Source organism: Streptomyces sp. KMM 9044, from assembly GCF_024701375.2.
In the GTDB taxonomy this organism is placed as follows: Bacteria; Actinomycetota; Actinomycetes; order Streptomycetales; family Streptomycetaceae; genus Streptomyces.
In genome coordinates, this window is the sequence record NZ_CP113910.1 from 1954990 (window position 1) to 2012660 (window position 57671).

Consider the following 57671-nt stretch of genomic DNA (forward strand, 5'->3'; position numbering starts at 1 on the left):
TCGTCCTGGTGGACACCCGCCGGCTGGCCGACTGTTTCCCCGCGGTGGACTACTTCGAGAACAGCGGACTTCCGTTCGTCGTCGCCCTCAACGGCTTCGACGGACAGCAGCCCTACCAGCCGGAAGAGGTGCGCGAAGCCCTGCAGATCGGACCCGACGCCCCGATCATCATCACCGACGCCCGGCACCGTTCGGACGCCAAGAGCGCGCTGATCACTCTGGTCGAACACGCCCTCATGGCGCGCCTGCGGTAGCACGGCGGCGACCGTATACGACAGTTGTCGTAGATACGCCGGAGTCGGCTGTGTCCTTGGACACGGCCGGCCCCGGTGTTCATAACGTTTCGGCAGAGGAATCGACCGGGGTCGCCACGCGACGCGTTCGAACCGTACCGCTGTGCGCACGACCGCCCCGTCATTTGACGGGGCTCACTCTTTTTGACCGTTTTATCTGCGTCTTACATCACGTCGGAACCTTCCCTTCCGCTGTTTGGAAGAGAACTGGTCGGCATGCTGAAATGCCTGAACTGCCCATTGGCCAAAGACGCACTCAGCAGTCGTTGGCCCGCCGGGCTCTGAGACACTGCGGCACAACGTTGGTGCCGACCCGCTGAGAGGTTGTTGGTCGAGTGAGGCGAAGCACGCGCAGTCCCGAGCCGTCGGCCCGGGGCAACTTCACCCCGCCGCCGCGCGCAGCGGCCCCCGTGCACGACACGGAACCGACGGCCGCGCCCGCCCCGAGCGGCGGCCGCCTCTCCCCCCGTAACTGGCGGGTGGCCACCAGGCTGAACGCGATCCTGCTCATACCCGTGCTGGTCGGCCTCGTCATGGGCGGCTTCCAGGTGAAGGGCTCGATCGACACCTGGCAGGAGGCCGAGGACGCCGAGAACACCGCCCGTCTGGTGCGGGCCTCCCTCACGTACGCCAACGCCCTCTATCTGGAGCGTGACCTCACCGCGGCTCCGCTGCTGCAGGGCGAAGGCCAGGACGACCCGACCGTCGTCAAGGCGCGTGCCGCGACGGACCGGGCCGCCGACGACTTCGACGCGGCGGCCCGGTCCGTGCCGGACAAGCCCGGCCTGCAGCGCCGGCTGGAGCTGCTGCGCAAGGCCGAACCCGGCTTCGCGCAGCTGCGCGAAGCCGCGTACACCTCCGAGCTCAAGGGGGTGGAGACCGAGGAGGGCTACGTCCGGGTGGCCAACCCCCTGATGCAGTTCGCCAACGAACTCGGTCTGGGCACCGGCAACATCACCAGTTACGGCCGTACGGTCTACGCGATCTCGCTGTCCAAGGCGGCGGTGTCGCTGCAGCGGTCCATCGGTACGCATCTGCTGGTGAAGCCCGGCCCCACCGACAGCCAGCTCGCCAGCCAGCGCGTCGCGCTCTCGTCCTACGCCTACCTCGAGGGCATCGCCGTCCAGGAGTACACGGGTGGCGGCACCGAGACCGACGTCGACAACCTGGCGCAGACCCGTAAGGACATCGAGGCCGACGGCGCGGCCCTGGCCAGGGAGAACTCCGCCTCGGACCCGGACTACGTGCCGCCGCCCGAGAACCCGGTCACGCTGGTCACCGAGGTCGCGCGGCTCAATACCACGGACCCGGCCGCCCGCACCGAGATGGCCGGCCGCGGCATCACCGCCGAGAACTACTGGGCGGTCAACACCCTCAAGTTCGACGGCTACCGCGAGATCGAGGCGGACCTCGCCGACACCGCGGTGGAGGACGCGGCCGCCATCGCCAGTGACGCGCAGCGCGACGCCTTCGTCACCGGTGGCGCCGTCGTGATCGCGCTGCTCGCCGCGTTCATCCTGGCCGGCATGGTGGCCCGCCAGATGAGCCGCTCCATGCGCCAGCTGCGCAACGCCGCCTTCGGTATCGCCGAGCAGCGGCTGCCGATGCTGGTCGACCAGCTCTCCCGTACCGACCCCGGCCGGGTCGACACCCGGGTCGCCCCGATCCCGATCAACTCCACGGACGAGATCGGCGAGGTCGCCCGTGCCTTCGACCAGGTCCACCGCGAGGCGGTACGGCTCGCCTCCGAGCAGGCTCTGCTGCGGGGCAACATCAACGCGATCTTCACCAACCTCTCGCGCCGCAACCAGTCGCTGATCGAGGGCCAGCTGACCCTGATCACCGGCCTGGAGAACAACGAGGCCGACCCGGACCAGCTGGAGTACCTCTTCAAGCTGGACCACCTGGCCACCCGCATGCGCCGCAACGGCGAGAACCTGCTGGTCCTCGCCGGTGAGGAGCCGGGCCGCCGCTGGGACCAGCCGGTTCCGCTGGTCGACGTGCTGCGCGCCGCCTCCTCCGAGGTGGAGCAGTACGAGCGCATCGAGTTGTCCGGCGTCCCCGAGACCGAGATCCACGGCCGTGCGGTGACCGACCTCGTGCACCTGCTGGCCGAGCTGCTTGAAAACGCGACCACGTTCTCCTCACCCCAGACCAAGGTCCGTGTCACCGCGACCCGTCTTCCCGACGGCCGCGTGATGATCGAGATCCACGACAAGGGCATCGGCCTGACCACCGAGGACTTCGCGGACATCAACCACAAGCTGGCCAACCCGCCGACCGTGGACGCCGCGATCTCGCAGCGCATGGGTCTGTTCGTGGTCGGCCGGCTCTCCGACCGGCACGGCATCCGGGTCCAGCTGCGTCCCTCGGGCGAGCAGGCCGGTACGACTTCGCTGGTCATGCTGCCGGACGCGATCACCCATGGTGGTGGTGGCGAGACGCAGCCCGCCCCCGACGAGTTCACGGTCTCCCAGATCATCCCGGAGCAGAACGCCTACCCGGGCGAGGAATTCGGCCGGCAACAGCAACAGCAGCCGCCGCTGCGCACGGCGGCGGAGCTCGGCTTCGACGACAGCCGCTACGAGGTCCCGGACGACCTCCGCGACCTGGACCCGGTCGGCCGTTCCCGCACGCGCGAGGAACGCCGGGCGGCCCTGGACCCGCAGGGCGGGCAGCCCGCGCTGTCCGGCCCGCAGGCACCCGGCGAGCGGGACGGTTCCGAACAGACCGCCCACCCCGACGGGTTCGCCGCCGCGCCGCAGGGCTACGGCGACGGTCAGGGTGACGGCGACTCCCGGAACTTCGAGGGCGCACCGGCCGGTTACCCGGAGCAGGAGCCGGCCGGTTTCGACCAGCAGGCGTACGGCAACGGGCAGCAGGCCCAGTACGAGGAACAGCAGCAACAGGCGTACGACGAGTCGTACTACGCTCCGGGCGCCCACCTGCCGCAGAACGACTCCTTCTCCTCGAACGGCGGTTACCCGGACGGCTCCTACGCGGAGCCGGTCCAGGACGATCACACGACGGGCGGCCAGGCCGACCCCGGGGCGTTCCCGGCCTTCGGTGAGCAGCGTCCGCAGAACGACTGGCCGCAGCAGGACGGCTACCAGAACGGCTATCCGGCTCAGTACCCCGCGGCGTCCCCGGAGGCGGATTCCGCACCGGCCGCTGACGCGACGGCGCAGGACAGCGTAGGCTTCGACCGTCCGGGTCCGGCCCACTCCGCCTCCCACGAGCTGACCGACGCCGGGCTTCCGCGCCGTGGAGCCTCCACGGACGGCGCCGGTGACAAGCGGCGTGCGCGCCAGGAGCCCACGGCTCCGGCTCCCGCCGCCACCTCGGCTCCGGCCCAGCAGGGCGACGGCGACAGCTCCTGGCGTTCGGCGAACGACGAGCGCTGGCAGCAGGCGTCCTCCCTGCGGAGGCCCAAGGCGGGCGGGGTGACCTCATCCGGGCTGCCGCGGCGTGTTCCCAAGGCCAACCTGGTCGAGGGCGCCGCCGAAACCACCCCTCAGGGAGGCCCTCAGGTCTCCCGCGCCCCGGAGGATGTCCGGGGCAGGCTGAGCAACCTGCGGCGCGGCGTCCAGCGAGGCCGCAACGCAGGCAGTGAAACGAACGGCCAGGCCACCGGGAATCACCGCAGTGGTCCTGACAGCACCTACAACCAGGAGCGTTAGTGTGAGCCCGATGAGCCAGGCGGCACAGAACCTGAACTGGTTGATCACCAACTTCGTGGACAACACCCCGGGGGTGTCCCACACGGTGGTGGTCTCCGCCGACGGACTCCTTCTGGCGATGTCCGAAGGATTTCCCCGCGACCGCGCGGACCAGCTCGCGGCCGTGGCCTCCGGGCTGACGTCGCTGACGGCAGGCGCCTCCCGGATCTTCGAGGGTGGCAGCGTGAACCAGACGGTTGTGGAGATGGAACGGGGATTCCTGTTCCTCATGTCCATTTCCGACGGTTCCTCGCTCGCCGTTCTCGCACACCCCGATGCGGACATCGGTCTCATCGGCTACGAGATGGCCCTCCTGGTCGATCGTGCCGGTACGGTCCTGACCCCGGACCTTCGTGCGGAGCTTCAGGGGAGCCTGCTCAACTGACAAACGGACGGTGCGGTTTCGCGCCCTGTGGCCGTAAGGTCTTGGGACGCGGCTTCCATGTGATGGACGCCAGGCACAGTCGGAGGAGGAAAAGTGGCTACAACACCAGGCGGATCGTCTACGGGCAACTGGTCGTACGACCCCGCACAGGGGCACAACGACGGTCCCCAGAACCGGTACGGCTACCCTCCTTCGCCGAACCACGGCCGGCCGTACGCGCCGCAGGGCTCCGGCCCTTTGCCGTACGTGCAGCCGCAGCACCGCACCCCCGAGCCGGCGCCCGCCGGGGCGTCGAACAATCCCCTGGTGCGCCCGTACGCGATGACGGGCGGCCGCACCAGGCCGCGGTACCAGCTCGCCATCGAGGCGCTGGTGCACACCACCGCGCAGCCGCACCAGATGCAGGGCCAGTTGCCCGAGCATCAGCGGATCTGCCACCTCTGCCGGGAGATCAAGTCGGTGGCCGAGGTCTCGGCCCTGCTGACCATTCCTCTCGGTGTGGCCAGGATTCTCGTCGCCGACTTGGCGGAGGCAGGACTGGTCGCCATCCATCAGCCCGGCGGCGACGAGAGCGCCGGCGGCCAGCCAGACGTGACATTGCTCGAAAGGGTGCTCAGTGGACTTCGCAAGCTCTAGCGGCGGTCCTTCCCGCTCCACCACATCCGCGAAGATCGTGGTGGCGGGCGGCTTCGGCGTGGGCAAGACCACGTTCGTCGGCGCTGTCTCGGAGATCAACCCGCTGCGTACCGAGGCCGTGATGACGTCCGCTTCAGCGGGCATCGACGACCTCACCCACACCGGGGACAAGACCACCACGACGGTGGCCATGGACTTCGGCCGTATCACCCTGGACCAGGACCTGATCCTGTACCTCTTCGGTACACCCGGCCAGGACCGCTTCTGGTTCATGTGGGACGACCTGGTACGCGGCGCGATCGGCGCGATCGTGCTCGTCGACACGCGGAGGCTCGCCGACTGCTTCCCGGCCGTCGACTACTTCGAGAACAGCGGACTTCCGTTCGTCGTCGCCCTCAACGGCTTCGACGGACAGCAGCCCTACCAGCCGGAAGAGGTGCGCGAAGCCCTGCAGATCGGACCCGACGCCCCGATCATCATCACCGACGCCCGGCACCGTTCGGACGCCAAGAGCGCGCTGATCACTCTGGTCGAACACGCCCTCATGGCGCGCCTGCGGTAGCACGGCGGCCGGGCCGTACGGCCCGCGAGCGCGGGAAAGCCCCCTCCGGACCGGAGGGGGCTTTCCCGTGTCGTTCTCCGTGGCGTGGTGCGGCCCCGCGGTGGGCGGACGCGTACGCAGGGGCCTCCCGGGCGGGGCCGCCCCTGCAGGACGTGCTCGCGGGCTCAGCGCCAGCTGTGCGGGGCACGGAAGCCGGGCTCACGCTCGAGGCGGCGCCAGCCGGCCCTGGCGCGGCCGGGGCGGGCCGGGGCGTCGTGGACGGGGCGGGCGGCGCGGGCGAGGAGGATCGCGGTGATGGCGGCGACTTCCTCGGGTCCGGCGTGGCCCTTCTCGACGCGGATGTCAGGTGTGCTCATGGGTGTCAGTCTCCCTGGGAGAGAGGTCCGCGGGGTTGCCGCGGCGGGTCCGCCGGGTTACCGGGACGGGGGGCGGCTTCGGCCGGCCGGTCGTCTACTGGGGCGGGTTGCCGTGCTTGCGGGAGGGCAGGTCGGCGTGTTTGGTCTGCAGCATCGCCAGGGAGCGGATGAGTACCTCGCGGGTCTCGGCGGGGTCGATGACGTCGTCGACCAGACCGCGTTCGGCCGCGTAGTAGGGGTGCATCAGCTCGGACTTGTACTCCTTGACCATGCGTGCCCGCATGGCGTCCGGGTCCTGGGCGTCGGCGATCCGGCGGCGGAAGATCACGTTGGCCGCGCCCTCCGCGCCCATCACGGCGATCTCGTTGGTGGGCCAGGCGTAGGTGAGGTCGGCGCCGATGGACTGGCTGTCCATGACGATGTAGGCGCCGCCGTACGCCTTGCGCAGGATCAGCGAGATCCTGGGGACCGTCGCGTTGCAGTAGGCGTAGAGGAGCTTGGCGCCGTGGCGGATGATGCCACCGTGCTCCTGGTCGACGCCCGGGAGGAAACCGGGAACGTCCAGGAAGGTGAGGATCGGGATGTTGAAGGCGTCGCACATCTGGACGAACCGGGCGGCCTTCTCGGACGCCTCGATGTCCAGCACACCGGCCAGCACCTGGGGCTGGTTGGCGACGACACCGACGACCTGGCCGTCCATCCGGGCCAGCGCGCAGACGATGTTGCGCGCCCAGCGCTCGTGGACCTCGAGGTACTCGCCGTCGTCGACGATCTCCTCGATGACCCTGGTCATGTCGTACGGACGGTTGCCGTCGGCCGGGACCAGGTCCAGCAGGACCTCGCCGCGGCGCCCGGCCGCGTCGCCGCTCTCGGCCCTCGGAGGGTTCTCCCGGTTGTTCTGCGGGAGCAGCGAGAGGAGGTAGCGCACCTCGGCGATGCACGTCTCCTCGTCGTCGTAGGCGAAGTGGGCCACACCGCTGGTCTCGGCGTGCACGTCCGCGCCGCCCAGCCCGTTCTGGCTGATCTCCTCGCCGGTGACCGCCTTGACGACCTCCGGCCCGGTGATGAACATCTGCGACGTCTCACGGACCATGAACACGAAGTCGGTGAGGGCGGGGCTGTAGGCCGCACCGCCCGCGCACGGACCGAGCATCACACTGATCTGCGGGATGACACCGGACGCCCTGGTGTTGCGCTGGAAGATGCCGCCGTAACCGGCGAGCGCCGAGACACCCTCCTGGATCCGGGCACCCGCACCGTCGTTGAGGGAGACCAGCGGCGCACCCGCCGCGATGGCCATGTCCATGATCTTGTGGATCTTCGTGGCATGGGCCTCGCCCAGCGCGCCGCCGAAGATCCGGAAATCGTGGGCGTAGACGAAGACCGTACGGCCCTCCACCGTGCCCCAGCCGGTGATCACACCATCCGTGTACGGCTTCTTCTCCTCCAGACCGAACCCCACCGCCCGGTGCCGGCGCAACTGCTCCACCTCACGAAAGGACCCCGCGTCCAGCAGCAGCTCGACGCGCTCCCGGGCAGTCAGCTTGCCCTTGGCATGCTGCGCCCGGGTCGCCCTCTCACCCGGGCCGGCCAGTGCCTGCGCACGGATCCCGTGCAGTTCGGCAACGCGCCCACGCGCATCCGCCGGCTCACCCGGTGCGTCATCCAAAACGGTCATGCTGCGACCTTACGAAGCCCACCCGGGAATGCGGGCCGTCGACTCCTCACAGTCTCCGGGGTGTTTTCCTGGTAGCACTGGACAGAACCATGGCGGAATGCAGCCGTTCCGACTGCTCAGAGGACTTTCGGCTTGTAGGGGTTGTACAAAGACGCTACCGGAGAGTCACCTCACATTCATCGACGGGGCATACCTCCACGGGAGTGACGCACGGCGTCGGCTCAGCCGAAGCGGTTCAGCCGAAGCGGTTCAGCCGAAGCGGTTCAGAAGTCTGCGGTACAGGCCGGGAGTGAGGGCGCGCACCCGGGGCGGGAGGGTGAGCCAGGTGGGGACGTAGGCGTCGTCGCGGCCCTGGGAGACGGCGTCCCAGACCGCGTCCGCGACCCGGCCGGGCGAGGTGGGGCGCGGGCGGGAACGATGGTACGGCCTGCCGCGGCGGGCGAAGAAGCCCGTCTCCACGGGGCCGGGCACGACGAGCGTCACCCCCACGCCAGTCCCGCGCAGTTCCTGCCGGAGCGCCTCGGCGAAGGCGGCGAGTCCGGCCTTGGCGGCGGAGTACACCGCCTCCTCCCTTACGCCCACGGCGCCGGCCACCGAGCCGACGAGCACCACCCGGCCGCGGCCGGCCGCCACCATGGAGGGCAGCACCTCCCGTACGAGGTGCAGCGTCGCGTTGAGGTCCAGGAACAGCACCCGGTCGATGTCGGTGTGCGGCATGGTCAGGAAGGGCCCCGCCCAGCCGATGCCCGCCCCCGCGACCAGCACGTCGATCCGTCCGGTCTCCCGCAGTGCGGCCTCCGCCAGAATTTTCGCGCCCCTCGGCGCGGCGAGATCGGCGGGCAGGAGGACCGCCGAGGCGCCGGACGCCGTCTCCTCCAGCCGTCGCCGGTCCTGGCCGCTGAGCAGCAGATGCCAGCCCCCTGCGGCGAAACGCCGCGCGGTGGCCGCACCGATGCCCGAGGAGGCGCCGGTGACGAGGGCGACGCGCCGGTCCGTGCGTGGTGGCGGCCCGTGACCGTGCGCCGCCGGGGCGGCGGCGGCACGGGCGGCACCGCGTGCGGGGTCCGCCGGGGGGTCGTAGGTGGAACCGGGGCCGGTAGTGGTCACGAGTCGGTCTCCCATGCACTGTCGCTGCGGGGCATCGTCATCCAGGACACCCCCACTGCGGTGCACCTCGCCAGTGCGGGAGGCCGTCCGCCCGGCCGGTTCCGACACGCGCCGTTCCCCGTCGGCGGGCGGTGCCCCGGCTCCCGGCGGTCGGTACGCCGTGCCGCAGGACCACTCCCGCGTGCCGCGGGATGCGGCCGGCCGGGCGTACGGGCGGGTACGCGGCCGGTCTGCCGGGACACGAAGGGGACGTCCTTTCGTACCCGGTCCGTCCGGCCCCCGTGGCGAGGTCACCATGCGTCTGCCGCTCGTCCGTCCCAGCGCCCTGACGTACTCCGAGGTCTTCCTCCGCCTCGGACCACCCGGCCCGGAGCGGGTGGTGCACGGAGCCGATGAGCCGGGGCCGTGGGACGGAGCACCGGACGGCGCGGCGGTCGAGTCGTACGGCGGTGGCGACGGCTCCGTTGCTCGACTGCGGAGAGTGACGCCGGCCTGTCGGCGGGGCGCAGGGAACGGGTCTCGCGAGGAGGCGGTCGGGCCCCGGCCGGCCCCTCTCGGATGCGGTGCGTGACCCTTTCCCGAATTGAGCAGCAGAGTCGGCGACGACTCTGCTGCGCAATTACCCGGCGTGATGACGCCGTGCCGATACGGCCTTCAGAGCGCGTCGCAGATGCAGGCAGGCCGGGCGCGGCCGAGCCCTGAAAACATGGCACGTGATCGCTCGCCGAATTGAGCAGCAGAGTCGGCGACGAAGGCAAAGCCGTGGGTCAGGTGCCAGACGTCGTGCCCGGGCAGCAGGGCCGCGGGACGCGAGGGGTACGGCGCGAGGCCGCGGACGTCCGCCGCGCCGTCGGCCGACCGCACGGCCGCCGAGCTGGGCACCGGCCGGAGCATGACGAATCCGAGGTGCGGGGGACAGGGGCTCGGCCCGCCCGTGCCCCCCGAGGAAGTGGACGGTCAGGTCGAGTGGCATGCCGCGGAAATCGTCGGGCAGGCGCTCCGGGAGGCGGGAGGCGCTCCCAGCACCTCACCCGGCCGCCCGACGCGTCGCGCCGGAGCGGCTCCGCCAAGACCACTGCCGAGGGCACGACCGGCGAATACCACGCCTCCGGCGGTCCGATCGCGACCCTCCCACAAAAGATGTTGAAACTTGAAGGGAATGACCCTACGGTAGATCCCGTCAAGTTGGTTGAACATTCAACGTGATCTCTCAGGAGGAACACCATGGGCATTTTCGGCCGCAAGGACAACGAGACCGCCACCGCAGTGAACCCGGACCTGGCCGCGCTGACCGGCGAGTACACGATCGATCCCGCGCACAGCACGCTCGGTTTCGTCGCCCGGCACGCCATGGTCACCAACGTCAAGGGCGGCTTCCAGGACTTCACCGGCACGCTGCACCTCGACGGCACCGATCCGTCCAGCTCCACGGCCACCATCGACGTGGTGATGGACAGCATCGGGACGGGCAACGCCGACCGTGACGGCCATCTGAAGAGCGCGGACTTCTTCAAGACGGACGAGTTCCCGACGATGACCTTCCGCACCACCAAGGCGGAGGCCCTCGGCGGCGAGGACTACCGCGTCACCGGTGACCTGACCATCCTGGGCACCACCCGTCCGCTCAGCATCGACCTCGAGTTCAACGGCGCCGCAAAGGACCCCTTCGGCAACGAGCGCGTCGGCTTCGAGGGCAAGGCGGAGATCCTGCGCTCCGAGTGGGGCCTGACCTGGAACGCGGCCCTGGAGACGGGCGGTGTCCTGGTCTCCGACAAGATCAAGCTGAACTTCGACATCTCGGCGATCAAGCAGGCATGAGCTTCGCCGCCCCCTCGGGGCACCCGAGTTCAGAACGGCGTCGGCCCGGAGCCTGATACGGTGCCCGGCCCGACGCCTGCCGGGCCGTGTCACCCGGCCGTGAACCCGCTCCCACCGCGAGCCGCCGAGCCCGCCGGGTGTGCGGGTGAGGCGCGGCCGCGTGCCGCCGGCCCCGGTCGGCCACGCAGCACACCCCACACCCCACACCACGGGCGTGCCCGGGCCACCCGCTCTCCCCGACCGCGCGCACGCTTCTCCCCCGTGCTTCCGCGAGCCGAGCCGGGGGTGTACCGCAGGCCTCTCGCCGAAGGCGACGCGGAGTGCCCTTCACCCGGCTCGCGGAAGCACGACACCGGTCAGGAAGAGCGCGGCCCCACGGCCACCTCCCCGCCCACGGCACCGCAATCAGCCCCACGCCGCCGTCCGGGTCAGAAACCTCCGCCGAAGTCCCCGCCGCCGAAGCCGCCGCCCCCGAAGTCACCGCCGAAGTCACCGGAGTCGAAGTCGGCGCCGGAGACGTCGCCCCCGTCGTACCCGCCGAAGTCGCCGTAGCCGTCGCCGTAGCCACCGCCGTAGGCGGGGCTCGCCATCATGCTGCCGAGCATCGTGCCGATCAGCAGACCCGGCAGCATGCCACCGCCGAAGTAGCCGCCGGCCCAGGGGCCGTAGGCCGGGCCCGCGTCCCAGTAGGGGCGGCGGCCGGAATCGGTGTCGACCTCGCGGGCCACCGGCTCCAGGCCGGCGGCCAGGCGGTCCCGGTCCGCGGTGCACACCGGGACCTCCCGCGCGGTGCCGTCCGGCGGCGTCCAGCGTGCGTCCGCGACCGACGGGCCGTGACGCGGGTCGAAGAAGCAGGGCGGACGGCGCTCCGGCAGCGGCCGGCCCTCACGGCGTGCGGCGAGCACGGCCAGCGCGAAGCGGCCGTGCTCCACGGCCTGGGTGACCGCCCGGACGTCCTCCGGCCTGCCCGCCCTGTCCATCAGTTGCTTGGAAAGCTCGTAGGAGTCCAGCGCGCGCTCGTAGTCCGCGCGCATGGCGTCGTCGGCGCCGGGCTCACCGGGGTGGAAGTCGAGCCGGTCGAGCTCCTCGCCGAACGCGGTGATGTCCTCGTCGACCACGACCCGCAGCTTCTCCAGCCCGGCCCGCTGCTCCTCCTCGTGGCGCTTGCGGTTGCGGCGGACCACGGCGTACGCGCCCGCGCCGCCCACCGCCACCACCGCGCCGACGGCGATCAGTCCGCCGACCGGCACCTCGCCGCCGCCCTCGTTCCAGGAGGCAGGTGCCGAACCGCCGATGTTGCGCAGGGCGTCGTCGACGAAGTCGTTCAGCTGGGCCTTGGCGTCGCCCGCGTCCTGCGCGGAGGTGACCAGGTTCCCCACGCCCTGACGGCTCAGCACGCTGCCGTCGGCACGCGCGTCGAACTCGTCACCGAGGCGGACGCCGTACAGACCGGTGATCCCCGTCCCGGTACGCAGGTTCTGGAAGAGGTTCTCGGTGGGGTATCCGGCCGGGAGAACCACGACGAAGACGGGTTTGTCCGCGTCCTCGATCTTGTCCGCGAGCGCCTCGGCGTCCGATTCGGACAGGATGCCGGTCGCCTCGGGGTCGACGTAGACAGGGCTCTCGCGCAGGGCCCGGGCCACGGTCGAGAGGTCGGTGGCCGCGTGCGCACCCGGCGCCCCGGCCACCAGGACCGCCAGAACGGCGGCCACCGGCACGATCAGCAGGCGTACGAGGGTACGCGTCAGCGCGTCCTTCATATGTTCGAAGCTACCCGAACCGGAAGGAAAATGGATATTCAACCCGGCAGGGTTTTCCCGTACGGCCCGCGCGACCCTCGCAGCACCGCACGCCACCACGCGGCACCGCACGCCGTCACGGGCCGTCCCTGCCGGACCGGACCCGTCGTGTCAGACCGCCGGCTCGACCCCGGCGCGCAGCAGGCCGTACGTGTACGCGTCCTCCAGGGCCTGCCAGGACGCGGCGATGACGTTGTCCGCGACGCCCACCGTCGACCACTCCCCCGCTCCGTCGGACGTGGAGATCAGGACCCGGGTGGTGGACTGGGTACCGTGCTTGCCCTCGAGGATGCGGACCTTGTAGTCGACGAGCTCCAGCTTGGCGAGCTGCGGGTAGATGCGCTCCAGGGCGACGCGCAGGGACCGGTCCAGGGCGTTGACCGGTCCGTTGCCCTCCGCGGTGGCGACGATGCGCTCGCTCTTGGCCCACAGCTTCACCGTGGCCTCGTTGGCGTGGGTGCCGTCGGGGCGGTCCTCGACGATGGCCCGCCAGGACTCGACGTCGAAGTACTTCAGCGGCCTGCCCTCGACCTCCGCGCGCAGCAGGAGCTCGAAGCTCGCGTCGGCGGCCTCGTAGGTGTAGCCCTTGAGCTCGCGTTTCTTGACCCGCTCCACGACCCGGCCGACCAGTTCGCGGTCGTCGCCGAGGTCGATGCCGAGCTCCTTGCCCTTGAGCTCGATGGAGGCGCGGCCCGCCATGTCGGACACCAGCATCCGCATGGTGTTGCCGACCTGCTCGGGGTCGATGTGCTGGTACAGGTCGGGGTCGACCTTGATCGCGGAGGCGTGCAGGCCGGCCTTGTGGGCGAAGGCGGAGACGCCCACGTAGGGCTGGTGGGTGGAGGGGGTCAGGTTGACCACCTCGGCGATGGCGTGCGAGATGCGCGTCATCTCCCTCAGCCGGCCCTCGGGCAGGACCTGCCGGTCGTACTTGAGCTCCAGCGCGGCCACCACCGGGAACAGGTTGGCGTTGCCGACGCGCTCGCCGTAGCCGTTGGCCGTGCACTGCACGTGGGTGGCGCCCGCGTCGACCGCGGCGAGGGTGTTGGCGACCGCGCAGCCGGTGTCGTCCTGGGCGTGGATGCCGAGCCGGGCGCCGGTGTCGGCGAGCACCGTGGCGACGACGGCCTGGATCCGGGCGGGGAGCATGCCGCCGTTGGTGTCGCACAGGACGACGACGTCGGCGCCGGCCTCGGCGGCGGCGCGGACGACGGACTTGGCGTACTCGGGGTTGGCGCGGTGGCCGTCGAAGAAGTGCTCGCAGTCGACGAAGACCCGGCGTCCCTCGGCCTTGAGGAAGGCCACGGTGTCGCGGACCATCGCCAGGTTCTCGTCCAGGGTGGTGCGCAGGGCGAGTTCGACATGGCGGTCGTGGGACTTGGCGACCAGCGTGATGACCTGCGCACCGGAGGCGAGGAGCGCCCTGACCTGCGGGTCCTTCTCGGCGGTGGTGCCGGCGCGGCGGGTGGCACCGAAGGCGACCAGCTCGGCGTGCCGGAAGTCGATCTCCTGCTGGGCACGGGCGAAGAACTCGGTGTCGCGCGGGTTCGCGCCGGGCCAGCCGCCTTCGATGAAACCCACGCCGAAGTCGTCCAGGTGCCGTGCGATGGCCAGCTTGTCGGCGACGGTGAGATTGATGCCCTCACGCTGGGCGCCGTCGCGCAGGGTGGTGTCGAAAACGTGGAACGAGTCGTCGGGCTCGCTGGTTGCGGTCATGGTCTGAAGGCTCCTGATGTCGGATCTCGGTCTACCGGAATGACCGGTTCCACCGCCCCCCATGGTCCCTCGCGCCCGGTCCCCGGCTTGAGGTGGGCCAGGAAACAGAAAAACCTCTCGCGGGTGCGAGAGGTCTGCGCGCGGGTCGAGGACGACGGTGTCCGCCCGTACGTTGTCGTACGTGCGGTCACTGCGGACCGGCGCGCCTGCTGCCGATAATCGTGGCGAACGAGGGCACGGAAGGAGTCTGGCACAGAGCGGTCCCGCGATCACCGTCCGTCTCAGGATACGGGCGCGGGGTGTCCGGCCTGCGGCGGCCGGGGGGGGCGGGAGCCGGGTGTCGGGGCCGGTGGGTGGGCCCGGACCGCGCACCCGCCGGCCCGCCCCGGTGCGCGGTCCGGCAGGTGCGCAGGGGCTGGCTCCGTCCTCCGCAGGTCACCCGTTCGGGAAGATCGACCGATCACAGCTGGTCAGCCACCGATCAGCGCAGCGGTCCGCGGTGCAGAACCCGCCGAAGCACGATCGCTTCAGGACCGCGATCCAGTCCGGAGGCTGTGCAAAAGAGTGACCCGCGGAGGACGGAGCTAGCCCCGTCCTCCGCAGGTCACCCGTTCGGGAAGATCAACTGATCACAGCTGGTCAGCCACCGATCAGCGCAGCGGTCCGCGGTGCAGAACCCGCCGAAGCACGATCGCTTCAGGACCGCGATCCAGTCCGGAGGCTGTGCAAAAGAGTGACCCGCGGAGGACGGAGCTAGCCCAGCGGGTGCATCCAGCCGTGCTTGTCGTCGGCCGTGCCGCGCTGGATGTCGAGCAGGGCCTGGCGCAGACGCAGGGTGACCTCGCCGGGCTCGCCGCCACTCTGCTGCCACTCGCCGCCGGCCCGCTTGACGGTGCCGACGGGTGTGATGACGGCCGCGGTGCCGCAGGCGAAGACCTCGGTGAGGGTTCCGTTCTCGGTGTCGCGCTGCCACTGCTCGACCGAGACCCGCTCCTCGACGGCCTCGTAGCCGAGGTCGCGGGCGACGCTCAGCAGCGTGTCACGGGTGACGCCCTCCAGGATGGAGCCGCTGAGCCCGGGGGTGACGATCCTGTCTCCGTAGACGAAGTACAGGTTCATGCCGCCGAGCTCCTCGACCCAGGAGTGCTCCACGGCGTCGAGGTAGCAGACCTGGTCGCAGCCTTTGGCGGCGGCCTCGGCCTGGGCGAGCAGGGAGGCCGCGTAGTTGCCGCCCGTCTTGGCGTCGCCCATGCCGCCGGGGACGGCGCGCACCCGGTCCTCGGAGACCCAGATGGAGACCGGCCGCACACCTCCGGGGAAGTAGGCACCGGCCGGGGAGGCGATCACCAGGAACAGGTACTCGTTGGCGGGTCGCACGCCCAGGCCGACCTCGGTCGCGATCATGAACGGGCGCAGGTAGAGGGATTCCTCGCCGCCGTGCGCCGGCACCCAGGCCCTGTCCTGCCCGACCAGGGCGTCGCACGCCGCGATGAACGTCTCCACCGGCAACTCGGGCATCGCGAGGCGGCGGGCGGAGCGCTGGAACCGCTCGGCGTTCTTCTCGGGACGGAAGGTGGCGACGGACCCGTCGGGCCTGCGGTAGGCCTTCAGTCCCTCGAAGATCTCCTGCGCGTAGTGCAGGACGTGGGTCGCCGGGTCGAGGGGGATCGGCGCGTACGGGACGAGCTGTCCGTCGTGCCAGCCCTGGCCCTCGGTCCACTTGATCGTCACCATGTGATCGGTGAAGTGGCGGCCGAACCCCGGGTCCGCGAGGATCGCCTCCCGCTCGGCGTCCGAGAGGGGGTGGGCGGAGGGCTTGAGCTCGATCGTGGGCGTGGTCATGAGTGGGTGTCCTTCACCGGTTGTAGTGACGGGCCGCGCTCACGCCCGTACGGCCGGTGGCCAGTGATAGGACGTCCGAGCATTCCCTCAATCCGCGGCTCCGCGTTCGATTATCGCCCGGGGGCGGCGGAGGAGGAAACACGGGGTAGATGCGGCCCGGTGGTCGATGGTGACACCCGGCGGGGACATGCGGAAGCCGCCGGGCGGTCGCGGCCGGCGGCTTCGAGCGGTGTCGAGTGTGCGCGCCAGGTCAGCCGGCTACGCGTACGGCGAGCGCGTCGCCGATCTCGGAGGTGCTGCGTGCGGGCAGGCCGCCGCGCTCCGCGAGGTCGGCGGAGACGGCGTCCTCGATACGGGCGGCCTCGGCGTCGTGGCCGAGGTGGCGCAGGAGGAGGGCGACGGACAGGACCGTGGCGCTGGGGTCGGCCTTGCCCTGGCCCGCGATGTCCGGTGCCGAGCCGTGCACGGGCTCGAACATGGACGGGAACACGCCGGACGGGTTGATGTTCGCGCTGGCGGCGACGCCGATGCCGCCGGAGACGGCCGCGGCGAGGTCGGTGATGATGTCGCCGAAGAGGTTGTCGGTGACGATCACGTCGAAGCGCCCGGGCTGGGTGACGAGGTAGATCGTCGCGGCGTCGACGTGGATGTAGTCGGTGGTGACCTCGGGGTACTCCTCGGCCACCTTGTTGAAGACGTTCGTCCACAGGTGGCCGGCGAAGGTCAGCACGTTGTTCTTGTGGACCAGCGTGAGCTTCTTGCGGGGGCGGGCCCGGGCCCGGGCGAAGGCGTCGCGGACGACGCGCTCGACGCCGAAGGCCGTGTTCACGGAGACCTCGGTGGCGACCTCGTGTTCGGTGCCCTTGCGGATGGTGCCGCCGTTGCCGGTGTAAGGACCCTCGGTGCCCTCGCGGACGACGACGAAGTCGATCTCCGGCTGCCCCGCGAGCGGTGTGGCCACGCCCGGCAGGAGCTTCGACGGCCGCAGGTTCACATGGTGGTCGAAGGCGAAGCGGAGCTTCAGCAGGAAGCCCCGCTCCAGGACGCCGGAGGGGACGCTCGGGTCGCCGATGGCGCCGAGCAGGATGGCGTCGTGCCGCTTCAGCGCGTCGAGGTCGGCGTCGGTGAGGGTCTCACCGGTGGCGTGATAGCGCTGGGCGCCGAAGTCGTACTCCTTGGTCTCCAGCTTCACGTCCTGCGGGAGGACGGCGGAGAGCACCTTCAGGCCCTCGGCCACCACTTCCTGGCCGATGCCGTCACCGGGGATCACTGCGAGATTGATGCTGCGAGACATGCGGGCACCCTACTCCTCGTCCCATTTCCTGACACGAGCCGTCCGGGATGCGGACAGCCACGGGAGAGGAAGCCGCGGTACGGTACGGCCCGGCGCGGCTCAGTGGCCGGTCGAGCCGCCGTTGTCGCGGCGGTCGAGGGCGCGCTGGAGGGCTGCGGCGGCGTTCTTGCGGTCCGACTCGCTCGTGGGGGCGGCGTGGCGGACGCGGCGGCGGGCAGTGGTCTCGGCCATGGGGAATCGACTCCTTCGGCAAGCCGGGAATGCGCGGAAGCACGGTGGGGAAAACGCGTCACCGGAGGGGGCGGGGAGCGGGGGCCGCAGGGGTCGCCTGCACGGGGCCCGGCTCACTACCGCCGTTCGCTTGATCGAGCGAGACGTTCGGCTCCTACAAAAATAAGGGGGCGTGGCGCATCTGTCTGCACACATACTCGGACTTCCTACTATCTGAGACGGCGCACGCTGCCACACCGCGGTGACCTGCGAAAACATCGGGCGGGCCAGGTCTGCAGACCTGGCCCGCCCGACGGGCTGCGGCAGCGGTCCGGGGGCGTCCCGGTGCCGGGGGTGTCAGCCCATGTGCGGGTACGCGTAGTCGGTCGGCGGTACCAGCGTCTCCTTGATGGCGCGGGTCAGCGTCCAGCGCATCAGGTTCTGCGGGGCGCCGGCCTTGTCGTTGGTGCCGGAGGCGCGGCCGCCGCCGAAGGGCTGCTGGCCGACGACGGCGCCGGTCGACTTGTCGTTGATGTAGAAGTTGCCCGCCGCGTAGCGCAGCTTCTCCATCGTGTACGCCGCCGCCGCGCGGTCGCCCGAGACGACCGAGCCGGTCAGCGCGTAGTCGGACACCGACTCCATCTGGGTCAGCATCTCGTCGTACGCGTCGGCCGCGCTGTCGTCGTACACGTGGACGGCGAGGAACGGGCCGAAGTACTCGGTGCGGAAGACCTCGTTCTCCGGGTCGGAGCACTCGACGACGGTCGGGCGGACGAAGTAGCCGACCGAGTCGTCGTAGGAACCGCCCGCGACGATGGTGCAGGACGGGTCCTCCTGGGCCCGGTCGATGGCGGCCTTGTTCTTGGCGAAGGACCGCTCGTCGATGACGGCGCCGACGAAGTTCGACAGGTCGGTGACGTCACCCATGGTGAGGTAGTCGACCTCGGCGGCGAACTCCTCCTTGAAGCCGTCGTTCCAGATCGACGCCGGGAGGTACGCGCGCGAGGTGGCGGAGCACTTCTGGCCCTGGTACTCGAAGGCACCGCGGGTCAGGGCGGTCTTGAGCACGGCCCGGTCGGCGCTCGGGTGGGCGACCAGGAAGTCCTTGCCTCCGGTCTCGCCGACCAGGCGCGGGTAGGTGCGGTACTTCTCGATGTTGTTGCCGACCGTCTTCCACAGGTGCTGGAAGGTCTTGGTCGAGCCGGTGAAGTGGATGCCCGCGAGGTCACGGTGCTCGAGGGCGACCTTGGACACCTCGATGCCGTCACCGGTGACGAGGTTGATGACGCCCTTGGGCAGCCCGGCCTCCTCCAGCAGCCGCATCAGCAGCACGGCGGCGTGGGTCTGGGTCGGGGACGGCTTCCACAGCACGACGTTGCCCATCAGCGCGGGTGCGGTGGGCAGGTTGGCGGCGATGGCGCTGAAGTTGAACGGCGTGATCGCGTAGACGAAGCCCTCCAGCGGGCGGTGGTCCATGCGGTTCCACACGCCCGGCGAGTTGGCCGGCGGCTGCTCGGCGAGGATGCCGCGCGCGTAGTGGACGTTGAACCGCCAGAAGTCGATCAGCTCGCAGGGGCTGTCGATCTCGGCCTGCTGCGCGGTCTTGGACTGGCCGAGCATGGTGGAGGCGGCGATGGTCTCGCGCCAGGGACCGGACAGCAGTTCGGCGGCGCGCAGGATGATCGCGGCACGGTCGTCGAAGGACATCGCGCGCCAGGCCGGGGCGGCGGCCAGGGCGGCGTCGATCGCGTCCCGGGCGTCCTGCTGGGTGGCGTTGGCATAGGTGCCCAGGCGCGCCGTGTGGTTGTGCGGCTGCACGACGTCGAACCGCTCGCCGCCGCCCATCCGCTTCTCGCCGCCGATGGTGCAGGGCAGGTCGACGGGGTTGTCGGCCAGTTCCTTGAGCTTGGTCTCCAGCCGGGCGCGTTCGGGCGAGCCGGGGGCGTAACCGTGCACCGGCTCGTTGACGGGCGTGGGGACCTGGGTCACAGCGTCCATGAGTTCCGTACTCCTTGAGTTGAGCTGCGGGTGCTTGAGCGGTGGTGCTCGGGCTCAGCCCTTGCTGACCATCGAGCGCAGGAAGAAGCGCAGGTTCGCCGGCTTCTCCGCCAGGCGGCGCATGAAGTAGCCGTACCAGTCGGTGCCGTAGGCCGTGTAGACGCGCATGCGGTGGCCTTCGGCGACCAGCCTCAGGTGCTCCTCGCCGCGGATGCCGTAGAGCATCTGGAACTCGTACTCGTCGAGCTTGCGGCCGGCGGTGCGGGCCAGTTCCTGGGTGATGGAGATCAGGCGCGGGTCGTGGGACCCGATCATCGGGTAGCCCTCGCCCTCCATCAGCGTCCGCAGGATGCGCACGTACGCCTTGTCGATCGCGTGCTTGTGCTGGTGGGCGACCTCTGCGGGCTCCTTGTAGGCGCCCTTCACCAACCGTACTCGACTGCCGTTCGCGGCGAGGCGGCGCGCGTCCTCCTCCGTGCGGAAGAGGTAGGCCTGGATGACGCAGCCGGTCTGTGGGAAGTTCCCGCGCAGCTCGTCGTGGATGGCGAACATCGAGTCGAGGGTGGTGTGGTCCTCGGCGTCGAGGGTGACCGTGGTGCCGGTCGCGGCGGCGGCCTCGACGACCGGCCGGACGTTGGCGAGCGCGAGTTCGTGGCCGCCGGGGAGTGCCTGGCCGAACATCGACAGCTTCACCGACATCTCGGCGCGGGTGCCGAGCTCCAGCGGGCCGAGCCGGCCGATGAGCTCCAGGTAGGCGTCGCGCGCGGCGGCGGCCTGCTCGGGAGTGGTGATGTCCTCGCCGACGACGTCCATCGTCAGCTCCAGGCCGTTGCCGGTGAGCTCCTCGATGACGGGCAGGATCTCGTCCACGGTCTCACCGGGGATGAAACGGTCGACGACCTGCTTGGTCACCGGGGCCGCCGAGACGAGGCGACGCATCCGGTCGCTGCGCGAGGCGGCGAGAATCACGGGACCCAGCACGGGGCACCTCCACAAGCTGTGAAATGGCCGTGACCCGGTACTTCGGGTACGGCACGGAGAACCACCGTGAAACCTAGGGATCCATCCGATCGTGGGCCATCGACAGCTGTCACGCATCCGTACCACCGATCTCAGACAGATGTATGAAGGCGGTGCGGTCCTACGGGACAATGCCGGGGTGACGTCGGAACACAGGGATGACTACCAGGAGCTGGTGGACGAGATCTCGGAGCTGCTCGGGGCTCCGGCGACCCTGGAGAACCGTGACTTCGAGCTGCTCGCCTTCGGCGCGTACGACAGCGAGGGCGAGCTCGATCCGTCCGTCCTCGACCCGGTGCGCACCCGTTCGCTCCTCACCCGCCGTTCGACGGCCGCCGTCCGGTCCTGGTTCGAGGCGTTCGGCATCACCCGCGCGACGGGCCCGGTCCGTATCCCGCGCACTCCGGAGGCGGGTGTGCACCGGGGCCGGGTCTGTCTTCCGGTACGTCATCGGGGCGTCGTCCTCGGCTATGTCTGGCTGCTCGACTACGACCCGGGCCCCTCCGAGGAGCAGCTGGGCGCGGCGATGGGGGTGACAGCCCGGATCGGGGCGCTGCTCGCCGACGAGGCGCAGCACGGTGCCGACCTGACCCGCGAGCTGCGGGCGGTGCTCGGCGCGGAGCGTGACGGGCAGCGTGACCTCGCGGTCGCCGAGCTCCGCTCCGCCCTGGGAGGCCGCGCCGACGGTTCGTACACGCTGGTGTGCGTGGCCCCGTGGCCCTCCGCCGGCCCCGAGGACGCCCCGTCGGTGCGTACGGTGCCGGGTGCCACCGCCCTGTGCACCCTGCCGTGGGGGGCCTCGGACGTGTCGCTGGCCCTGCTGCTGCGGCTGCGCGCCCCGGACGTGCTGACCCCGGCGACGACGGCCGCCGGCCGGCTGCTCGAGCGAACCCGCGCGAGCGGCCCCGGGCACCGGCCCGCCGCGCCAGGGACGACCGCCTCGGCCGCCGGGATCGCCACGCCCCGCTCCGGCCTCGTCGGACTGTCCACCGCCTGGGGCGAGGCGTCGGCGGCGGCCCGCGCCGCCCTGGCCGAGCCCCGCCTGGGCCCGGTCGCCCGCTGGTCGTCGATCGGCCCCTACCGGCTCCTGACCGCGCTGCCCCGCCCGGCCGCCCCCGACCCCGCCGTCGGCCCCCTGCTCCTCCCGGTGCACCGGGAACTCGCCCGTACCGCCGAGACCTACCTCGACCAGGCGGGCCAGGCCGGCCGCACGGCCGCCGAGCTGGGCATCCACCGTCAGACTCTGTATTACCGCCTGTCCCGGATCGAACAGGTCACGGGCCTGGACCTGGACGACGGCGAGGACCGGCTGCTGCTGCACATGGCGTTGAAGGCGCACCGCCTGTGACGACCGGCAGGCGCGTCAGCGCCGTCCGGCGGCCTCGATCACCCGGCGCAGGCCCTCGGTGAGCCGGTCGGCGTCGGGCGCGTTCTGCCGGTCGAACGACCAGGGGTCGTCACCATGGTGGTGTCCCAGATCACGGATCTCGCGCTGGGCACCGCCCCGGTGGAGCGGGCGGGTTCGGCCTCCTCCCTGAGGGAGACGGGGGCGGAGTTCGGCGGCGCGCTGGGCATGGCGGCCCTCGGCTCCATCGGTACCGCCGTCTACCGCCACGACGTCCCGAAGACGGCCCCGGCTGCGGCCCGCGAGAGGCTGGGCGGCGCGCTGGCCGCGGCCGGACGGCTGCCGGGGCGCGCGGGGGACGGCCCGGGAGGCGTTCGTCCAGGGGATGCAGACGGCGGCGATCGCGGCGGCGGGCATCCCTGCAGCGAGGGCGGTGCCGGCGGCCGTGACGCCGCGGAAAGTCCCCGTGCGGGAGGAGGCGGCCACGGAGAAGGTCGAGAAAGCGGCCGTTTGGAGCCGGTCCGGCGGCGGCGATGAGCCCTCCCGCTCGGGCGCAGTGAAGCGTGGGGGATCGGCGGCCGAAGACAACGCCGCCGGACGCGCCCCTGCGCGCAGGGCTGAGGCGCGTGCGTGCCGGGCGTCGCCCGGTGGGGGCGGGGAGGTCTCGGACAGTCCCGGGGGCCGACGCGAAAGGCGCCGGGCGGCCGCACCGGCTGTGCGGTCGCCCGGCGCCTTCGGACCGGACGGGGGCCCGGGAGCGGAGCTCCCGGGGACGGTGGTCTCAGACCAGTTCCACCGAGCGGGCCGACGTGGCGCCGATCTCCGCCGCGAGCTCGGCCAGGACCGCGGAGGGCACCGTGTCGTCGACGGTCAGGACGGCGAGGGCCTCGCCGCCGGCCGCGGCGCGCGCGACCTGCATGCCGGCGATGTTGATGCCGGCCTCGCCGAAGACCCGGCCCACGGTGCCGACGACACCGGGGCGGTCCTCGTAGCGCAGCACGGCCATGTGGTCCGCGAGCGCGAGGTCCACGTCGTACTCGCCGACCGCGACGATCTTCTGCACGTTCTTGTGACCGGCCAGTGTGCCGGAGACCGCGATCTCCTCGCCGTCGGCCAGGGTGCCGCGCACCGTGACGACGTTGCGGTGGTCGGCGGACTCGGAGCTGGTGGTCAGCCGGACCTCGACACCCCGCTCCTGGGCGAACAGCGGCGCGTTCACGTAGGACACCGTCTCGTCGACGACGTCCTCGAAGACGCCCTTCAGCGCGGAGAGTTCGAGCACCTTCACGTCGTGCTGGGTGATCTCGCCGTACACCTCGACGTCGAGGCGGACGGCGACCTCGCCGGCCAGCGCCGTGAAGATCCGGCCGAGGCGCTCCGCGAGCGGCAGGCCCGGCTTGACGTCCTCGGCGATGACGCCGCCCTGTACGTTCACCGCGTCCGGGACCAGCTCGCCGGCGAGCGCGAGGCGCACCGAGCGGGCGACGGCGATACCGGCCTTCTCCTGGGCCTCGTCGGTGGACGCGCCGAGGTGCGGGGTGCAGACGACCTGGTCGAACTCGAAGAGCGGGGAGTCCGTGCAGGGCTCCTTCGCGTACACGTCCAGGCCGGCGCCGGCGACGCGGCCCTCCTTGAGCGCCGCGTACAGCGCCTCCTCGTCGACGATGCCGCCGCGCGCGGCGTTGATGACGCGCACGCTCGGCTTGACCTTGCGCAGCGCCTCGTCGCCGATCAGACCGAGCGTCTCGGGGGTCTTGGGCAGGTGGACGGTGATGAAGTCGGAGACCTCGAGCAGCTCGTCCAGCGACAGCACCTTGACGCCCATCTGCGCGGCCCGTGCGGGCTGCACGTAGGGGTCGTAGGCGACGACCTTCATGCCGAAGGCGGACATGCGCTGCGCGACGAGGGCGCCGATCCGCCCCAGACCCACGACTCCGAGGGTCTTCTCGGCGAGCTCGACGCCCGTGTACTTGCTGCGCTTCCACTCGTGGTTCTTCAGCGCGGCGTTGGCCTGCGGGATGTTGCGCGCGGTGGCGATGATCAGACCGCACGCGAGTTCCGCGGCGGTCACGATGTTCGAGGTGGGCGCGTTGACCACCATCACGCCGGCCTTGGTGGCGGCGGAGACGTCGACGTTGTCCAGGCCGACGCCGGCCCGCGCGACGACCTTGAGCTTCTTCGCGGCGGCGATGGCCTCGGCGTCGACCTTGGTGGCCGAGCGGATCAGGATCGCGTCCACGCCGGCGATGGCCGGCAGCAGTTCGGCGCGGTCCGCTCCGTTGCAGTGGCGGATCTCGAAGTCCGGGCCGAGCGCGTCCACGGTCGCGGGCGACAGTTCTTCGGCGATGAGTACGACAGGTTTCGAGCTCACGTGAGTCCTCACATGTCCAATGCGGACGGCCGTCCCGACGGCCGCATGCGGTGAAGAAGTGCTAGCCGCGTGGAAGACGCACGACGCTGTGGGCCTGACGCGTATGTAGTGCAGCAGTCTAGTGGCGCCGAGGGCGTCGCCTTACGGCGCTTCGGAAGGATCACCCGTCCGTGACAGGACGGGACGGACAACGCCGTACCACCGACGTTACCCCGGGTTCGGCCGGGGGCCGGAGCACGTCGCTCCGGCCCCCGGCCGTGCGGCTCACGCCTCTTCGTCGACCCAGCTCATGAGCTTGCGCAGCTCCTTGCCGGTGGTCTCCAGCAGGTGCTCGCCGTCCTGCTTCTTGTACTCGTTGTACTTCTTCAGACCGCCGTGGTACTCGTCCATCCACTGCTGCGCGAAGGTGCCGTCCTGGATCTCGGCGAGGACCTTCTTCATCTCGGCCTTGGTGGCGTCGGTGATGATCCGCGGGCCGGTGACGTAGTCGCCCCACTCGGCGGTCTCGGAGATCGACCAGCGCATCTTCTCCAGGCCGCCCTCGTACATGAGGTCGACGATCAGCTTCAGCTCGTGCAGGCACTCGAAGTAGGCGATCTCCGGCTGGTAGCCGGCCTCGGTCAGGGTCTCGAAGCCCGCCTTGACCAGCGCCGCGGTGCCACCGCACAGGACGGCCTGCTCACCGAACAGGTCGGTCTCGGTCTCCTCGGTGAAGGTCGTCTTGATGACGCCGGCGCGGGTGCCGCCGATCCCCTTCGCGTACGACAGAGCCAGCTCGAAGCCGCCTCCCGTGGCGTCCTGCTCGACGGCGGCGATGCAGGGAACGCCGCGGCCCTCCTCGTACTGACGGCGCACCAGGTGGCCCGGACCCTTCGGGGCGACCATGCAGACGTCCACGCCGGCCGGGGGCTTGATGAAGCCGTAGCGGATGTTCAGGCCGTGGCCGAAGAACAGGGCGTCGCCGTCCTTCAGGTTGTCCTTGATGTGCTCCTCGTAGACCTGGGCCTGGATCGGGTCCGGGACGAGGATCATGATGACGTCGGCCTCGGCGGCGGCCTCGGACGGGCTCACCACGCGCAGGCCCTGCTCCTCGGCCTTGGCCTGGGACTTCGAGCCCTCGTGCAGACCGACGCGCACGTCGACGCCGGAGTCGCGCAGCGACAGGGCATGGGCGTGGCCCTGGCTGCCGTAACCGATGACCGCGACCTTACGGCCCTGGATGATGGACAGGTCGGCGTCGGCGTCGTAGAACAGCTCGGCCACTTTGGGTTCTCTCCTTGTGTGCGGGTGTCGCGTCCCACCGTATGACGGTGAGGGGAGGGGAAGGTTCGGAGTCTCGGAATACGGGCGGCCGGAGTGTCGCCGACCGCCCGTTTCCGTCTTATGCCGACCGGTCGAGCGCGCGCAGTGATCGGTCGGTGATCGAACGGGCACCGCGTCCGATCGCGATCGTGCCGGACTGGACCAGTTCCTTGATGCCGAACGGTTCCAGCATCTTCAGCATGGCGGACAGCTTGTCGCTGCTGCCGGTGGCCTCGATGGTCACGGCCTCCGGGGAGACGTCCACGGTCTTGGCCCGGAAGAGCTGGACGATCTCGACGATCTGGGAACGCGTCTCGTTGTCGGCGCGCACCTTCACCAGGACGAGTTCGCGCTGAACGGCCTGCCCGGGTTCGAGCTCGACGATCTTCAGCACGTTGACGAGCTTGTTGAGCTGCTTGGTCACCTGCTCCAGCGGGAACTCGTCGACGCTCACCACGATGGTGATGCGGGAGATGTCGGGGTGCTCGGTGACGCCGACCGCGAGCGAGTCGATGTTGAAACCGCGGCGGGAGAACAGGGCGGCGATCCGGGCCAGGATGCCGGGGGTGTTCTCCACCAGCACGGAGAGCGTGTGCTTGGACATGTCGTGTTTCCTCTTCGCTCTTCCTGGCTCAGTCGTCTTCGTTGTCGCCGAAGTCGGGACGGACGTCGCGGGCCGCCATGATCTCGTCGTTGGAGGTGCCGGCGGCGACCATCGGCCACACCATGGCGTCCTGGTGGACGATGAAGTCCACGACGACCGGGCGGTCGTTGATGGAGTTCGCCTCCTCGATGACCTTGTCGAGGTCCGCCGGGTCCTCGCAGCGGATCGCGTAGCAGCCCATGGCCTCCGACAGCTTGACGAAGTCGGGGACGCGGGTGCCGGCGCTCCGCTCGGTGTCGGGGCCCACCGCCGAGCCGCTGCCCAGGTCGGTGGGGGCGCGGCCCGCCTCGATGGGGCCGGAGTGCAGCACGGTGTTGGAGTAGCGCTGGTTGTAGAACAGGGTCTGCCACTGGCGGACCATCCCGAGGGCGCCGTTGTTGATGATGGCGACCTTGATCGGGATGTTGTTCAGGGCACAGGTGGTGAGTTCCTGGTTGGTCATCTGGAAGCAGCCGTCGCCGTCGATCGCCCAGACGGCCCGGCCGGGCTGTCCGGCCTTGGCGCCCATGGCCGCCGGGACGGCGTAGCCCATGGTTCCGGCGCCGCCGGAGTTCAGCCAGGTGGCGGGCTTCTCGTACTGGATGAAGTGGGCCGCCCACATCTGGTGCTGGCCGACACCGGCGGCGAAGATCGTGCCCTCGGGCGCCAGCTGTCCGACGCGCTCGATGACCTGCTGCGGGGAGAGCGAACCGTCCTCGGGCTGGTCGTAGCCCAGGGGGTAGGTGTCCCGCCAGCGGTTCAGGTCCTTCCACCAGGCGGTGTGGTCGCCGCGGCGGCCCTCGGCGTGCTCCTTCTGGACGGCCAGGACGAGGTCGGCGAGGACTTCGCGGGCGTCGCCGACGATCGGCACGTCGGCGGCCCGGTTCTTGCCGATCTCGGCCGGGTCGATGTCGGCGTGGACGATCTTGGCGTACGGGGCGAAGCTGTCCAGCCTGCCGGTGACACGGTCGTCGAAGCGGGCCCCGAGGGCGACGATCAGGTCGGCCTTCTGCAGCGCGGTGACGGCGGTGACCGCACCGTGCATGCCCGGCATTCCCACGTGCAGCGGGTGGCTGTCGGGGAATGCGCCGAGCCCCATCAGGGTGGTGGTGACGGGCGCTCCGGTGAGTTCCGCAAGGAGCTTCAGCTCGGCCGTGGCCCTGGCCTTCATGACGCCGCCGCCGACGTAGAGGACCGGCCGCTTCGCCGAGGTGATGAGCTTGGCGGCCTCGCGGATCTGCTTGGCGTGCGGCTTGGTGACGGGCCGGTAGCCGGGCAGGTCCATGGTGGGCGGCCAGGAGAAGGTGGTCCGCGCCTGGAGGGCGTCCTTGGCGATGTCCACGAGCACCGGGCCGGGGCGGCCGGTGGCGGCGATGTGGAAGGCCTCGGCGATCACCCGCGGGATGTCCTCGGCCCTGGTGACCAGGAAGTTGTGCTTGGTGATCGGCATGGTGATGCCGACGATGTCCGCCTCCTGGAAGGCGTCCGTGCCGATCGCCTTGGAGGCGACCTGGCCGGTGATCGCGACCAGCGGCACGGAGTCCATGTGCGCGTCGGCGATCGGGGTGACCAGGTTGGTGGCGCCGGGACCCGAGGTCGCCATGCAGACGCCGACCTTGCCGGTGGCCTGCGCGTAGCCGGTGGCCGCGTGGCCCGCGCCCTGCTCGTGCCGGACCAGGACGTGGCGCACCCGGGTGGAGTCCATCAGCGGATCGTAGGCGGGAAGGATCGCACCGCCGGGAATGCCGAATACCGTGTCGGCGCCGACCTCCTCGAGCGAGCGGATGAGGGACTGCGCGCCCGTGACGCTCTCGGGGGCGGACTGCTGTCCTCCGGATCGGGGCCGCGGCTGCGGGTGGGCCCCGGTGGCCTGCTCGGTCATCGGCTTCTCTTCTCGATGCTGAGGGTTTTCGCGAGGTTCGCGCGGTGTGCGTGGACGGTGCGACAGGTACGGGTGCAACAAAAAACCCCTCGTGCCATGAGGCAAGCGAGGGGAGCGCGTCGGGCGGGGGCGTTGAGCAGGCGATGCTCAGCGTCGGCCGACGCGCTGTCCAAGTACGAGGATTCGGGTGCGCATGACATCGACCTTCCCCCCGGCGCGCACCGACTGTCAAGTGGGTGGGACGGGAGTCTCATCATGTGAGCGCAGGACCGCACCGGTGCGGAGCACCGAGGCGACCCCCGACGCGTACCCTCCCGAGCCTCCCGAACCGCCGGAACCGCCGCCCGCGTACGCGGGTTCGGCCGGTCCGTGCGGCACCGGGCAGCGGCCGGTGCCCAGTACTCTGCGCAGCCGGTACTCGTCGAGCGGCCCGGAGAAGGCCATGCCCTGACCGTGCGTGCATCCCATCGCGCGCAGGGCGACGGCCTGCTCGGGCAGGTCCACCCCGTCGGCCATGGACTGCACGCCCAGATCCCCGGCGATCCGCAGCAGCCCACTGGTGATCTTGTACAGCCGCGCGGACTCGACCACGCCCTCGACCAGGCTGCGGTCGAGTTTCAGTACGTCGACGGGGAGGCGCCTGAGGGCGGTGATCGCCGCGCAGCCGCCACCGAAGCCGTCCAGGGCGATCCGGACGCCGACCCGCTTGAGCGCGGTCAGCCGGCGCTCCAGCTCGTCCAGGCAGACCTGCGGGTCGGTCTCGGCCACCTCGACGACCAGCGAACCGAAGGGCAGTCCGTGCCGGGTGAGCAGGGCCTCGACGGAGCCGAGCGGCAGCGAGCGGTCGAGGAGCCGGCGGGCACCGACCCGGACCGCCACAGGCACCGCCACGCCGGTCGTCTGCCGCTCGGCGGCCTGCTCCACGGCCTCCTCGAGCAGCCAGCGGCCCAGCTCGGCGGTCTTCTCGCTGTCCTCGGCGACACGCAGGAACTCCGCGGGGGTGAAGAGCACGCCCTGCGAGGAACGCCAGCGTGCCTGGGCGCAGACCGAGGTGATCCTGCCGTCCTGGAGGGACACCACCGGCTGGTGCAGCAGCGCGAACTCGCCGTCGTGCAGCGCGGCGCGCAGCCGGGTGGCCAGCTCCGCCCGGCGGACGACGTCCTGCTGCATCTGCGGCCGGTACAGCTCCACCCGGCCCTTGCCGCCGGCCTTGGCCCGGTACATGGCGAGATCCGCGTTGCGCAGCAACTCGCCTGCGCCAAGGGATGGTTCGGCGAAGGCGACACCGATGGAGGCGTTGACCCGGACATCGTTGCCGTCGATGAGGTAGGGCTGGGAGAGGGTCACCCTGAGGCGGTCGGCGAGCTCCAGGATGTGCCGCTCGCGGGCCTCCCGGTCGCGGGCGCCGTCGCCCACAATCAGGGCGGCGAACTCGTCGCCGCCCAGCCGGGAGGCGGTGTCGCCCTTGCGGACCGCGTCCCGGAGCCTGCGGGCGGCGTGGATCAGCAGTTCGTCGCCGGCCTGGTGGCCGATGGTGTCGTTGACGGCCTTGAAGCCGTCGAGGTCGATGAAGAGCACGGCCGTGCCCCTGAGGGCGGCACCCCGGTCGGAGGCCCGGCGGCCGGACAGTGCCTGCTGGACGCGCCGGGTGAACAGGGAGCGGTTGGGCAGGTCGGTGAGCGGGTCGTGCTCGGCGTTGTGCTGGAGCTGTGCCTGGAGCCGCACGCGCTCGGTGACGTCCCGGCTGTTGAAGATGAGGCCGCCGTGGTGCCGGTTGACGGTCGACTCCACGTTCAGCCAGCCGTCGTCGCTGGAGCGGAACCGGCACTCGATGCGTGTGGTGGGCTCCTCGGCCGGACCGGCGGCGAGGAACCGGCGTACCTCGTGCACGACACAGTCCAGGTCCTCGGGATGGATGAGCTGCGCCAGTTCCGTCCCCACCAGGTCCTCCGCGGGACGGCCGTACACGCCGGCGGCGGCCGGGGAGACGTAGCGGAGGATGCCGCTCGGCGCGGCGATCATGATGACGTCACTGGATCCCTGCACCAGGGAGCGGAAGTGATTCTCCTTGTGGGCCAGTTCCTGGGTGAGGGTGATGTTGTCCAGCAGCATGATGCCCTGGCGGACGACGAGCGCGAGCACCACGGTGCCGCCGGTGAGCAGGACTACGCGGTCGACGCTGCGGCCGTTGAGGACGGTGTAGAGGATCCCCAGGGTGCACACCGCGGCGGCGAGGTACGGCGCGAGCGCGCCGAGGGAGCCGGCGATGGGCCGGGAGACCGGATACCGCCCGCGCTCACTCCCGGGCGCGGCCGGATGCCGGAGGTTGTGGCGCTGGGGGTACGGGGGGCGGAGGTGCGGGTGGTGGGCCGGGTCGTAGACCGTGTCGTGGGCCGGGTCGTAGACCGTGTCGTGGGCCGTGTCGTGGGCCGTGTCGTGGGCCGTGTCGTGGGCCGTGTCGTGGGCCGTGTCGTGGGCGACCGGATGTCTGTTCGCCCGGGAGCCCGGTCCGCCGCGCGGTCCGGGCAGGTGCTCGCGCACCACGCGCGTGTGCCCCTCGTCCTCGGGCCGGCCGCCCCGAGGACGGGTCCAGGGCGCGTATGCCAGGAGCAGCGAGCCGGCGAACCAGCCCGCGTCGAGCAGTTGTCCCGAGCGGTAGGTGTCGTGCAGCAGCGGGGAGGTGAACAGGGCGTCGCACATCACGGTGAGCGCGAGCGCGCCGATCGCGGTGTTGACCGCGGAGCGGTTGACCGCCGACCGCCGGAAGTGCAGCGCCAGGACCATGCTGACCAGGGCGATGTCGAGCAGCGGGTACGCCAGGGACAGCGCGGTGTGCGCCACGTCCTCACCCCCGGCCTGCGCGGTCCGGGCGAGCGCGAGGCTCCATGCGAGCGTGAGCAGGGAGCCGCCGATCAGCCAGGCGTCCAGGCCCAGGCAGACCCAGCCGGCCTTGGTCGCGGGCCGTTTGGCGAGCACCAGCAGCCCCACGATGGTGGGCGGCGCGAAGCACAGGAAGAACAGGTCGGCGTAGCTGGGGCTGGGCACGGGGAGCCCGAGGACGACCTCGTACCACCCCCAGACGAAATTGCCGAAGGAGGCCATGGCGGAGGAGATGCCGAACAGCAGCCAGGCGGGCCGGAAGCGGATGTGGGGGCCACGCGCGTACAGGACACAGGACACCGCGGCCGCGGCCGCCGCGGCACTCAGTCCGAAATCGCCCATGATCAGTGCGAGTTGGTCCGACCCCCAGCCGAAGGCCGCCCCGATCGCGTAGGCCGCGCAGACGACGGCGAGGACGAGCTGCGGCAGCAGTCCCTGCCGGGGGGCCGCGGCCGGCGGGCCGGGCAGCAGCGCTTCCGGGGCGGGGTGCGCCCGCACCGCTCCGTCGAGCGTGGTCGTGGCGGCCGGCGCACTCACCGGACCCTCCTGGGACGGTCGCCGCCGCAGGTGGGGTGAGCGCGGGTGTGGTGACCGCTGTGGTGACCCCGGCTGCGCGCGGTCGTGCGCCAGGGTCGCCGACGGCGGCTCAATCGCGTCGGATCGCTTGCCCATAGGCCGTGCATCGCCCGTCGCCCCCCTCACAGTCTGCAATGTCAATCCCCCGCGCCGATCGGTCAGCGGCGCTGCCCTGTCGGGACGATACACCAGTATCGTCACTCAGGGACATACCTCCTCTACGCTCCGTAACGACCACTTGATGTATGAGTACCCAACGCATCCGGAAAAACGCGGAAGGTACTCGAAGTGGACTACAGGTCTGCCGCCTCCGTCACCAGGATCACGTTCCGAAGCTCTTCCCGGTTCAAGAATCGGTTCAACTGATCCACCAACAGTCGCTCAGCGCGTGGCCGGAACGCGGAGGTGGGTCCGCCGGCGTGCGGACTGAGGAGAACGCCCGGCGCCCGCCACAGGGGATGCTCCGAAGGGAGCGGTTCGGGATCGGTCACGTCGAGGGCCGCGGTGATACGGCCGCTCTCCACCTCGGTGAGCAGGGCCGAGGTGTCGACGACGGGCCCCCGGGCCACGTTGACGAGCAGCGCGCCGTCCTTCATCCGGGCCAGGAAGCCGACGTCCACGAGGTGGTGGGTGGCCTCCGTGAGCGGGGTGGAGAGAACGACGACGTCCGCCTCGGGCAGCAGCGCGGGCAGTTCGGCGAACGGATGCACCGGGCCGCGCGCCGTGGCGCGTGCGGAGCGCGCGACGCGCGCCACCCGCGCGAGCTCGAATGGAACGAGCCGGTCCTCGATGGCCGCGCCGATGGCTCCGTAGCCCACGATGAGCACGCTCCGGCCGGCGAGCGCGGGCCGGAACCCGCCGAGCCACTCCCCCTTGTCCTGCGCCCGCACGAAGTCGGGCAGGCCGCGCAGCGAGGCGAGGACCAGGGCGATCGTCAGCTCCGCCGTGCTCGCCTCGTGCACACCGCGCGCGTTGCACAGCCGTACGCCGGGGCCCACGTGGCGCAGGCCCGGCTGGACGTGGTCGACGCCGGCGGACAGGGTCTGCACGACCTCGACCGAGCTCATCAGCGGCAGCGGGCGCACCCCGACGTCGCCGGGCTTCATGTACGGCACGACGTAGAACGCACAGTCGGCCGGGTCCGCCGGGTACTCCTTCGCGCCGTCCCAGAAGTGGTACCTCGGCCCCTTCGGAAGGCCCTCGATCTCGTCCGGCGGGAAGGGGAGCCACACATCGGCAGTCATGCAGCGGAGGCTACGTCAGGGGCCCACGACGCCAGAGGTTAGGTTGGGGTCCGGGAAAGGGAGGGTCACGACCAGGTGGAGCGCAGGACGATCGGCGCGGCGGCGCTCGCGGTGGGGGCCGTCGGACTCGGGTGCATGCCGATGAGCTGGGCCTACAGCACCTCGCGGCAGCGCGGCGAGGACTCGCTCAGGGCGGTGCACCGGGCACTGGACCTGGGGTCGACACTGCTGGACACGGCCGACATGTACGGCCCGTTCACCAACGAACTGTTACTGGGACGGGTGCTGAAGGAACGACGCGGTGACGCCTTCGTGTCGACGAAGGTGGGTCTGCTGGCGGGCGATCAACACATCGTGGCCAACGGCCGCCCCGGATACGTGAGAAGGGCCTGCGACGCCTCGCTGCGCCGGCTGCAGACCGACGTCATCGACCTGTACCAGCTGCACCGGGCGGATCCGGAGGTTCCCGTCGAGGAGACCTGGGGCGCGATGGCGGAGCTCGTACGGGCCGGAAAGGTCCGGGCGTTGGGGCTCTGCGCGGTCGGTGCGCGGTCCGCGCGGCGGCCGGGGGCGCGGCTGCACGACGCGACGGTCCGGCAACTGGATCGGGTGCAGCAGGTGTTCCCGGTGAGCGCCGTGGAGGCGGAGCTGTCGGTGTGGTCGCCGGAGGCGCGGGAGGCACTGCTGCCGTGGTGCGTGGCGCGCGGTGTGGGTTTCCTGGCCGCGATGCCGCTGGGCAACGGCTTCCTGACCGGCACGCTGACGCCTGGTGGGGGTTTCGAGGCGGACGATCTGCGGGCCCGGCACCCCCGTTTCACCGCCGAGATGATGGCCGCGAACCAGCCGATCGTGGTCGGCCTGCGCCGGGCCGCCCGCCGGCACGGCGAGGATGTGACCCCGGCGCAGGTGGCTCTGGCCTGGGTACTGGCCCAGGGCCGGCAGGTGATCCCGGTGCCGGGTACCAAGCGGGAGCGGTGGGTCGCCGAGAACGCGGGGGCTGCGGACCTGCAGCTGGCGGAGGCCGACCTGGCGGAGATCGAGGACCTGCCCACGGCCCGGGGGTCGTGGGACTGAGCCGGAGGCCCGCAGGAGCGGGACCTGAGGTCACGGGCGTTCGGGCCACGGGCGCGGGGCTGGGAGGCGAGGGACGCCGGGCCGAGTCCATGGGCCCGGAACCCGGGGCGCAGCCGGTCGGGTTGATCGTGACGGGCGGGTCCCGGGGGCCCGGGCCGTCGGGCCGTAGCCGTGGGAGCGGACCCCCGGAACCCGGGCCGCCGGGCCGGAATCGTGGGGTCCGGGCCGGGGTCGGACGGTGATCGGCGGTTCGGTCTCCCCTGATCGGGAACGTGTGGGGCGCGGGCGGTGTATGACAGGGAGAACCCGCCGCGTCGAAGGGACGACATCGTGCACCATCGAGCCGTTACGGCCGTACTGGCCACCGCCGCGCTCCTGCTGACGGCCGGCTGTTCCTCCGAGGACGGGAGGTCGCCGGGCGAGGACGACGGCTCCTCCCCGGGCAGTACGGCGGGGCGGCCGGTCTCCCCGGAGAGCAGCGCCGAGGAGACACCGCCCGCGAAGGGCTCGGCGAAGGTGCTCCGTACGGTCGGTACGGACCTGCGCTCCCCCTGGGGGCTCGCGCCGCTGGCCGACGGCGACCTGCTGGTGTCGTCGCGTGACGATGCCACGATCAGCCGGGTCGACGCCGAGACGGGCGAGACCTCCGAGCTGGGTGAGGTGCCCGGGGTGTCGCCGTCCGGCGAGGGTGGTCTGCTCGGCATCGCGCTCTCCCCCGACTACGCCTCGGACCGCATGGTCTACGCCTACTTCACCTCGGCCTCGGACAATCGCATCGTCCGCATGATCCACGACGAGAACAAGCCCGAGGGCGAGCGGCTGGGCGCGCCGGACACGGTGCTGCGCGGCATCCCCAAGGGAGTGGTCCACAACGGCGGCCGGATCGCGTTCGGCCCGGACCGGATGCTGTACGTGGGCACGGGCGAGAGCGGCGACACCGGCCTCTCCCAGGACGAGAAGTCGCTGGGGGGCAAGATCCTGCGGCTGACCCCGGAGGGTGAGCCGGCGCCGGGCAATCCGTTCCCCGACTCCGCGGTGTACTCGCTGGGCCACCGCAATGTGCAGGGCCTCGCCTGGGACTCCGGGCAGCGGCTGTTCGCTTCGGAGTTCGGCCAGAACACCTGGGACGAGCTGAACGCGATCGAGCCCGGCGACAACTACGGCTGGCCCGAGGCCGAGGGCACGTCCGACGAGGGCGGCTTCCACGATCCGATCACCCAGTGGAGCACGGACGAGGCCTCCCCCAGCGGCATCGCGTACGCGGAGGGGTCGATCTGGATGGCGGGCCTGCGCGGGGAACGCCTGTGGCGGATCCCGCTCAGGGGGACGGAGGCCTCGGCGGACCCGCAGGCCTTCCTGGAGGGCGCGTACGGGCGGCTGCGCACGGTGGCGGCGGCGGGCGACGACAAGCTGTGGCTGGTCACCAGCAACACGGACGGCCGCGGCGACCCGGGGGGCGAGGACGACCGCATCCTGGAGGTCCGGGTGAGCTAGGTCCGTCCTCCGCGGGTCACTCCTTTGCACAGCCTCCGGGCTGGATCACGGTCCTGAAGTGATCGTGCTTCGGCGGGTTCTGCACCGCGGACCGCTGCGCTGATCGGTGGCTGACCAGCTGTGATCAGTTGATCTTCCCGAACGGGTGACCTGCGGAGGACGGGGCTAGGAACGGTCGTCCGCTGCCGGTTCGGGGTGGTCCGGTGACGGGCGCACGACGACCTTTCCGGACGCGAGGTCTATCGGCCCGCGTCCGGGACCGGTGTCGCCGGCGTCCTCCCGGGTCGGTTCACGCCGGTTCTGCTCGTCCCGGGTGTGCTTGCGGCCGGGAGCGAACAGTTCCTCGAAGGCGTCGAACAACGCTTTCCTTCCGGGGTCGCGTGGGCGTGCCGCCCGTTGTCCCGCCGCGGACCGGTCCCCGGCCATGGCCGCGAACAGCCCCGGGCGGCGGGTGACCGCCACTGCCTCGCCCGCGTCTACGACGGCCGCCGGGACCCCGGACACCGGTGAGGGGCCCCGGTCCGGCCGCAAGGTGCTCGTGGCCGGGCCAGGCCCCCTCCGGGAACGCTGCGAGACCTGTTCGAGGTCCCCGGTGCCTGCCGGGGGCCTGCGACGGCTCAACCCGCGGCGGGCAGCCCCAGCAGGACGCCGGTGTACTTGAGTACGGCGGACAGCAGCCCGACGGCGCCGAGTGCGACACCGGCCCAGGCGACCGACTTGATCCAGGGGGCCTGCGCGGCGCCGGGCGTCCCGAACGCGGGCCGGACGAGCACCGCCACGCCGACGACCAGCGCGGTGAGCGCGAACAGGCCGCCCCACAGCGCGCTGGTCTGCCAGGCGTCGCCGTAGACCTCCTTGATCTGGACGGCAACGGTCGAGTCCGCGGCGGTCTCCAGCTGGCCGACCAGGGTCTCGCGGGCGGCGGCCACCGTACCGAGCCAGCTTCCGGTGAGCGAGACGACGCCGAGTCCGGCGGAGACGACGGCCGCGGCGCCCTGCCCGACCCCGGTGGCGCCCTGGGCCTCCGGCTTCGGGACCGGCTCCGGCTCCGTCTCCGGCTCCGGCTCCGGGGTGCCGCCATCGACCGTTTCTGCGTCGGTGACCGCCCCGGCCCCGGTCTCGGTGCCGGTCTCGGCGCCGGTCTCGGCCCCGGTCTCGGCCCCGGTCTCGGCCCCGGTCTCGGCCCCGGTCTCGGTCTCGGCCCCGGTCTCGGTGCCGGTCTCGGTGCCGCTCCCGTCCGTGCTGGTGTCCGCGCTGTCGTCCTCGGCCTTGGCCGCTTTCTCGGTCTCGGTCCTGGTTCCCATGGGGCGCACCGTACGGACGCTCTCTGAGAAGTCCCTTAATGATCGCTGTGCGCCGCGCGCGCCGTCCGCCACTCGGGAGCCAGCACCGACCACACCTCCAGGTCGTGCCGTACACCGTGGTGGAGGTGGGACGCGCGCCGTACCCCGTCCCGGGTCATGCCGAGCCGGCGGGCGGTGCTGAGGCTGGGCTCGTTGCCGGCGGCGGCGACCCACTCCACACGGTGGATGCCCCGCTGTTCGATCGCCCAGTCGATCAGCACCCGCATGGCACGTGTGACGAGCCCGCGCCCGGTGGCGGCCGGCTCCAGCCAGCAGCCGACCTCGCAGGTGCCGCCTGCGGCGTCGAAGTTCAGTGTGAGCACCCCGCCCACGAGCGTGCCGTCCAGCCACAGGCCGTGCAGCGCGGCCGTGTCGGCGGCGCGGAAGTCGGCATACCGCTGGAGCGCCTCCCGCGCGGTGGGCACGTCGACGGCCTTGGAGCCGAAGGGGACGTACCGGTTGATGAACTCCCGGCCCCGCTCCAGGTGGGCGAGGAACTCCTCCGCGTGCCAGGGCTCCAGGGGACGCAGTTCGGCTCCGTCGTCACCCAGTCGTATCGCGTACATCCGTCCGCCGTTCCTCCTTGGTGAACACGTCCTCCACCTCCACCTCCACCTCCACCTCGGCGTCGGCGTCGGCGTCGGTGGCCGTGGCCGTGGCCGTGGCCGTGGCCGTGGCCGTGGCCGTGGCCGTGGCCAGCCTCTCATGGGCGGCGCGGCTCTCCGGTGGCTCGATGCTGATCCGCGGCAGGATCCGGTCCAGCCGGGCGGGCAGCCACCAGTTGGCGTCGCCGAGCAGATGCATGAGCGCGGGGACGAGCAGGGTGCGCAGCACGAAGGCGTCGAGGGCGACGGCGGCGGCGAGCGCGATGCCGAACATCGCTATGACGCGGTCGCCGGTCAGGACGAAGGCGAGGAAGACCGAGATCATGATCACGGCCGCGGAGTTGATCACCCGGCCGGTCTCGGCGAGGCCGACCCGTACCGCGCGCCGGTTGTCCCCGGTCTCCAGCCATTCCTCGTACATCCGGCTGACCAGAAAGACCTGGTAGTCCATGGAGAGCCCGAAGAGGACCGACACCATGATCACGGGCAGGAAGGGTTCTATGGGGCCTCCGCTGCCGAGGCCCAGCAGTTCACTGCCCCAGCCCCACTGGAAGACCGCCACGACCACGCCGAAGGCGGCGGCGACGGCGGCCACGTTCATCGCGGCGGCCTTGAGCGGGATGACGACGGACCGGAAGGCGAGCAGGAGCAGCAGACAGCCCATGCCGACGACGACGCCGACGAACAGGGGCAGCTTGTCGACGATGACCTCGGCGAAGTCGTCGTAGCCCGCCGTCATGCCGCCGACCCGCACCTCGAGGGCGGTGCCGGCCTCGGCGCTCGGCAGGACGTCCTCGCGCAGCCGGTCGACGAGGTCGCTGGTCCGCTCCGACTGCGGGGAGGACTCCGGTATGACGGTGAGGTACGCGGTACCGCCGTCGGCGCTGTGGACCACCGGCCCGGCGTTCGCGACGCCCTCGGTCGCGCGCAGGGCGGGGCCGAGCGTGTCCAGAGCGAGCCGGTCGGCGGCGTCGTCGACCTCGGTCACGAGGGTGAGGGGGCCGTTGACGCCGGGCCCGAATCCGTCGGCGAGGAGGTCGTAGGCCTGGCGGGTGGTGGAGGTCTTCGGGTCGTTGCCCTGGTCGGAGGTGCCGAGATGGAGGGACGAGGTGGGCAGTGCCAGCACCGCCACGACGGCCAGGGCGAGCGCCCCGAGCAGTTTGGGCCTGCGCTCCACGAACGCCGCCCAGCGCGCGGCGAGGCCGGTCGGCAGCTCGGGCTGCGGACCGGCCTCGGCCAGTCGGCGCCGTTCGCGGCGGCTGAGGGCGCGCATGCCGATGAGCGACAGCAGCGCGGGCAGCAGGGTGACCGAGGCGGCGACGGTCAGCACCACGGTGAGCGAGGCCGCGACGGCGACACCGTTGAGGAAGTTCAGCCGGAGGATCAGCATGCCCAGCAGGGCGATGCACACGGTGGCCCCCGCGAACACGACCGCGCGTCCGGTGGTGGCGACGGCATCGGTGGCGGCTTCGGCCACGGACAGTCCTCGCTTCAGTCCGCGCCGGTGCCTGGTCACGATGAACAGCGCGTAGTCGATGCCGACGCCGAGTCCGATCAGCATGCCCAGCATGGGCGCGAAGTCGGCGACGGTCATGACGTGCCCGAGCAGCACGATCGAGGCGTACGCGGTGCCGACGCCGACCGTCGCCGTGGCGAGGGGCAGCAGCGAGGCCGCGAGCGAGCCGAAGGCGAGGAAGAGGACGACGGCGGCGACGGCCACTCCGACGATCTCCGAGAGGTGCCCCTCCGGGGCCCCGGTCAGCGCGGCGGCGCTGCCGCCCAGTTCCACCTGGAGACCGTCGGTCCGGGCGGCCCCGGCCGCGTCGAGCACCGCCGCCGCCTCGTCCTCGTCGATGTCCTTGGCCAGGTCGTCGTAGGTGACGGTGGCGTAGGCGGTACGGCCGTCCGCGCTGATCCCGCCGGTGCCGTCGTCCCCGTACGGGCCGGCCACGGCCGCGATGCCGGGCAGGTCCGCCATCCGGTCCAGGGTGCGGGTCATGTGCTGTTCGACGCCGGACTCCCGGACGCTGCCGGACGGTGTGTGCCAGACCACGGTGTCGCTGTCGCCCGACAGGGCCGGGAAGCCCTCGCGCAGCAGTTCGGTGGCGTGCCCGGACTCGGTGCCGGGCACGTCGTAGTCATTCGAGTACGCGTTTCCGGTCGCGAAGGCTCCCGTCGCGACCCCGCCGAGGGCGAGGAGCCACAGCAGGACGGTGACCAGACGGCGTCGGACACACCAGCGTGCGAGGGCTGCCACGAATCGTGCTCCCGGAGTGACGGTAAGTGGATCTTTGACCGGGAACAGCCACTTGCGACCGAACAGCCCGCAAAGAACGCATGAGCAATGAAGTGCACTCTTCCAGCCATGAATGATCCATTGCGGCGTTCGTGTTCTTGTTCACAGTTCGCAGGTCAGTCGAAGTGATCCCCCAGCGCCATCACCATCAGCCCCGCGATCAGCAGCCACAGCGCCCTGCGGGTCCGTCCGCGCGAGCCCAGGACGGCGGCGAGCGCGCAGGCGCCGGCGCCGCAGGCGTAGGCGGCCGGCACGAGGACCGGGGTGGAGCCGGTGAGGCGGAGCAGCGCCGCTGCCGCCCCGGCCAGGGCGAGTACGGTCCCGGTACCGACCGCGGCCCACCGGGCCCGCCGGGCGGCCCGAAGGGCGTCGTCGTCCTGCTCTGCGTCGTCGGCGTCGTCGGCGTCGTCGGCGCCTTCGGCGCCTTCGGCATCTTCGGCGTCTTCGGCGTCTTCGGCGTCTTCGGCGTCTTCGGCGTCTTCGGCGTCTTCGGCGTCTTCGGCGTGAGTGTCCGGGGGCGGGTCGAAATCAGTGCGTCCACTCATGACGCGGGAGCGTAGCGCCCCCTGCCCGGAAACCGGGGTGCGGGGGCGCGTGACCGCCTGCCGGCGTCCGTCGGTCCGATGCTCCGCGGCAGCCCGCCGCCCCGGCCGGAGCAGGTGCTTTGATGACGGTCCGCCCGATCTCCGACGCAACCCTTCACCCCCGCACGGACCCAAGGAGCCCGTTCACCGATGTCGGACATCCCATCGAACACCCCGCACGACGACCTCGCTGGCTCCGTCCTCCGCGGGTCACTCTCTCGCACCGCCTCCGGGCTGGATCACGGTCCTGAAGCGATCGTGCTTCGGCGGGTTCTGCACCGCGGACCGCTGCGCTGATCGGTGGCCGACCAGCTGTGATCGGTTGATCTTCCCGAACGGGTGACCTGCGGAGGACGGAGCCAGCGACGTCGTCGCCGGGGAGAGCACGGAGGAGTTCCACGTGCGGTCGAGCCGCGAGAGCGCGCGGATGCTGCGCGTGGACGAGGGCCGCATGCCGGGCTTCGCCCGCGTGGTGGGGCGTCGGTCCTGACCGCGTGAGACGTGCGGCTCCGACCGCACGAAGGAGGGGGACGCATCGAACCCGACGCGTCCCCCTCTTCCGTTCCCGTGCGGCGTCCGGGGATCAGCCCTCGGCGACGCCCAGTTTCTCCAGGATCAGCTCCTTGACGCGGGCCGCGTCCGCCTGGCCGCGGGTGGCTTTCATGACCGCGCCGACCAGCGCGCCGACCGCCGCCACCTTGCCGCCGCGGATCTTGTCCGCGACGCCCGGGTTGCCTGCGATGGCCTCCTCCACGGCCGTGGTGAGCGCGCCGTCGTCGGAGACGACCCTCAGACCGCGCTTCTCGACGACCTCGTCCGGCGTGCCCTCACCGGCGAGGACGCCCAGGATGACCTGACGGGCCAGCTTGTCGTTCAGGTCGCCGGAGGTCACCAGCGCGGTGAGGCGGGCGACCTGGTCCGGCGTGATCGTCAGCTCGTCGAGCGCCTTGCCCGACTCGTTGGCGTTGCGGGCGAGTTCGCCCATCCACCACTTGCGGGCGGAGGCCGCGTCGGCGCCCGCGTCGATCGTGGCGACGATCGGGTCCAGCGCACCGGCGTTGAGGATCGCCTGCATGTCGGTGCCGGAGATCCCCCACTCCTCGCGGAGCCTGCTGCGGCGCACCAGCGGCAGCTCGGGCAGCCCGGCACGCAGCTGCTCGACCCACTCGCGGGACGGTGCGACGGGGACCAGGTCGGGCTCCGGGAAGTACCGGTAGTCCTCGGCCTCCTCCTTCACGCGGCCGGAGGTCGTCGACCCCGTGTCCTCGTGGAAGTGCCGGGTCTCCTGGATGATCGTCCCGCCGTCGTTCAGCACGGCGGCGTGCCGCTGGATCTCGAAGCGGGCCGCGCGCTCCACGGACCGCAGCGAGTTGACGTTCTTCGTCTCCGAGCGGGTGCCGAACTTCTCCCGGCCGTGCGGGCGCAGCGACAGGTTGACGTCGCAGCGCATCTGGCCCATCTCCATCCGGGCCTCGGAGACGCCGAGCGCCCGGATGAGCTCGCGCAGCTCACGGACGTAGGCGCGGGCGACCTCGGGGGCGCGCTCGCCCGCTCCCTCGATCGGCTTGGTGACGATCTCGATCAGCGGGATGCCGGCCCGGTTGTAGTCGAGCAGGGAGTGGGACGCGCCGTGGATACGGCCGGTGGCGCCGCCGACGTGCGTCGACTTGCCGGTGTCCTCCTCCATGTGGGCGCGTTCGATGTCCACGCGGAAGGTCTCGCCGTCCTCCAGCTGCACGTCGAGGTAGCCGTTGAAGGCGATCGGCTCGTCGTACTGGGAGGTCTGGAAGTTCTTCGGCATGTCCGGATAGAAGTAGTTCTTCCGGGCGAAGCGGCACCACTCTGCGATCTCGCAGTTCAGCGCGAGACCGATCTTGACGGCGGACTCGACCCCGGTCGCGTTGACGACCGGGAGCGCGCCCGGCATGCCGAGGCAGGTGGGGCAGGTCTGGGTGTTCGGGTCGGCGCCGAGCGTGGTCGAGCAGCCGCAGAACATCTTGGTCCTGGTGCCGAGTTCGACATGGACCTCGAGGCCCATGACGGGGTCGTACGACGCCAGCGCGTCCTCGTACGACACCAGGTCGGTCGTGGTGGTCACGGTGTAACTTCCCTCTCAGCCCAGCAGGACGTCGTCGTCGCCCAGCCGCTTCAGCTCGCGGTACAGGATGGCGAGGCCGGTGACGATCGCGACGGCGGACACGGTGGCGTCGATCAGGACCAGGGTGTCCTTCTCGTGCCGCGCCTTCTTGACGCGCTTGGCGACACCGATCGCGCTGAACGCGGTACCGGCCATGGCCAGATACGTGCCGGACCTGGACTTCTTGAAACCCTTGGCCTTGGTCAGTGCACTCACAACGACGGAGCCTCCTCGATCAGCGGGTGGCCCCACTTTTCCACGAAGGCCGCCTCGACGGCTGCACCCACCTTGTAGAGGCGGTCGTCCTTCATGACCGGGGCAATGATCTGCAGTCCGACCGGCAGGTTGTCCTCGGGCGCGAGGCCGCAGGGCAGCGACATGGCCGCGTTGCCCGCCAGGTTGGTCGGGATGGTGCACAGGTCGGCGAGGTACATCGCCATCGGGTCGTCGGCGCGCTCGCCGATCGCGAAGGCGGTGGTGGGCGTCGTCGGGGAGACGATCACGTCGACCTGCTCGAACGCCGTGTCGAAGTCCTGCTTGATCAGCGTGCGGACCTTCTGGGCGCTGCCGTAGTACGCGTCGTAGTAGCCGGAGCTGAGCGCGTAGGTGCCGAGCATGATGCGGCGCTTGACCTCGGGGCCGAAGCCGGCCTCGCGGGTCAGCGAGGTGACCTCCTCGGCGGAGTGCGTGCCGTCGTCACCGGTCCGCAGGCCGTAACGCAGGCCGTCGAAGCGGGCGAGGTTGGAGGAGCACTCGGACGGCGCGATCAGGTAGTACGCCGACAGCGCGAGGTCGAAGGACGGGCAGTCCAGCTCGACGATCTCGGCGCCGAGGTCCTTCAGCAGGGCGACGGTCTCGTCGAACCGCTGGATGACGCCGGCCTGGTAGCCCTCGCCGCGGAACTGCCGGACGACGCCGACGCGCATGCCGGTGACCGAGCCGTTGCGGGCGGCCTCGACGACCGGCGGGACCGGGGCGTCGATGGAGGTGGAGTCGAGCGGGTCGTGCCCGGCGATGACCTCGTGCAGCAGGGCCGCGTCCAGGACCGTGCGGGCGCAGGGGCCGCCCTGGTCGAGGGAGGAGGAGAACGCCACCATGCCGTAGCGGGAGACGGCACCGTAGGTCGGCTTCACGCCGACCGTACCGGTGACGGAGGCCGGCTGGCGGATGGAGCCGCCGGTGTCGGTGCCGATGGCGAGGGGGGCCTGGAAGGAGGCGAGCGCGGCGCTCGACCCGCCGCCGGAGCCGCCGGGGATCTTGGCGAGGTCCCAGGGGTTGCCGGTCGGTCCGTAGGCGCTGTTCTCGGTCGAGGACCCCATGGCGAACTCGTCCATGTTGGTCTTGCCGAGGATGACGACGTCGGCGGCCTTGAGCCGCTTGGTGAGCGTCGCGTCGTACGGCGGGATCCAGCCCTCGAGGAGCTTGGAGCCGACGGTGGTCGGGATGCCCTCGGTGGTGAAGATGTCCTTGAGCGCGAGGGGGACGCCGGCCAGCGGGCCGAGCTTCTCGCCCCTGGCGCGTTTCTCGTCGACGGCGCGGGCCTGGGCGAGGGCGCCCTCGCGGTCGACGTGCAGGAAGGCGTGCACCTTCTCGTCGACGGCCTCGATCCGGGCCAGGTGTGCCTCGGTGACCTGGACGGCGGTGAGGTCGCCGGAGGCGATCCGCGCGGCGGTCTCGGCGGCCGTGAGCCTGATGATGTCCGTCATGGGATTCAGTCCTCCCCCAGGATCTGCGGCACCTTGAAACGCTGCTGCTCCTGGGCCGGGGCGCCGGAGAGCGCCTGCGCGGGGGTGAGCGAGGGACGGACCTCGTCCGGGCGCATGACGTTCGTCAGCGGGAGCGGGTGCGAGGTCGGCGGTACGTCTTGGTCGGCGACCTCGCTGACGCGGGCCACCGCGCCGATGATGTCGTCGAGCTGGCCTGCGAAGTGGTCGAGCTCTTCGGGCTTCAGCTCCAGACGCGCCAGCCGGGCGAGGTGGGCGACCTCCTCGCGCGTGATGCCAGGCATGCAGCGTTCCTCTGGGGTGAGTGTGCGGTTCGGGCTAGGGCCTGCCGTCGTGTCCCGGGCGGCCGGGTGTGGCGCGGCTGGCGGGAAGGTGACGACAGGCCCCAATCCTATGGGTCGCCGCCCCCTCCCCGTGAAACGGTTTCCCCGCGCCTCCCGAAAGCGGTGCCGCCGCCCGGCGCCCGGATCCACGGCATGGCCGGTGCCGGGCCGACGGCCGGCTCCGTCCCGGGGCCGGTTTCAGGGCCGGTTTCAGGGCCGGTTTCAGGGCCACGACGGACCCAATGTCAGACCGGGCGGCCGGAGTCGTCGGCGGCTGCCGCGGGGAGGGCGGCTGCCGGGAGCTGCCAGCCGCGGGAGCCTCGGGCGAGGAGCCAGGCCGTGGTTTCGTCGGGCGGCATCGCGGCCGCGACCAGCCAGCCCTGGACGGCGTCGCAGCCGAGGTCCCGCAGGCGTTCCCAGGTCTCGTCGTCCTCGACGCCCTCGGCGACGACGAGCAGTCCGAGCGAGTGGGCGAGGTCGACGGTGCAGCGCACGATCGCGGCGTCCTCGCTGTCGACGGCCAGCCGGGCCACGAACGAGCGGTCGATCTTCAGCTCGCTGACGGGCAGCCGCCGCAGGTGCACGAGGGAGGAGTAGCCGGTGCCGAAGTCGTCGAGGGACATCTTCACGCCGTGCCCGGTCAGTCCGTTGAGCGTGTCGGCGGCGCGCTGCGGGTCCTCCAGGAGGACGTTCTCGGTGATCTCGAGCTGGAGCGCTCCCGCCGGAACCCCGTGCCGGGCCAGTCGCGCCGCGACGGAGCCGGCGAAGCCGGGGCTGTGGACGTCGCGCGGGGAGACGTTGACCGCGACCGGCACGAACAGTTTCCGGGCACGCCAGCGGGCGACCTGCCCGAGGGCGGTCTCCAGCACGTACTCGGTGAGCTGCGGCATCAGGCCGGAGGACTCGGCGATGGCTATGAACTCGTCCGGCGGCACCCTGCCGCGCTCCGGGTGCACCCAGCGGACCAGGGCCTCCAGGCCCGCGACCTGCCCGTCGAAGCGGACCTTGGGCTGGTAGTGGAGCTGGACCTCGTGCGCGTCCAGGGCCCGGCGCAGGTCGCCCAGGAGTCCCAGCCGGTCGGGGGTGTTGGAGTCCCGCTTGGACTCGTAGACCTCGACGCCCGTACGGTCCCGTTTGGCCTGGTACATCGCCACGTCCGCGCGCCGCAGCAGGCCCTCCGCGTCGAGGGCGTGGTCGGGGAAGACGGCGACGCCCGCGCTGGCCTCCAGCACGAGGGTGAGGCCGTCGAGGTCGAGCGGCGAGCTGAGGGCGGACACCAGGCTGCGGGCGACCCGGGTCGCCGACGTGATGGAGTCGGCGACCGGCAGTAAGACGGCGAACTCGTCACCACCGAGCCGTGCGGCCTCCGCCCCGCGCGGCAGGGCCAGCCTCAGCCGGTCGGCGATCTGCAGCAGCAGCCGGTCACCCGCGAGGTGACCGAGCGTGTCGTTGACCGAGCGGAACCGGTCGAGGTCGATCAGCATGAGGGTGGCGCGGGCGTCGGCGCGCTCGGCGTCGTCCAGCGCGGTCCAGATGCGCTCGAAGAGCCACTGGCGGTTGGGCAGTCCGGTCAGCGGATCGCGCAACTGCTCCTCCGCGCGGGCCCTGGCTATCCACAGCGTGGAGTCGAGCGCGACCAGCGGGATGGCGAACAGCGGCAGGACGGCCGGCCGGGCGTCGGCGACCACGCAGATCAGCGGCGCTATGCCGAGCAGCGCCACCGCGACCAGGCCCTGTCTGACCAGGGCGGTGCGGGCGACCGTGGGCAGTCCGCCCCGCGGGACGTGCAGGTACCAGTAGAGGGTGCGGGTGACCACGAGATACGCGGCGGCGACGAGCACCACCTCGAAGGCGGTGTGCGGTCCCCAGGTGTCGGGGGTCGCGGGGGACTCGACGGACGGTACGGACCCGAGCAGGGCCAGCACCAGCGCGCCGGCGCCGATGCCGAGCAGGTCCACCGCGCCGTGCAGGATGCCGCGGCGCCAGCGGCCCCGCCGGGCCACGCCGACCAGCACGACCACGGTGAGGCTGACCATGCCGGCCGGGACCCAGCCGTAGAGCAGCAGCACGGCGAGGGTGACGGCGGCGCCCGAGCCGGTGCCGCCCCACCAGCGGGAGCGGCCCAGCATCACCAGGTGGCCGACGACGATCCCGGTCAGTACGGCCAGGAACCAGCCGACGCGGCCGGACGGGAAGAGCGCGTGACCGCCGGTGACCGCCCCGAGGACGCCGGCGCCGAGCACGAACGTGGCGGCCGAGACGACCGCGGTGGGCAACGCGGGCCAGGACAGGTGTCGTTCCGCGTGTGCTTCGGACAGCCCGGGGCCGCCCGCGGACAGTCCGGTGGCGAGCGGTGGTGCTCCGGGACCCCGTCCGGTGCCCGGCCGGCCGGCCGTCGGCTGCCCCGCGGCCCGCTGTCCGGTGCCGCGCACCCCTCCGGGGCGCGCCTCCGCGGTGCGCGCCCCGGGGCGCCCTGGTGCGCCCACAGACCCCGCGGGCCGCCCTGCCCCACGTCCGCGCCACCGTGCGGCCGCCATGCGGCGCAGACCCAGACGCAGCCGTGAACCCGGGGCGGCGCTCTCGGTGGGTTCCATTCCCGTCCCTCTCACAGCCGGCGGTGCCCACGCCACACGGCTCGATGCCTGACAACCCCCGGCGGCTCCGTGACAGAAAGCCCTTCCACGGTGCCGCCACGAACACAGGGATGCCCCGACCGCAACTGGGCACGGCGGGCACACCTCCCAACAGTAGGCCGCGGACGGCTTCCGGGGGCACCGGTTGCCGACGGTTGCCCGAATGCGCCCCAGCCACCCGTATCCATCGGGTATGCGCCGACCAAGTGGCCTTCCCCGCTGCTTCCCGACTGCTCTCCGGCCGCTCCCCTCTACTCCTCGGGCCGCTCCTCGGGCCGCTCCTCGGGCCGCTCCTCGGCGGGCAGCGCCGCGTCGGCCGCCGCCTGTGGCCCTTCGTCGAGCAGGACGGTGAAGCCCTCCTCGTTCAGGACCGGCACCTTGAGCTGTATTGCCTTGTCGTACTTCGACCCCGGATTGTCGCCGACGACGACGAAGGACGTCTTCTTCGAGACCGAACCGGTCACCTTCGCTCCCCGGGTCTGCAGCACCTCCTTCGCGCCGTCCCGGGTGAAGTGCTCCAGGGTTCCGGTCACCACGACCGTCAGCCCTTCGAGCGGACGCGGGCCCTCGTCCTCGCCGGCCCCCTCGTCCTCCATGCGGACACCGGCAGCCCGCCACTTGCGGATGATCTCGCGGTGCCACTCCTCGGCGAACCACTGCTTGATGGAGGCGGCGATGATGCCGCCGACGCCCTCGGTGTCGGCCAGTTCCTCCTCGGTGGCCTGCTCGATCCGGTCGATGGACCGGAACTCCCGGGCCAGCGCCTCCGACGCGACCGGGCCGACGTGCCGGATCGACAGACCGGTAAGGACCCGGGCGAGCGGTCGCTCCTTGGCCGCCGCGATGTTCGCCAGCATCGCGACCGCGTTCTTGCGCGGTTCGCCCTCCTGGTTGGCGAAGACGGTGGCCGTCTTCTCCTCTCCCGTCTTCGGGTCCCGCTTGGGCAGGCCGCTGTCCTGGTCGAGGACGTACGCCCTGATGGGCAGCAGTTGCCCGACGGTGAGATCGAACAGGTCGCCCTCGTCCTTCAGCGGCGGGTCGGCGGGCTCGAGGGGCCCGGTGAGCGCCGCGGCGGCGACATAGCCGAAGTGCTCGATGTCCAGCGCCTTGCGGCCCGCGAGATAGAACAGGCGTTCCCGCAACTGGGCCGGGCAGGCACGGGCGTTGGGGCAGCGCAGGTCGACGTCGCCTTCCTTCATCGGCCGCAGCGGCGTACCGCACTCCGGGCACTCGGCCGGCATCACGAAGGCGCGCTCACTGCCGTCCCGCAGGTCGGCGACCGGACCGAGGATCTCCGGGATGACGTCACCCGCCTTGCGCAGCACCACCGTGTCCCCGATGAGAACGCCCTTGGCTTTGACCACGTCCTGGTTGTGCAGCGTGGCGAACTCCACCTCGGAGCCGGCCACGGTGACCGGCTCGACCTGCGCGTACGGCGTGACCCTGCCCGTACGGCCCACGCCCACCCGGATGTTGACCAGTGTGGTGTTGACCTCCTCGGGCGCGTACTTGTACGCGATGGCCCAGCGCGGTGCGCGCGAGGTGGAGCCGAGACGGCCCTGGAGCGGGATCTCGTCGAGCTTGATCACCGCGCCGTCGATCTCGTGCGCCACGGAGTGCCGGTTCTCGCCGTAGTGCGCGATGAACTCCCGTACGCCGGCGAGACCGTCGACCACGCGGTTGTGCGCGGAGGTGGGCAGGCCCCAGGTCTTCAGCAGGCCGTACGCCTCGGAGAGGCGGGCGAAGCCCTCGAAGCCCTCCAGGGCGCCGATGCCGTGGACGACCATGTGCAGCGGGCGGGTGGCGGTGACGCGCGGGTCCTTCTGGCGCAGCGAACCGGCCGCCGCGTTGCGCGGGTTGGCGAAGGGCTTGTCACCGGCCTCCACCAGACGGGCGTTGAGGCCCTGGAACTCCTCCATCGGGAAGAAGACCTCGCCGCGGATCTCCACGAGGTCGGGCACCTCGTCGCCCTTCAGGCGGTCCGGGATCTCGGTGATCGTCCGCACGTTGGGCGTGATGTCCTCGCCGGTGCGGCCGTCACCGCGGGTCGCCGCGCGGACCAGGCGCCCGTGCTCGTAGGTGAGGTTCACCGCGAGACCGTCGACCTTGAGCTCGCACAGGAAGTGGAACTCCTGCTCGCCCAGCTCCCGGTGGATGCGCTCGGCCCAGGCGGCGAGGTCGTCGTCGTTGAAGGTGTTGTCGAGGGAGAACATGCGGGAGCGGTGCCGGACGGACGTGAACTCCGTCGCGTACACCCCGGCGACCTTCTGGGTCGGGGAGTCGGGGGTGCGCAGCTCCGGGAACCGCTCCTCCAGCTTCTCCAGTTCGCGCAGCAGCCGGTCGAACGCGGCGTCGCTGACGACGGGCGCGTCGTTCACGTAGTACCGGAAGCGGTGCTCCTCGATCTGCTCGGCGAGCCGGGCGTGCTGCTCCCGCGCCTCGGCCGGCACGCTCGTCGTCTCCGCCTGCTGGTCACCCGCCACCGTGGGTCCTTCCGTCACTCTGGGTTGTCCGCGAGGGATCTCGCCGCCCTGACGCAGTGCGCGTAGGCGGTACGCGCGTACTCCGGGGACGCCCCCGCGAGTCCGCACGCGGGGGTGACCGTGACCGCCTCCGCGAGAAGGCCCGGTCGCAGCCCCAGCCTGCGCCACAGCGTTCTGACCCCCATGACGCTACCGGCAGGGTCCGACAACGGGCCGTCCGTGCCCGGCACGACACCGGTGAACAGCCGGGCTCCGCTCTCGACCGCCTCCCCGATCGTCTCGTCGTCACGTTCGGTGAGGAGCGAGAAGTCGAAGGAGATCGCCTGCGCGCCCGCCCGCCGCAGCAGGGCGAACGGCACGTCGGGCGCGCACGAGTGGACCACGACCGGGCCGCCGTCGTGCACCGCGAACACGTTCCCCAGCCCGGACTCGACGAGCTGACGGTCCACCGCGCGGTGGGTGCGGTAGCCGCTGGCGCTGCGCACCCGGCCGCCCAGGACGTCGGTGAGGGAGGGTTCGTCGAGCTGGAGGACGAGCCGTGCGCCGGGCACGCGCCGGCCCACCTCGGCGAGGTGCAGGCGCAGCCCTTCGGCGAGCGAGGCGGCCAGGTCCCGGCAGGCGCCGGGGTCGGAGAGGGCGACCTCGCCGTTACGCAGCTCCAGGTGGGCGGCGAGTGTCCAGGGGCCGACGGCCTGCACCTTGAGCGGGCCCTCGTACCCCTGGGTGTACTCCTCCAGTGCGTCGAGGTCCTCGCCGAGCCAGGAGCGCGCCCGCCTGGTGTCGCGTCCGGGCCGGTCCCCGAGCCGCCAGCCACTGGGCTCCACGCGCGCGTACAGCTCGACGAGCATCCCGGCGGTCCGTCCGATCATGTCCGCGCCGGGTCCCCGGGCGGGCAGTTCGGGCAGGAAGGGGAAGTCCTCGAAGCTTCCGGTGACGGTCTTGGCGGCCTCGCGGGCGTCTCCGCCCGGCATGGACCCGACCCCGGTCGCGGCCCCGAACCTGAACTGACTGTTATCGCTCACCGGAGAAGCGTACGGAACGGGTGGCGGGGCCGGTGTCCCGGCCGGGCCGCGGGAGCGCGCCGGCGGCCCGGACGGTTTCGCCCCCGGCCACAGGGCGGGCGGCCGGCATGCCCCCCGACGGCCCCCACACCCCACGGGACACACACCCCACGGCCCCCACACCCCACGGCCCCTACACCCCACGGGACACACACCCCACGGCCCCCTACACCCCACGGGACACACACCCCACGGCCCCCACACCCCCGACGGCCCCCACACCCCACGGAACGCACTCCCTGCGGGACACACACCCCCGACGGCCCCCACACCCTGCGGCCCGCACACCCCACGGCCCCCACACCCTGCGGCCCCCACACCCCACGGGACACACACCCCACGGCCCCTACACCCCACGGGACACACACCCCACGGAACGCACCCCCCGCGGGACGGCGTCCTCGAAGCGCCCGGCCGTGCGCCCGTGGGTCAGCGCCCGGTCCCCGGCCCCGGCCGCACGGTCAGGTCGTTGACCTCCGCGTCCCTCGGCAGGTCGAGGGCCATGAGGACGGTCGTGGCGACCGACTCGGGGTCGATCCACCTGCCGGCGTCGTAGTCCTTGCCCTCCTGCTGGTGGACCTTGGCCTGCATGGGGCCGGCGGTGCGGCCCGGGTAGACCGAGGTGACGCGGACGCCGCCCGCGTGCTCCTCCTCGCGCAGCGCGTCGGCGAGGGCCTTCAGGCCGTGCTTGGAGGCCGCGTAGGCGGACCAGCGGGCGTGGGCGCCCAGGCCCGCGCCGGAGTTGACGAAGACCACGTGTCCGCGGCTCGCGCGCAGCTGGGGCAGGAAGTGCCGGGTGAGTTCGGCGGGGGCGAGGAGGTTGACGTCGAGCTGGTGCCGCCAGGTCTTCGGCGTCAGCTCGCCGACCTCGCCGAGGTCGACGACACCGGCGATGTGCAGCAGGGAGTCCACCCGGTCCGGGAGGGACTGGTGGGAGAGGGCCCAGCTGAGCCTGTCGGGGTCGGCCAGGTCGCCGACGAGGGTCCGCGCGCCGGGGAAGCCGGCCGCCAGTTCCTTCGCGCGTCCCGCCGACCGCGCGTGCAGGACGAGGTCGTCGCCGCGCGCGTGCAGCCGGCGGGCGACGGCCGCGCCGATGCCGGAACCGGCTCCGGTGATCACATGTGTAGGCATGCCCGCCATGCTCGCACCATCGCGCGGTCAGGGCCTGGCCCGGGTTCTCCCGTGGAGGAAGGAGCGGCGTTCGGTGCGTGCTCCCGGTGTGCGGGACGGCCTCCGTCGTGGCGGAGTCACGTCGGAGGCCGTCCGGTGCGGCGGGCGTGCGTGCCGGGCGTCGCGACCCGCGGGAGGGCCGGGGCCAGGCCCTGGGTGCCCTGGCTCTCCTCCAGGCAGGCGAGTGCCCCGACGGGCTCCTCGGCGAAGAACACCAGGTCGGTGAGGGCGCGGGGCAGGAAGCCCTCGTCCTCCATCCGCCGGAACTGCGCCTTGAGTCCGTCGTAGAAGCCCGCGGTGTCCAGCAGGACCACGGGCTTGTCCGTGTGCCCGTGTTTCTTCAGTTCCAGGATCTCGGTGGCCTCGTCGAGCGTGCCGGTACCGCCCACCATGATCACCACCGCGTCGGCCTTCTCCAGGAGCAGCCGCTTGCGCTCCGCCAGGTCGGGGGCGATCACCATCTCGTCGGCGCTCCGGCGTGCCTTCGCCGCCAGGAACTCCACGGAGACGCCGAGGAGCCGGCCTCCCGCCTCCTGCACGCCGTCGGCGACGACCTTCATCAGACCGACGTCGGAGCCGCCCCACACCAGGGTGTGGCCGCCCTTGCCGAGCAGTTGCGCGAACTCCCGCGCGGGGCGCGTGCAGCGCTCGTCGAGATCGGCGGCGGAGAGGAAGACACAGATGTTCACCGGCCCGGGGTACGGACCCGTCCGGCGCGAGAGGGAAGAATGCGGGTCCGCCGGACGCTGCACCGTCCGGTGTCCGGGCCGGCCGGCGTTCGGCCTGCCCCGCCGGCCCGGATGCCCCCGACCCGGCTGACCGAGGAGTGTGGACCATGACCGTAGGACACCGCATCACCGTCGAGCGGAGCGAGCGGCACGTGCGTGTGGTGCACGGCGGGGAGGTTCTGGCCGAGAGCGGCCAGGCGCTGGTGCTGCGCGAGACGGGCCTGCCCGCGCGGTACTACATCCCGCCCGAGGACGTACGGCTCGACCTGCTGACCCCGTCCGACACCCGCACCCACTGCCCCTTCAAGGGCACCGCGTCCTACTGGTCGCGGCCGGACGCGGCCGACCTCGTGTGGGCGTACCCGGACCCGAAGCCGGACGTCGCCGGCATCAAGGACCACCTGTGTTTCTACGAGGTGGAAGTCCGATGATCGGATAGAAGGGTTGCGCTCGTCGGACGCGCGGCCCGCCTCACCGACGATCGGGCCGCGGTGCGGCAGTCTGCGGAGACATGGACAAGAACATCGTTTCGCGTGACGGCACCCTCATCGCCCACGAGAGCGCCGGACGGGGTTCCGTGGTCGTCCTCGTCAGCGGCGCGATGTCGACGGGCGCCACGGTGGCACCGCTGGCCGCGCCGCTCTCGGAGCGGTTCCGGGTCGTCGTGTACGACCGCCGGGGCCGCGGCGCGAGCGGGGACACGGCCCCGTACGCGGTGGAACGCGAGGTCGAGGACCTGGCGGCGCTGATCGAGGCGGTGGGCGGACAGGCCTCGCTGTACGGCGTCTCCTCGGGCGGCGCGCTGGCGCTGCGCGCGGCGGCGAGCGGTCTGCCGGTACGGCACGTCGCCGTGTACGAGACACCGTACGCGATGTCCGAGGAGGACCTGAGGGAGCGCGCGCGGTACACCGAGCGCCTGACGGAGGCACTCGGTGAGGGACGCCGCGGGGACGCGGTGGAACTCTTCCTCCGCCTCACCGGACTGGACGAGGCCGTGATCGAGAGCGCCCGGCAGTCCCCCCTGTGGGCCGGCATGGAGTCGATCGCGCCGAGCCTCGCCCACGACGACGCGGTCATGGGCGACGGCGGCGTCCCGGTGAAACTGCTGGCGTCGGTCCCCGTGCCGGTGCTGTCCATCGCGGGCGACGCGAGCCCGGCCTGGATGCGCGAGGCCGCCCGGACCATCGCGGACACCGTCCCCCACGGCACCTGCCGCACCCTGGCGGGCCAGACCCACATGGTGGAACCGGACGTACTGGCGCCGGTGCTGGCGGAGTTCTTCGCCCGCTGAGGCCCCGGAGGCACGGGCCCGCGCCGTGACGGCCTGCCGTCAGGTCATCGCACCGCGCCCCTCCGCAGGTCCGGTCCCTGCTCAGCGAGACGGCGCTCGCACTCACCGGCGTCCGGCAGGGCTCCGCTCCGTTCCCGCGGTGCGGCGCCGGACCCGCGGGTGGTGTGCTCGTCGAGACGGGTGCCGCGGCGTGGAGCCCCACGGCGCGGACGCGCTCACGGGGCTCCACGGCACCTGGGAAGACGAAAGGTCGCGGGATCAGCGGTGGGTGCGGAAGCTCGGCCCGAAGCGGTGGAAGGCCCCTTCCTGCTTCCACTGCGCGGCGGCCTCCGGGCTGGCCTCCAGCGGGTTCCGGCAGTCCGCGCCGATGGTGTCCCGTGGAGTGGTGCAGCGGATCACGTTCCGCTGGGAGGCGCTGCCACCGATGGCCGGTGCGCCGGTGTCCGAGGGGCGGGAGATACAAGATCGGCTACACCAAACCGCGGGACGTGGCCGAGACCGCTCCGCGCCACAGTCGCGGCTCCTCCTGCGCGAACCGCCGTTCGCGCACGTCGGCGTCGGGTAGCGCGAGCCGGACGGCCCCTCGGAAAGCCGCTCCGTGGCCGGGGTGCTTGAGGTGGCAGAGCTCATGGATCAGGACGAGGTCCACCAGGGCGACCGGTAGCTGTACCACCGCCCAGTGCACGGTGATCGCGCCCTCAGGGGAGCAGACACCCCAGCGACGGCCGAGGTCCCGCACCTCGATGCCGGCCGGAGCACGCACTCCGGCCAGTGAGGCCAGCGGCGGCAGCCGGGCAGCGAGCCAGCGCTCCCCGCGGCTGCCGTACCACTCCACAAGGGGCCCGGCATCGGCGGCGGCCGACCGCGATCGGGGCAGCTCCAGCCATCCCTGTCGCAGTCGTACGTGACGGCCGGCGCCGTCGGGAGTGAGCTTGAGCCGGTACCGGCGGCCCAGGTAGGCGAAGCCCTCGCCGCCGATCAGGTCCCTGACCGGTTCGGCCGCCCACAGGTCCTGACGGCGGCGGACCTCGGCGGCGAGGCGCGGCATGCGGCCACGCACCGCGTCGGCGATCTCCTGGGGATCCGCGTCTGCGGGAATCGCGAAGAGCACCCGGCCGTCCTCGGCGATCTCGATGCCGAGGGTGCGGCGCCGTGGCCGCACGACGACATCCCACCGCCACCCCCCGGGCACGGGGAGATCGGCGATGGCCTGTTCGACGACGGTGCTCACCCGCTCTTCCTACCATCCGGCAACGGCCTCACCCCGCCCGGCGGCCGGCGGCGGTCACCGGGTCAGGTGTCCCCGCCGTCCGCCTCGTCGCGCGGCCGGTATCCGAGGAAGCACTCGTGCCTCTCCACGGCCAGCTCCGTCAGATGGCTCGCGAGGTCGCCGATGTCGTCCCAGTCCATGGCGAGCCAGGTCTCCAGGTGCTCGCGGAGTTCGTTGCGCATGCGGTTGCGGGCGGCGATCTGCGTGTGTACCTGTGGCCGCCGGACGAGCACCGACATCTCCAGGGTGAGGCCGCGGGCCGCCCGGATCAGATCGGTGCCCGGCGGCCACGGTTCCCGTACGGCGTCTTCGGCGTGCTGCCGGAGCAGTCCGAGGACCAGCCGTTCGGTCCGGGAGTCGAGGCCGTCGTCGTTCTCCGGCTCCTGCTCCGCCGCGGCCACGTCCCCGACCAGACGCGCCAGGTCGGCCGCGGCCTGCTCGAAGTCGTCCCGCATCCGCGCGACGATCTCCTCGAGCCGGAGACTGAACCGCTGGTAGCCCGCCCGGTCGCCGCCGATCCTCGCGGTGATGCGCAGCTTCAGCGAGCCCGTCATGTACGAGCACCGCGCCCGGGGGTCGGCGTTCGCGTCGACCCGTTCCATGAACTCCGGGTCGGTGAGTTCGACGGGTGGGATCCGCTGCCGGATCCCGGTGGTCTCGAGGTGCTGCGAGATGAGCCGGCGCACCTTGGCCCCGTAGCGGCGCGGGCTGAACTGTTCGCGGCCGTCGAGGTAGCGGCGTCTGGCCATGTACTGGAGTGTGCCGAGCTGGCCGGCCAGCTCCCGGTACCTCAGGGCCTCCGGGTCCGGCAGGACCGCGTTGAGCGCGGTCAGGAAGTCGCGGACGCGTTCGTCGAACTCACCGCGCAGAAGCGGGTCGTCGAGGCGTCGGCCGAGGAAGTCCTCCCACTGCGACGCGTCGCCGGGGTCGGTGACGTTCTGCCCGGCCAGGAAGCGGGTGACCTTCGCCCCGAGGTCCTCCAGGAGGGCCTTGGCGGCGGCGTCGGACCGCAGCAGCAGTCCGTCCCGGTCGGGGCCGCGGCCGTCGGGCTGCGGTCCCTCGTAGTCCGGCTGGAGGTGGTCCACGGAGACGTTCCGGTAGCCGAGGACGTGCCGCAGGTGCTCCTGGTCGTAGGAGGCGAGCGAGCGGGCCAGTTCGGGACCGATGCCGACGTAGTCGACGACCTGGCCCCACGTCTTGGCCGGGTAGGGCCGGTTGGTGCGGGCCACGGCCTGCAGCAGTCCCGCGCCGGACAGCTTGCAGTCCAGGTAGAGGACCTGCTCGACGGGCGCGTCGAAGCCGGTGAGCAGCATCGACTGGACCACCAGGAAGGCCATGGTCTCCGGCTGCGCGCCGCCCTCCGTGTCCGGCGGCGCGGGCGGTCCGCTGTCCGCGGGCAGGTCGAGATCGACGTTCCACACCTGGCCACCGCTCGCCGGGGTGCCGACGCCGGACGGCTGCGACCCGTGCGTCCTGACGTTCCATGCCGGGTCGGCCGTGATGTCGCGCGGCGGCAGCCCTTTCTTGAAGCGTGCGATGTGCGCGTCCTGGTGGCTCTTGGTGATCCACGGCCGCCACGCCTGCGGATCGCTGCCGCCCTGGCCCGCCGGGGAGATGACGACGGCCGCGTCGAGCGTTCTCAGTACCTCGCGGTCCGGCAGGAGCACGAGGAGCGCCCGCTCCTCGTCGTCGGCTTCGAGCGCGGCCATGGGGTCGGCGATCAGGGCCGGGTCGAGCGCGTCCAGGCGGGCGACCAGCCGGTCGCGGGCGGCGAGCAGCGCGCTGCGGTAGCGGACGGCGGCCAGCCGCGAGACGGTGGCGATCTGCGCCCCGAAGCGGTCGGGCAGCGCGGTGCGGGCCCAGTGGCCGAGCATGTGCTCGGCCTTGGCCTCGATCACCGAAGGGGCTTCCAGGATCTCCTTGCGGCGGCCGAACGTACGCAGCACCTTCGCCCGCAGCTCCGGATCGGACGGCACCTTCTCGTCGAACCGGGCGTCGAGGGCGGCCTGTTCGACCACATCGAGCGGTACGGCGTACGCCTCGTAGCGGACGGGCACGACGGACCGGTCGAGTTCGGCATCACGCAGGGTGTACGTGTCGGCGTACGGGCCGAAGATCTCCTCGCTGCGTCTGCGGTTGCTGCTGATCACCGGGGTGCCGGTGAAGCCGACGAAGGCGGCGCGCGGCAGCATGGCCCGCCAGCGGGCGTGCTGCCACTTGTCGTTGCCCCGGTGGGCCTCGTCGATCAGGACGACGACGTGGTGGTGGGGGTTGGCCACCCGGTTCTGTACGTGTCCCGCGTCCTCGCCACCGTCCTCGTCATCGTCGTCGGGAACGGCGTCGGGCAGTGACTCCTCGCGGCCGTCGTACGCCGTGTCGTCGCGCTGCGCCTTCTGCAGGGTGACGAGGACGACGTCCCCGACGTCCACCTCCAGGTACTTCCTGGCCCGCTTGACGCTCGGCGCCCGGTGCACCTTCTCCTCGGTGGCGGCGAGGCTCGTCCGGATCTGCTTCTCCAGGTCGAGGCGGTCGGTGACCACGACCACCTTGTGCGACTTCAGAGCGGGACGGCTGCGCAGGTGCCGGACCAGGAACGCCATGGTCAGGCTCTTGCCGGAGCCCTGGGTGTGCCAGACCACACCGCCCCGGTGGCTGACGGCGACGCCGGCCGCCGCCTTCCGGTCCCGCTCCTCCAGTTTCCGCGTGAGCGCCTTCACCGCCTTGAACTGCTGGTGGCGGCCGACCAGTTTGACCGTGCGGTGACCGCTGCCGAGCCGGG

44 protein-coding genes and 2 pseudogenes (2 of these 46 only partly in view) are annotated in these 57671 nt (G+C 71.6%); 12 read left to right on the plus strand and 34 right to left on the minus strand.

Going from position 1 to position 57671, the window contains the following annotated elements; translation table 11 throughout:
* From HUV60_RS08775 to HUV60_RS08795, 5 genes are all read left to right on the plus strand, one after another.
* Positions 1–254, plus strand: the 3' portion of a protein-coding gene (locus tag HUV60_RS08775) for a GTP-binding protein (protein ID WP_257847951.1). It extends 337 nt beyond the left edge of the window; 254 of the gene's 591 nt are visible here — the last part of the coding sequence; its start codon lies beyond the left edge, outside the window; it ends in the stop codon at positions 252–254.
* A 374-nt stretch (positions 255–628) separates the two neighbouring features.
* Positions 629–3973 carry a sensor histidine kinase gene (locus HUV60_RS08780; RefSeq protein ID WP_257847950.1) on the plus strand — a complete coding sequence of 1115 codons (3345 nt, stop codon included), beginning with the start codon at positions 629–631 and terminating at the stop codon, positions 3971–3973.
* Positions 3974–3983: 10 nt separating this feature from the next.
* Positions 3984–4397: a roadblock/LC7 domain-containing protein gene (locus HUV60_RS08785; RefSeq protein ID WP_042168317.1), complete on the plus strand. Its 414-nt coding sequence runs from the start codon at positions 3984–3986 to the stop codon at positions 4395–4397.
* 93 nt (positions 4398–4490) lie between these two features.
* Positions 4491–5033, plus strand: a complete 543-nt coding sequence (locus HUV60_RS08790; RefSeq protein WP_257847949.1) for a DUF742 domain-containing protein — start codon at positions 4491–4493, stop codon at positions 5031–5033.
* Positions 5014–5595 (plus strand): GTP-binding protein, encoded by a 582-nt coding sequence (locus HUV60_RS08795; protein WP_257847948.1) that lies wholly within the window; start codon positions 5014–5016, stop codon positions 5593–5595. The genes HUV60_RS08790 and HUV60_RS08795 overlap by 20 nt, the downstream gene beginning before the upstream one ends.
* A 164-nt stretch (positions 5596–5759) precedes the next feature.
* Here HUV60_RS08795 and HUV60_RS08800 read toward each other — a convergent pair whose 3' ends face one another.
* From HUV60_RS08800 to HUV60_RS08815, 4 genes are all read right to left on the minus strand, one after another.
* Entirely contained in the window at positions 5760–5951 is a 192-nt protein-coding gene (locus HUV60_RS08800; protein ID WP_257847947.1) for an acyl-CoA carboxylase subunit epsilon, read from the minus strand.
* A gap of 94 nt (positions 5952–6045) precedes the next feature.
* Entirely contained in the window at positions 6046–7629 is a 1584-nt protein-coding gene (locus HUV60_RS08805) for an acyl-CoA carboxylase subunit beta (RefSeq protein WP_257847946.1), read from the minus strand.
* A 249-nt stretch (positions 7630–7878) separates the two neighbouring features.
* Positions 7879–8736 (minus strand): SDR family NAD(P)-dependent oxidoreductase, encoded by an 858-nt coding sequence (locus tag HUV60_RS08810; RefSeq protein WP_257847945.1) that lies wholly within the window; start codon positions 8734–8736, stop codon positions 7879–7881.
* A gap of 654 nt (positions 8737–9390) precedes the next feature.
* Positions 9391–9618 (minus strand): hypothetical protein, encoded by a 228-nt coding sequence (locus tag HUV60_RS08815; protein ID WP_257847944.1) that lies wholly within the window; start codon positions 9616–9618, stop codon positions 9391–9393.
* 342 nt (positions 9619–9960) lie between these two features.
* On the opposite strand from HUV60_RS08815, the gene HUV60_RS08820 reads away from it, so the two are divergent.
* Positions 9961–10554, plus strand: a complete 594-nt coding sequence (locus HUV60_RS08820) for a YceI family protein (protein WP_257847943.1) — start codon at positions 9961–9963, stop codon at positions 10552–10554.
* 428 nt (positions 10555–10982) lie between these two features.
* Here the strand turns inward: HUV60_RS08820 and HUV60_RS08825 are convergent, their stop codons facing one another.
* The 7 genes from HUV60_RS08825 to HUV60_RS08855 form a co-directional block, all read right to left on the minus strand.
* Positions 10983–12314: a hypothetical protein gene (locus HUV60_RS08825; protein ID WP_257847942.1), complete on the minus strand. Its 1332-nt coding sequence runs from the start codon at positions 12312–12314 to the stop codon at positions 10983–10985.
* 150 nt (positions 12315–12464) lie between these two features.
* On the minus strand, positions 12465–14069 hold the full coding sequence (cimA, locus tag HUV60_RS08830; RefSeq protein WP_257847941.1) for a citramalate synthase: 1605 nt from the start codon (positions 14067–14069) through the stop codon (positions 12465–12467).
* A 753-nt stretch (positions 14070–14822) separates the two neighbouring features.
* Entirely contained in the window at positions 14823–15911 is a 1089-nt protein-coding gene (locus tag HUV60_RS08835; protein ID WP_257847940.1) for a branched-chain amino acid aminotransferase, read from the minus strand.
* 250 nt (positions 15912–16161) lie between these two features.
* Positions 16162–17205, minus strand: coding sequence for a 3-isopropylmalate dehydrogenase (locus HUV60_RS08840; protein ID WP_257847939.1), 1044 nt, complete (start codon positions 17203–17205; stop codon positions 16162–16164).
* Positions 17206–17304: 99 nt separating this feature from the next.
* A complete protein-coding gene (locus HUV60_RS08845; protein ID WP_257847938.1) occupies positions 17305–17436 on the minus strand; it encodes a hypothetical protein in 132 nt (43 codons plus the stop codon).
* A gap of 336 nt (positions 17437–17772) precedes the next feature.
* Positions 17773–19413 (minus strand): L-glutamate gamma-semialdehyde dehydrogenase, encoded by a 1641-nt coding sequence (gene pruA, locus HUV60_RS08850; protein ID WP_257847937.1) that lies wholly within the window; start codon positions 19411–19413, stop codon positions 17773–17775.
* A 54-nt stretch (positions 19414–19467) separates the two neighbouring features.
* The gene (locus HUV60_RS08855; protein WP_257847936.1) at positions 19468–20394 is read right to left on the minus strand and encodes a proline dehydrogenase family protein; all 927 of its coding nucleotides are present in this window, start codon (positions 20392–20394) and stop codon (positions 19468–19470) included.
* Positions 20395–20533: 139 nt separating this feature from the next.
* Here HUV60_RS08855 and HUV60_RS08860 point away from each other — a divergent pair, with 139 nt between their 5' ends.
* Together HUV60_RS08860 and HUV60_RS08865 are read left to right on the plus strand one after the other, a co-directional pair.
* Entirely contained in the window at positions 20534–21781 is a 1248-nt protein-coding gene (locus tag HUV60_RS08860; protein WP_257847935.1) for a PucR family transcriptional regulator, read from the plus strand.
* Positions 21782–21889: 108 nt separating this feature from the next.
* A pseudogene (locus tag HUV60_RS08865) lies at positions 21890–22280 on the plus strand (MFS transporter); the annotation flags it as partial.
* A gap of 279 nt (positions 22281–22559) precedes the next feature.
* On the opposite strand, the gene serA reads toward HUV60_RS08865, so the two are convergent.
* The 6 genes from serA to HUV60_RS08895 form a co-directional block, all read right to left on the minus strand.
* Complete coding sequence (gene serA, locus HUV60_RS08870; RefSeq protein WP_257847934.1) at positions 22560–24149, minus strand: phosphoglycerate dehydrogenase; 1590 nt, start codon at positions 24147–24149, stop codon at positions 22560–22562.
* Positions 24150–24413: 264 nt separating this feature from the next.
* A complete protein-coding gene (gene ilvC / locus HUV60_RS08875) occupies positions 24414–25412 on the minus strand; it encodes a ketol-acid reductoisomerase (RefSeq protein WP_257847933.1) in 999 nt (332 codons plus the stop codon).
* A 118-nt stretch (positions 25413–25530) separates the two neighbouring features.
* Complete coding sequence (gene ilvN, locus HUV60_RS08880) at positions 25531–26055, minus strand: acetolactate synthase small subunit (protein WP_042167943.1); 525 nt, start codon at positions 26053–26055, stop codon at positions 25531–25533.
* Positions 26056–26083: 28 nt separating this feature from the next.
* Positions 26084–27976 carry an acetolactate synthase large subunit gene (locus HUV60_RS08885; protein WP_257847932.1) on the minus strand — a complete coding sequence of 631 codons (1893 nt, stop codon included), beginning with the start codon at positions 27974–27976 and terminating at the stop codon, positions 26084–26086.
* A 228-nt stretch (positions 27977–28204) separates the two neighbouring features.
* Positions 28205–31393: a putative bifunctional diguanylate cyclase/phosphodiesterase gene (locus HUV60_RS08890; protein ID WP_257847931.1), complete on the minus strand. Its 3189-nt coding sequence runs from the start codon at positions 31391–31393 to the stop codon at positions 28205–28207.
* Between the two features lie 332 nt (positions 31394–31725).
* On the minus strand, positions 31726–32676 hold the full coding sequence (locus HUV60_RS08895; RefSeq protein WP_257847930.1) for a 2-hydroxyacid dehydrogenase: 951 nt from the start codon (positions 32674–32676) through the stop codon (positions 31726–31728).
* Between the two features lie 75 nt (positions 32677–32751).
* Here HUV60_RS08895 and HUV60_RS08900 point away from each other — a divergent pair, with 75 nt between their 5' ends.
* Both HUV60_RS08900 and HUV60_RS08905 read left to right on the plus strand, forming a co-directional pair.
* Entirely contained in the window at positions 32752–33750 is a 999-nt protein-coding gene (locus HUV60_RS08900) for an aldo/keto reductase (protein ID WP_257847929.1), read from the plus strand.
* Positions 33751–34080: 330 nt separating this feature from the next.
* On the plus strand, positions 34081–35244 hold the full coding sequence (locus HUV60_RS08905; RefSeq protein ID WP_257847928.1) for a PQQ-dependent sugar dehydrogenase: 1164 nt from the start codon (positions 34081–34083) through the stop codon (positions 35242–35244).
* 165 nt (positions 35245–35409) lie between these two features.
* Here the strand turns inward: HUV60_RS08905 and HUV60_RS08910 are convergent, their stop codons facing one another.
* The 14 genes and pseudogenes from HUV60_RS08910 to HUV60_RS08975 form a co-directional block, all read right to left on the minus strand.
* Entirely contained in the window at positions 35410–35604 is a 195-nt protein-coding gene (locus HUV60_RS08910) for a DUF6191 domain-containing protein (RefSeq protein WP_257847927.1), read from the minus strand.
* A gap of 257 nt (positions 35605–35861) precedes the next feature.
* Entirely contained in the window at positions 35862–36548 is a 687-nt protein-coding gene (locus HUV60_RS08915; protein WP_257847926.1) for a hypothetical protein, read from the minus strand.
* 35 nt (positions 36549–36583) lie between these two features.
* On the minus strand, positions 36584–37153 hold the full coding sequence (locus tag HUV60_RS08920) for a GNAT family N-acetyltransferase (RefSeq protein WP_257847925.1): 570 nt from the start codon (positions 37151–37153) through the stop codon (positions 36584–36586).
* On the minus strand, positions 37131–39449 hold the full coding sequence (locus HUV60_RS08925) for an MMPL family transporter (protein ID WP_257847924.1): 2319 nt from the start codon (positions 39447–39449) through the stop codon (positions 37131–37133). Before HUV60_RS08925 ends, HUV60_RS08920 begins: the two co-directional genes overlap by 23 nt.
* 155 nt (positions 39450–39604) lie before the next feature.
* On the minus strand, positions 39605–40033 hold the full coding sequence (locus tag HUV60_RS08930; protein WP_257847923.1) for a hypothetical protein: 429 nt from the start codon (positions 40031–40033) through the stop codon (positions 39605–39607).
* Positions 40034–40655: 622 nt separating this feature from the next.
* Positions 40656–42170 (minus strand): Asp-tRNA(Asn)/Glu-tRNA(Gln) amidotransferase subunit GatB, encoded by a 1515-nt coding sequence (gene gatB / locus HUV60_RS08935; RefSeq protein WP_257847922.1) that lies wholly within the window; start codon positions 42168–42170, stop codon positions 40656–40658.
* A gap of 15 nt (positions 42171–42185) precedes the next feature.
* A complete protein-coding gene (locus HUV60_RS08940; RefSeq protein ID WP_257847921.1) occupies positions 42186–42425 on the minus strand; it encodes a hypothetical protein in 240 nt (79 codons plus the stop codon).
* Entirely contained in the window at positions 42422–43915 is a 1494-nt protein-coding gene (gatA, locus tag HUV60_RS08945; protein ID WP_257847920.1) for an Asp-tRNA(Asn)/Glu-tRNA(Gln) amidotransferase subunit GatA, read from the minus strand. Before gatA ends, HUV60_RS08940 begins: the two co-directional genes overlap by 4 nt.
* 5 nt (positions 43916–43920) lie before the next feature.
* Positions 43921–44217 carry an Asp-tRNA(Asn)/Glu-tRNA(Gln) amidotransferase subunit GatC gene (gene gatC / locus HUV60_RS08950; protein WP_042167914.1) on the minus strand — a complete coding sequence of 99 codons (297 nt, stop codon included), beginning with the start codon at positions 44215–44217 and terminating at the stop codon, positions 43921–43923.
* Positions 44218–44501: 284 nt separating this feature from the next.
* The gene (locus HUV60_RS08955) at positions 44502–46850 is read right to left on the minus strand and encodes a putative bifunctional diguanylate cyclase/phosphodiesterase (RefSeq protein ID WP_257847919.1); all 2349 of its coding nucleotides are present in this window, start codon (positions 46848–46850) and stop codon (positions 44502–44504) included.
* Between the two features lie 290 nt (positions 46851–47140).
* A complete protein-coding gene (ligA, locus tag HUV60_RS08960) occupies positions 47141–49372 on the minus strand; it encodes an NAD-dependent DNA ligase LigA (protein ID WP_257847918.1) in 2232 nt (743 codons plus the stop codon).
* A 14-nt stretch (positions 49373–49386) separates the two neighbouring features.
* Positions 49387–50394: a methionine synthase gene (locus HUV60_RS08965; protein ID WP_257847917.1), complete on the minus strand. Its 1008-nt coding sequence runs from the start codon at positions 50392–50394 to the stop codon at positions 49387–49389.
* Positions 50395–50862: 468 nt separating this feature from the next.
* Complete coding sequence (locus HUV60_RS08970; RefSeq protein ID WP_257847916.1) at positions 50863–51573, minus strand: SDR family oxidoreductase; 711 nt, start codon at positions 51571–51573, stop codon at positions 50863–50865.
* A gap of 182 nt (positions 51574–51755) precedes the next feature.
* Positions 51756–52292 (minus strand): annotated as a pseudogene (locus HUV60_RS08975) (TIGR00730 family Rossman fold protein); the annotation flags it as partial.
* Positions 52293–52438: 146 nt separating this feature from the next.
* Between HUV60_RS08975 and HUV60_RS08980 the strand changes: the two are divergent.
* Positions 52439–52762, plus strand: a complete 324-nt coding sequence (locus tag HUV60_RS08980) for a DUF427 domain-containing protein (RefSeq protein ID WP_257847914.1) — start codon at positions 52439–52441, stop codon at positions 52760–52762.
* A gap of 80 nt (positions 52763–52842) precedes the next feature.
* Positions 52843–53622 (plus strand): alpha/beta fold hydrolase, encoded by a 780-nt coding sequence (locus HUV60_RS08985; RefSeq protein ID WP_257847913.1) that lies wholly within the window; start codon positions 52843–52845, stop codon positions 53620–53622.
* 258 nt (positions 53623–53880) lie between these two features.
* On the opposite strand, the gene HUV60_RS08990 is transcribed toward HUV60_RS08985, so the two are convergent.
* From HUV60_RS08990 to HUV60_RS09000, 3 genes are all read right to left on the minus strand, one after another.
* Complete coding sequence (locus HUV60_RS08990; protein ID WP_158719310.1) at positions 53881–54021, minus strand: hypothetical protein; 141 nt, start codon at positions 54019–54021, stop codon at positions 53881–53883.
* A 70-nt stretch (positions 54022–54091) separates the two neighbouring features.
* The gene (locus HUV60_RS08995) at positions 54092–54853 is read right to left on the minus strand and encodes a M48 family metallopeptidase (RefSeq protein WP_257847912.1); all 762 of its coding nucleotides are present in this window, start codon (positions 54851–54853) and stop codon (positions 54092–54094) included.
* 62 nt (positions 54854–54915) lie between these two features.
* Positions 54916–57671, minus strand: the 3' portion of a protein-coding gene (locus HUV60_RS09000; RefSeq protein ID WP_257847911.1) for a type I restriction endonuclease subunit R. 901 nt of this gene lie beyond the right edge of the window; only the last 2756 of its 3657 coding nucleotides appear in the window; the start codon falls outside the window, past its right edge — the gene reads right to left on this strand; it ends in the stop codon at positions 54916–54918.

Coding starts and splice junctions, on each gene's coding strand:
- HUV60_RS08920 (WP_257847925.1), bottom strand. CDS start 37,153: ATGTACGCGATACGACTGGGTGACGACGGAGCCGAACTGCGTCCCCTG.
- HUV60_RS08895 (WP_257847930.1), bottom strand. CDS start 32,676: ATGACTGCCGATGTGTGGCTCCCCTTCCCGCCGGACGAGATCGAGGGC.
- HUV60_RS08800 (WP_257847947.1), bottom strand. CDS start 5,951: ATGAGCACACCTGACATCCGCGTCGAGAAGGGCCACGCCGGACCCGAG.
- HUV60_RS08980 (WP_257847914.1), top strand. CDS start 52,439: ATGACCGTAGGACACCGCATCACCGTCGAGCGGAGCGAGCGGCACGTG.
- HUV60_RS08820 (WP_257847943.1), top strand. CDS start 9,961: ATGGGCATTTTCGGCCGCAAGGACAACGAGACCGCCACCGCAGTGAAC.
- HUV60_RS08845 (WP_257847938.1), bottom strand. CDS start 17,436: ATGGCCGAGACCACTGCCCGCCGCCGCGTCCGCCACGCCGCCCCCACG.
- HUV60_RS08970 (WP_257847916.1), bottom strand. CDS start 51,573: ATGGCGGGCATGCCTACACATGTGATCACCGGAGCCGGTTCCGGCATC.
- ilvN (WP_042167943.1), bottom strand. CDS start 26,055: ATGTCCAAGCACACGCTCTCCGTGCTGGTGGAGAACACCCCCGGCATC.
- cimA (WP_257847941.1), bottom strand. CDS start 14,069: ATGACCGCAACCAGCGAGCCCGACGACTCGTTCCACGTTTTCGACACC.
- HUV60_RS08985 (WP_257847913.1), top strand. CDS start 52,843: ATGGACAAGAACATCGTTTCGCGTGACGGCACCCTCATCGCCCACGAG.
- HUV60_RS08860 (WP_257847935.1), top strand. CDS start 20,534: ATGTATGAAGGCGGTGCGGTCCTACGGGACAATGCCGGGGTGACGTCG.
- pruA (WP_257847937.1), bottom strand. CDS start 19,413: ATGGACGCTGTGACCCAGGTCCCCACGCCCGTCAACGAGCCGGTGCAC.
- gatA (WP_257847920.1), bottom strand. CDS start 43,915: ATGACGGACATCATCAGGCTCACGGCCGCCGAGACCGCCGCGCGGATC.
- HUV60_RS08825 (WP_257847942.1), bottom strand. CDS start 12,314: ATGAAGGACGCGCTGACGCGTACCCTCGTACGCCTGCTGATCGTGCCG.
- HUV60_RS08840 (WP_257847939.1), bottom strand. CDS start 17,205: ATGTCTCGCAGCATCAATCTCGCAGTGATCCCCGGTGACGGCATCGGC.
- HUV60_RS08885 (WP_257847932.1), bottom strand. CDS start 27,976: ATGACCGAGCAGGCCACCGGGGCCCACCCGCAGCCGCGGCCCCGATCC.
- HUV60_RS08805 (WP_257847946.1), bottom strand. CDS start 7,629: ATGACCGTTTTGGATGACGCACCGGGTGAGCCGGCGGATGCGCGTGGG.
- gatC (WP_042167914.1), bottom strand. CDS start 44,217: ATGCCTGGCATCACGCGCGAGGAGGTCGCCCACCTCGCCCGGCTGGCG.
- HUV60_RS08835 (WP_257847940.1), bottom strand. CDS start 15,911: ATGACCACGCCCACGATCGAGCTCAAGCCCTCCGCCCACCCCCTCTCG.
- HUV60_RS08785 (WP_042168317.1), top strand. CDS start 3,984: ATGAGCCAGGCGGCACAGAACCTGAACTGGTTGATCACCAACTTCGTG.
- HUV60_RS08955 (WP_257847919.1), bottom strand. CDS start 46,850: ATGGAACCCACCGAGAGCGCCGCCCCGGGTTCACGGCTGCGTCTGGGT.
- HUV60_RS08915 (WP_257847926.1), bottom strand. CDS start 36,548: ATGGGAACCAGGACCGAGACCGAGAAAGCGGCCAAGGCCGAGGACGAC.
- HUV60_RS08930 (WP_257847923.1), bottom strand. CDS start 40,033: ATGAGTGGACGCACTGATTTCGACCCGCCCCCGGACACTCACGCCGAA.